The sequence below is a fragment of the Caballeronia sp. LZ029 genome, assembly GCF_031451275.1.
Classification (GTDB): Bacteria; Pseudomonadota; Gammaproteobacteria; order Burkholderiales; family Burkholderiaceae; genus Caballeronia; species Caballeronia jiangsuensis.
This window is the reverse complement of record NZ_JARUXO010000001.1, coordinates 1,490,800-1,535,214: the sequence shown is the minus strand read 5'-3', so window position 1 is coordinate 1,535,214 and position 44,415 is coordinate 1,490,800. Positions and strand designations below refer to the sequence as shown.

Below are 44,415 nucleotides of genomic sequence, written 5' to 3'. Positions count from 1 at the left end.
GCAGGTCGCATCGGCGCTGGAAGAAGCCACGCTTGAAGCGCCTGCCGAGGTGAAGCACATCACCACGGGCAAGCACGGCGAGCACTCGGAGCACATGGGTTATCTGCTCGCGGAGATGCAGAGTCTCGCGCGTCAGCATCCGGGCGCGAGTTGGTAATGAATACCGCCAACGCAACCATCGAACGCGCGTGGGACGTGCTCGAAGCGGTGCCCGATCCGGAGATTCCGGTGGTCTCGATCCGCGAGCTGGGCATTCTGCGCGAGGTGCGCCACGGCGACGATGGCGTGCTCGAAGTGGTGATCACGCCGACGTACTCGGGCTGTCCTGCGATGTCGCAGATTGCGGAAGACATCGCGCAGGCGATCGATCGGGCTGAGCTTGGCGCGCATCGCATCGAGACGGTGCTGGCGCCCGCGTGGACGACCGACTGGATCACCGAAGAAGCGCGCGAGAAGCTGCGCCGCTATGGCATCGCACCGCCGACGGGCGCATGCAGCAGCACGGAAAAGCCGATCCGCTTCGTGCCGTACAAGAAGGAAACGATCGCCTGTCCGCGCTGCGGCTCGACGCACACGGAGAAGCTGGCGCAATTCGGCTCGACGGCGTGCAAGGCGCTGTATCGCTGCATCGACTGCCGCGAGCCGTTCGACTACTTCAAGCCGTACTGAACCGAATCAACCGAATCAACCGAATCAACCGAATCAACCGAATCAACGATAGCGAGCCGAAAAACATGGCGACTCCGCAATTCCATCCGCTGCGCATCCGTGAGGTCCGCCCCGAAACCGCCGACGCGTTCACCGTTTCGTTCGAGGTGCCGCCCGCGTTGCGCGATGCGTTTCGCTTCACGCAGGGTCAGTTCGTGACGCTCAAGACGCATATCGATGGCGAGGAGACGCGCCGTTCGTATTCGATCTGCGTGGGCGTGACCGACTACGATCGCGATGGCGAATTGCGCATCGGCATCAAGCGCGTGCGTGGCGGGCGCTTCTCGAACTTCGCGTTCGATACCTTGAAACCCGGCCACGAGATCGACGTGATGACGCCCGACGGGCGCTTCTTCACGCACCTGAACGCGGATCACGCGAAACACTATGTGGCGTTCTCGGGCGGCTCGGGCATCACGCCCGTGCTGGCCATCATCAAGACGACGCTCGATACGGAGCCGACGAGCCGCTTCACGCTCGTGTACGGCAATCGCAGCGTCGACGCGATCATGTTTGCCGAAGAGCTTGAAGATCTGAAGAATCGATATATGGATCGGTTCTCGCTGTATCACGTGCTGTCGGACGATCTGCAGGATGTGGAGCTCTTTAACGGCGTGCTGGATGAGGCGAAGTGCAAGGCGTTTCTGGAGACGCTGCTCTCGCCGGAGGAAATCGACGAGGCCTTCATCTGCGGCCCCGGCCCGATGATGGATGCCGCCGAAGCGGCGTTGAAAGACTCGGGTGTCGCGCCCAAGCAGATACACGTGGAGCGCTTCGGCACGCCGTTGCCGCAAGCGGGCGTGCCTGCCATCGAGATCACGGAGAGCACGCCGGCGGCGGATCTGGAGTTGATCATCGACGGCAAGAAGCGCAAATTGCGGCTGCCGTATGAAGGCGTGAGCGTGCTCGATGTGGGCTTGAAAGCAGGACTCGCCTTGCCGTACGCGTGCAAGGGCGGTGTGTGCTGCACGTGCCGCGCGAGAGTGCTCGAAGGCGAAGTGAAGATGGAGAAGAACTACACGCTCGAACAACACGAAATCGATGATGGCTTCGTGCTGACTTGCCAGTGTCATCCGGTGAGCGAGCGCGTGGTAGTGAGTTTCGACGAGCGCTAAAGAGACGCCGTCCCGATTCCCATGAAAGACGCGCATCGCAACGATGCGCCTTAAGCCGAAGCATTTCCAGAACAATCAATTCAAGCCCGAAGCCCTTAGCAATGTAACCATTGCACGGCTTCGTGGCGATCGATCATCCTCCACATCGAGACTTGTCATGACTGAAGCCTTCATCTGCGATGCGATTCGTACGCCCATCGGCCGCTATGGCGGTGTTTTCAAGGACGTCCGCGCCGACGATCTCGGCGCCGTGCCGATCACCGCGCTCATGAAGCGCAACGCATCGGTGGACTGGACGCAGGTGGACGACGTGATCTACGGTTGCGCCAATCAGGCAGGCGAGGACAACCGCAACGTCGCGCGCATGTCGGCCCTGCTGGCGGGCTTGCCCATCGATGTGCCCGGCTCGACGATCAACCGCCTGTGCGGTTCGGGCATGGATGCGGTCGGCAGTGCTGCACGCGCGATCAAGGCGGGCGACGGCTCGCTCTACCTCGCTGGCGGCGTCGAGAGCATGACGCGTGCGCCATTCGTGATGGGCAAGGCGTCGAGCGCATTCTCGCGCTCGGCCGATATCTTCGATACGACCATCGGCTGGCGTTTCATCAATCGTGCGATGCGCGAACGCTACGGCGTCGATTCGATGCCCGAGACCGCGGAGAACGTCGCCGTCGATTTCGGTATCTCGCGCGATGCACAGGATCGCTTCGCGCTGCGCAGCCAGCAGCGCGCCGCGCGCGCACAGGCCGATGGCACGCTCGCGCAGGAGATCGTTGCAGTGAATGTGCCGCAAAAGAAGGGTGAAACGATTGCGGTCGATCGCGACGAGCATCCGCGCGAAACCACGCTCGACACGCTCGCGAAGCTGAAGGGCGTCGTGCGTCCCGACGGCAGCGTGACGGCGGGCAATGCATCGGGCGTGAACGATGGCGCATGCGCGCTCATCATCGCGAACGAGGAGGCGGCAAATCGCCATGGCCTCACGCCGCGCGCGCGCATCATCGGCATGGCGACGGCGGGCGTCGAGCCGCGCATCATGGGCATCGGTCCCGCGCCCGCGACGAAGAAGCTCCTCGCACGCACGGGTCTCACGCTGGACCAGTTCGACGTCATCGAACTCAATGAAGCCTTCGCATCGCAAGGCATCGCGGTGTTGCGTCAACTCGGCCTCGCGGAAGACGATCCGCGCGTGAATCCGAACGGCGGCGCCATTGCGCTCGGTCATCCGCTCGGCGCATCCGGCGCGCGTCTCGTTACGACCGCGATGTACGAACTCGAACGCCGCAACGGCCGCTATGCGTTGTGCACGATGTGCATTGGCGTGGGCCAGGGCATCGCAATCGCGATCGAACGCGTTTGAGGGCCGCGATACATGACACAGGCTATCCAGACATCGGCGATCGTGGGCGTGATCGGCGCGGGGGCGATGGGCGCGGGCATCGCGCAAGTTGCGGCGCTCGCGGGGCACACCGTGTTGCTTTACGACCTCGACGCGAAAGCGCTCGACAGGGCGCACATCGGCATCGCGACGAACGTGCAGCGCCTGATCGACAAGAAGAAGCTCGATCAGGCAACAGGAGATAAAGCCGTCGATCGCGTGCGTATCGTTACGAACCTGGCGGACTTGCGCACGGCAGCGCTCGTCATCGAAGCGGTCGCCGAGAGGCTCGACGTCAAGCGTGCGCTCTTCGGCGAGCTCGAAAGCATCGTGACGCCCGAGTGCATCCTCGCGACCAACACGTCGTCCATTTCGATCACGGCGATCGCTGCGCCCCTGAAGCATCCATCGCGCGTGGTCGGCATGCACTTCTTCAATCCCGCGCCGCTGATGGCGCTCGTCGAAGTCGTGCGCGGACTCGCTACATCGGATGATGTCGCGCGTACGGTGTACGCCACATCGGCCGCATGGGGCAAGCAGCCGGTTCATGCAAAGTCGACGCCGGGTTTCATCGTCAATCGCGTGGCGCGGCCGTTCTATGCCGAAGCGCTTCGTGTCCTCAACGAGCAGGGCGCGGACGCAGCTTCCATCGATGCCGTCATGCGCGATTCGGGCGGCTTCAGAATGGGCCCGTTCGAGTTGATGGATCTGATCGGTCACGACGTGAACTTCGCCGTGACGCAATCGGTGTTCAACGCGTATTTCAACGATCCGCGCTTCACGCCTTCGCTGATTCAGCAGGAACTGGTGAACGCGGGCTTTCTCGGCCGCAAGACGGGCCGTGGCTTCTATGACTATGCCGCCGATGCCGCGAAGCCTGCTGCGCGCATCGAGACGCTTACGCGCGCGCCTTCGAACATCGTGCTCGGTGAAAGCGTGCCGTTGTATGAGCATCTGCAAGCGCGCCTCGCCGATGCGAGCGCGACGCGCAACGATATGCCCGGCCTCGTCGCTCAAATCGACGACGCGTATCTCTTCGTCACCGATGGCCGCACCGCCACCGAACGCGCGCACGCGCTCGGCATCGACAACATCGTGCTGATCGATCTCGCGCTCGACTATGCGCGCGCACCGAGCATCGCGATCACGCGTGCGCGTCAGTGCGACGACGATGCCTACGCCGCCGCAGCCGGCGCACTGTCGAAGGCGGGCTATACCGTGGTGCCGTTGAACGATATCGCGGGCATGGCCGTGATGCGCACCGTCGCGATGCTCGTCAACGAAGCGGCGGACGCGGTGAATCAGGGCGTCTGCACGAGCGCCGATCTCGATCTCGCGATGGAGAAGGGCGTGAACTATCCGCTCGGGCCGCTCGCGTGGGGCGAGCGCATCGGCATCGCACGCATTCACGATGTCCTGCTTAATCTCGCAGCGCATTACGGCGAAGACCGCTATCGCGCATCGCCGCTCATCTCGGCTCTGCGCTATTCGGGCCAACGCTTCCACTAAAGCGAATTCGCGTCATTCATCGATCATTCATTCAATCATGCAGGAGACAACCGTGGTCCAATCCAATGCACAGCAAGGCGAACTGGAGCCGATCGAGCGCGCGAGCCGTGACGAACTTCAGGCGCTGCAACTCGAACGCCTGAAATGGTCGTTGCGACACGCCTATGAAAACGTGGCGCACTTTCGCCGCGCATTCGATGCGGCAGGCGTGCATCCGGATGACCTGCGCGAGCTCTCCGATCTCGCGCGGTTTCCGACCACGACGAAAACCGATCTGCGTGACAACTATCCGTTCGGGCTCTTCGCGGTGCCGCGCGATCAGGTCGTGCGTGTGCATGCATCGAGCGGCACGACGGGCAAGCCGACGGTGGTCGGCTACACCGCGAAGGACATCGACACATGGGCCAATGTCACCGCGCGCTCGATCCGCGCCGCGGGCGGGCGCAAGGGCGATACGCTGCACAATGCATTCGGCTATGGCCTCTTCACGGGCGGCCTCGGCATTCACTACGGCGCGGAACGTCTGGGCTGCATGGTCGTGCCCATGTCGGGTGGCCAGACCGAGAAGCAGGTGCAACTGATCCGCGACTTCGAGCCGAAGATCATTCTCGTCACGCCGTCGTATATGTTGAATCTGCTCGACGAGATGGCGCGCCAGGGCATGGACCCGGCGAACACGTCGCTCAAGATCGGCATCTTCGGCGCGGAGCCGTGGAGCCAGGGCTTGCGCAGCGAGATCGAAACGCGCGCGGGCATTCAGGCGCTCGATATCTACGGGCTGTCGGAGATCATGGGTCCGGGCGTCGCGTGCGAATGCATCGAAACGAAGGATGGTCCGACCATCTGGGAAGATCATTTCTATCCCGAGATCATCGATCCGGTGACGGGAGAAGTGCTTCCCGAAGGCAGCACGGGCGAGCTCGTTTTCACGTCGCTCACGAAGGAAGCGATGCCGATGATCCGCTATCGCACGCGCGATCTCACGTCGTTGCTGCCGCCGAGCGCGCGTTCGATGCGCCGTCTCGCGAAGATCACGGGCCGCTCGGACGACATGCTCATCATTCGCGGCGTGAATGTGTTCCCGAGCCAGATCGAAGAATTGATTCTCGCGATTCCGCGCCTGAGCGGGCAGTATCAACTGTGCGTATCGCGCGAGGGTCACATGGATTCGCTGTCCGTTTCCGTCGAAGCGCGCGCCGAAGTCTGCGCGACGTTGAACGATAGCGAGCGTGCAGGTCTCTCGCGCGAGCTTCAAAGCCGCGTCAAGACGATGGTCGGTGTGTCGACGCAAGTGCGCGTGCTCGATTCCGGCGAGCTGCCGACGACCGCCACGGGCAAGGCGAAACGCGTGCTCGACCTGCGTCCCGCGACCGTCTAACAGCCCCGTTTCTCTAAGCGCCTCGCGTTCTGCGAGGCGCAATCCGCTTCCCACCGATTGGCGCTCGCGCTCCAATTTCGGTGCGGCCTCGCATTCTTCTGCAGAAATCCTTCCGCATAAACCCTCGCAACCGTTTGCGCGAATTGTTTTGTAAGCTTCTGTTGTGTCATCGTAGCGGGTGCATTCGCGCAGTAGTCGAAGAGTATTCGAATAACGAACACCAAACGGGGCAGGCAGAATTTAGATGTGGATCGTCAGACTCGCGCTCAAGCGCCCGTACACGTTCATCGTCCTGTCGCTGCTTTTGCTGATCATCGGTCCGCTCGTCATCCTGCGCACACCGACCGATATCTTTCCGAACATCGATATTCCCGTAGTCAGCGTCATCTGGTCGTACACGGGCCTGCCGCCCGATCAGATGGAACGGCGCATCACGCTGAACTACGAGCGTGGCTTGTCGGTGGCGGTGAACGACATCGAGCATATCGAGTCGGAATCGCTGCCGGGCATCGCGGTGATTCGCATCTACTTCCAGCCGAACGCGAATGTCGATGAAGCGATCGCCGAGATCACCGCGCTCTCGCAGACGCAATTGCGCTCGCTGCCGCCGGGGATCACGCCGCCTAACATCCTGCGCTTCAATGCATCGACGGTGCCCATTTTGCGGCTCGCGTTGTCGTCGGCGGAACTCACCGAGCAGCAGCTCTACGACTTCGGCAACAGCTTCCTGAAGACGCAACTCGCGACCGTGCAGGGCGCATCGGTGCCGCTGCCTTATGGCGGCAAGCAGCGGCAGATCATGGTCGATATCGACTCGCGCAAGCTGCAGGCGAAGAACCTCGCGCCGACCGATGTCGTCAACGCGATCAGCGCGCAGAACCTCATTCTGCCGACGGGCACGACGAAGATCGGCTCGACGGAATACTCGGTCGGCCTGAACGCGAGCCCCGGTTCGATCGAAGGACTCAACGACATACCGATCCGCACGGGTCCGGGCGGCACGATCTATATCAAGGACGTCGCGCATGTGCGCGATGGTTTTCAGCCGCAGACCAATATCGTGCGCGTGGATGGCACGCGCGCGTCGCTACTCACGATCAACAAGAGCGGCAATGCATCGACGCTCGATATCGTCGCGCGCGTGAAGAACCTGTTGCCGACGTTGCGCGGCATGGTGCCCGAGTCGCTCAGGATCGAACCGGTGGCGGATCAGTCGCTGTTCGTGCGCGCATCGGTGTCGGGCGTGCTGCGCGAAGCGGTCATTGCGGCGGGGCTGACTGCGTTGATGGTCCTGCTCTTCCTCGGAAGCTGGCGCGCGACGCTCATCATCGCGATCTCGATACCGCTTTCGATGCTGACGTCCATCGTCGCGCTGTCCGCGATCGGGCAGACCATCAACATCATGACGCTCGGCGGTCTCGCGCTGGCGGTCGGCATTCTCGTCGACGACGCGACGGTCGCAATCGAGAACATCAGCCAGAACCTGGAAGAGGGCAAGGAACTGGAGCAGGCGATTCTCGATGGCGCACAGCAGATCGCCGTGCCGACGCTCGTATCGACGCTCTCGATCTGCATCGTCTTCATCCCGATGTTCCTCCTGACCGGCGTCGCGCATTACCTCTTCGTGCCGATGGCCGAGGCCGTCGTGTTCGCAATGCTCGCGTCGTACTTCTTCTCGCGCACGCTGATCCCTACGCTCGCCAAATACCTGTTGCGCCATCATGAGCACATGGGCGGCGATGTCGAATCGATGAAGGGCTCGCGCAATCCGTTCGTGCGTATCCATCTCGCGTTCGAGCGCCATTTCGAATCCGTGCGCAATCGCTATCGACGCTTTCTCGAAGCGCGCCTCATGCATCCGGGACGCTTCGCGGCGCTCTTCCTGTTGTGCTGTCTGCTCTCGCTTGGGCTCGCACCGTTCCTCGGACGCGACTTCTTTCCGTCGATCGATTCGGGCGTGATCGCCCTGCATTTGCGCGCGAAGACCGGCACGCGCATCGAGGAAACGGCGGCGCTCACCGATCGCGTCGATGCACGCATCAGGCAACTGATTCCACGCGGCGAGATTCGCTCGATCATCGACAACATGGGCTTGCCGGTATCGGGCATCAATCTCTCGTACAGCAACACGGGCACGGTCAGTTCCGCCGACGCCGACGTGCTCATCAGCCTGAACGAAGATCACGCGCCGACCGAAGGCTATATCCATGAATTGCGAAAGCGCCTGCCGCAAGAGTTTCCCGGCGTGACCTTCTCGTTCCTGCCCGCGGATATCGTGAGCCAGATTCTCAACTTCGGCGTGCCCGCGCCGATCGACATCGCCATCACCGGACGCGATGCGCAGGCCAATCGCGCGCTCGCGAATCGCTTGCTGGAAAAGATCCGACGCGTGCCGGGACTCGTCGATGCGCGCATCCAGCAGCCGTCCGATCTGCCGTCGATCAATGTCGAAGTGGATCGCACCAAGGCGCTGCAAGCGGGCTTCACGCAGCGAGATGTCGCGAACAACCTGCTCATCACGCTTTCGGGCAGCCAGCAGACGACGCCGACCTTCTGGCTCAATCCCGTGAACGGCGTGAGCTACAACGTCATCACGACTGCGCCGCAATACGACATGGACTCGCTGCAATCGGTGGCGAACATTCCGGTCACGTCCGCGAGCGGCAAGACGAATATCCTCGGCGCGCTCGCATCGTTATCGCGCAGCGCGCGCGATGCGGTGGTCTATCACTACAACGCGCAGACCACCATCAATCTCTATGCGACGACCGAGCGGCGCGACCTCGGCGCGGTGTCCGACGACGTGCAGCGCATCATCGACGAAGCGCGTGGCGAGCTGCCGAAGGGCTCGTCGATCGACATGCGCGGCCAGGTCGAGACGATGAACGGATCGTTTTCCGGTCTCGCGTTCGGCCTCATTCTCGCGGTCGTGCTCGTGTACTTGTTGATCGTCGTGAACTTCCAGTCGTGGCTCGATCCGTTCATCATCATCACCGCATTGCCGGGCGCGCTCGCGGGCATCGTGTGGATGTTGTTCCTCACGCACACGACGCTGTCGATTCCCGCGCTGACGGGCGCGATCATGTGTATCGGCATCGCGACCGCGAACAGCATTCTCGTGGTGAGCTTCGCGCGATCGGCGCTCGCCGAGCACGGCGATGCAGTGCGTTCCGCGCTCGAAGCGGGCTATTCGCGCTTCAGGCCCGTGCTGATGACGGCGCTTGCCATGATGATCGGCATGGTGCCGATGGCGATCGGCCTCGGCGAAGGCGGCGAGCAGAATGCGCCGCTCGGGCGCGCGGTGATCGGCGGTCTGATGGTCGGCACTATCGCGACACTGTTCTTCGTGCCGGTGGTGTTCTCGATGATCTACCGGCGCATGGAAGCGCGCGGCAAGGGACCGGACACGGCGGCGAGAGAAGCGGCGCAATAGAACGAATCAATAAGCAATCGATTAGTGGGTGGAAAGGATGAAAGAGCAGGGCTCGCAAAGATCGGGCAATCAGCGACGCGGGCGCTTATGGCTCGTGATCGCGCTCGTGGTGGTCGTCGTGCTCGTCGCGCAAGGCATACTGTCGCGGCGCGCGGCGCACGCTGAACTCGAACGCGATGCGAACGAGCATGGCGTGCAGACGGTCGAAGTCATCAAGCCGGCTCGCATGAAGGCATCGCAGGATCTCGTGCTCGCGGGCGATATCCGCGCGTTCTCCGATGCGCCGATCTTCGCGCGCACCAACGGTTATCTGAAGCGCTGGACCGTCGATATCGGCACGAAGGTGAAGAAGGGCCAGTTGCTCGCGGAGATCGATGCGCCCGAGATCAACGATCAGCTTCGTCAGGCCCGCGCCGATGCGCAAACGGCGCGCGCGAACTATCTGCTGGCGAAGACGACTTCGGAACGCTGGGCGCAGATGCTGAAGAACAACTCGGTGTCGCGTCAGGAAACCGATGAGAAGAACGGCGACATGCTCGCGAAGGAAGCCGCGCTGAATGCGGCGCAGGCGAACGTGTCGCGGCTCGAACAGCTCGTGTCGTTCCAGAAGATCTATGCGCCATTCGATGGCGTCGTCACGGCGCGCAATACCGATGTCGGCCAGTTGATCGATGCCGGCAGCGGTGCAGCGGGCCGCGAGCTTTTTCATATTCAGGATGCGTCTACGTTGCGTGTGTTCGTCGATGTGCCGCAGGCGTATGCGCGCATGATCACCGTTGGTTTGCCCGCGGATTTGCTGCTCAACGAGGAGCGCAATCGCAAGTTCGATGGCATCACAGTGCGCACGGCGGGCGCGGTCGATCCCGTCGCGCGCACGATGCGTGTCGAAGTCGATGTGAAGAACCCGACCGGCGAGTTGCTCGCGGGTGCCTATGCGCAGGTGCGCTTTCGTCTCACGAGCGCGAATCCTTCCTTCACGCTGCCGGGCAATGCATTGCTGTTTCGGCCCAATGGCGTGCATGCCGCGAGCGTCGATGCGAACAATCGCGTGAAGCTTCTGCCGATCACGCTCGGCACGGACTACGGCACGCGCGTGTCCATCGTTTCCGGTCTGAATGGCGACGAGCGCGTGATCGTGAATCCGCCCGATTCGATCATCGACGGCGCGACGGTGCGTATCGGCCGCTCGGACACGGGCGCGGGTGCAAGTGGGGCCGCGCGCGGCGGAGCGGCGAAGGCGGAAGGAAACGAATCGTGATGATGCGCGCATCGATCGGAATCGTAGGATGGCTAACTATCGCCGCATTGGCCGGCTGCACGGTGGGCCCGGATTACGTTCGGCCCGACGTGCCGGTGCCCGCAGCGTACAAGTCGCAAACGCCGCTCGATCTGCCCGAGGCCGCATCCGCTGCGGCATCGCAGGACTGGAGGCCCGCGCAGCCCGCCGACGCGACGCCGCGCGCGCCCTGGTGGCAGGTTTATGGCGATCCGCAATTGAACGCGCTCGAAGAACGCGTCGTGACTGCGAACCAGACCGTTGCCGCGGCGGCTGCTCGTTATCGCGGGGCACGGGCCGCGGCTGCGCAGGCGCGTTCGGCTTACTTCCCGACGATCACCGCGAACGCCGCATTCAACCAGTCGCGCGTGTCGTCGAACGTGCTGTACAAATCGAGTGCGGGCGTGACCGTGCCCGACTATCTGATCGACGCGCAGATCTCCTGGGAGCCAGATCTGTGGGGGCGCATCTCGCGCGCCGTCGAAGGCGGCCGGGCGGAAGCGCAGGCGAGCGCTGCAGACCTGCAAAGCGCGATTCTGTCGATGCAGGCCGAGCTCGCGACCAACTACTTCGATTTGCGCGGCACCGTCGAAGAAGAGCGGCTGCTGGACGCCACGCTGCAAGCCTATGAGAAGGCGCTCGCACTCACGCGTGATCGTTTTGCGGGCGGTGTTGCGGCGGAATCGGACGTGGCGCAGGCGGAGGAGCAGTTGCGCGCGACGCAGGCGCAACGCATCGATCTGGAGACTACACGCACGAGCCTCGTCAACGCGATAGCGATTCTCGTCGGCGAGAATCCGTCGAACTTTACCCTCGATGTCGCGCCGCTCAACGAAGCGCATTCGCCGCATCCGTCGGCGGCGCTCGCGGTGTTGCCGCTCAGCGTGCCGTCCGCGCTGCTTGAACGGCGGCCGGATATCGCGGCGGCGGAACGGCGCGTGGCAGAGGCGAATGCGCGCGTCGGCGTGGCGACGGCGGCGTTCTTTCCGAACCTCTTGCTCGCCGCGACCGGCGGCCTCGAAGCGACGCGCTTTTCGTCGTGGCTCGAAGCGCCGAGCCGCTTCTGGTCGCTCGGTCCTCAGCTTGCGTTCACGGTGCTCGATTTCGGCGGACGGGCGGCGGCCCGCGATGCGGCGCGCGCTGCCTACGACGAGAACGTCGCCGATTACCGGCAGACGGTGCTGATTGCGTTCGGGCAAGTGGAAGACAACCTGAACGCGCTGGAAGTGCTGCACCGCGAAAGCGAAGCGCAGCGCGATGCCGTCGCTGCCGCCCAGCGCGCGCTCGGCAAGGTGGGCAACCGCTACGAGAACGGCGCGATCACGTATTTGAGCGTCGTGGTGACGCAGGCGATCGTGCTGTCGGATCAGCGCACGGCGGTGGGCATCGAACGGCGGCGCATGGCGGCGAGCGTCGCGCTCGTGAAAGCGCTGGGCGGGGGATGGAGCACGTTAGAACTGCCGAGCGCGGAAGCAGTTTCGCGGCGTGATTGAATTTCGAATGATGCGTGCAAGATGCCATGAGGCATTGCGCATGCAAAATGCACATTCCCAGTCGCGCGAGAAGGCGTCGAAGCTAGACGAGCAAAAGCACACCGCAAGCAATCAACGCAGCACTCCAGACCCAATCGACATTGATCCAGCCGCTTCGCAGAAAGCCGAGTCCGCCGCGTTCCTGCACGGACATCGCGAACATGGAAATCGCGGCAATCACGGCGAGCATCGCGCCCGTATGGACGGTCAGCGCGAGCGCGGTGGCTTCGAGCGCGGTGTTCGCGACCTGACCGGTACATAACGGCAAAAGCGCCGGCACGAGCATCAGTCCCGCGCCGTGCGCACTCGACATCACGAAGGACCACAACGCTAAGCCCGCCAGCCCGGTACGCATACCCACGGTCGGACGTCCGCGATGCCCGCGCCACGCGCTCCACACGCCCCAGCCGATCAGCAGCGCTCCGCACGCACGCGCGAGCATGTCGTGGCCGATCGCCATGCCGAGCGTGAGCGCGCCCGCGAGCACGAGCGCGACCGATGCCGCGTGCCCCAGCGCGATCGGCACGAGCGACACGAGCGCGACGCGGCGGCTTCGCGCATACAGGCCGAGCGCGACCGCGAAGAGCCATCCCATGGCGGGATTCAGGCCGTGAAACGCGCCGAGGCCCGCGGCCGTGACGATGAGCGCGGGCGACGCGGCGTCCATGCGAAGCGTCTCGTCGCGTCTCAGGGATAGCAGTACGAATCCGACGAGCAATCGCCGCCTTGCAGCCGGATCTGATGCGGCCGATGTCCCTTCGGCCAGTCGATGAAGAACTTCTCGTCGACGCTGAGGCCGCCGTTGGGATCGGCGTCGAGCTTCACCATCCAGCCGTCGATGCCTTCGGGATAGAACTGCGCATCCACCGCGCCATACAGCGAATTGGTGAAGTAGACGCGGCGGCCATCGCGGCTCACTTCGACCATCTGCGGCCCGCCGTTCAACGCGCCGTTCGCGGCGCCTGGATGCGTCGCCCGCGCGACCACGCCGCCGATGCGCACCTTGCCCGTCAGCTTCGGCGCGAAGGGATCGGAGACGTCGTATTGCAGCATGTCGCCCGTGCCCCAGCACGACACGTAGAGAAAGCGGTCGTCCATCGACAGATCGATGTCCGAGACGAGCGGCGGCACCGCGCCGAAGCCCTTGAGCAGCGGCGGAAGCGCGTCGGCATCGGCGGGCTCGGCGGGAATGTCGATGATCTTCTTCACCGCCCATTTGTCGCCGTCGCGATACCAGGTCCAGATCGACGACGACAGATCCTTCAGGCTGATCACGCAATTGACGAAACCGTATGCTTTGGTCGGATCGTGCGCGGGGCGCAGTTCGAACACGAGCTGATATTCGTCGCCGAAGTCGATCTCCTGAATGTGCTTTCTCTTCGTGAAGTCCCAGAAATGCAGCTTGCGCCCGTACTTCGCGCCGAGCAGCAGGTCGGGCACGAGGCCGTTCTCGAAGGTATCGGGCGTGCCCCATTCGCTCGTGACCATCGTGTCGTAGCCGAGATGCCACCATCCGTCATACGCGAGTTGCTGCGGGCCGCGATCGACTTCCCAGCGGCCGAGCGGATCGAAGCTTTGCTGATCGAGCATCAGCACGCCGCCGGGCGCCTTGCCTTCGGCATTGCCGAGCGCGGTGATATAGATGCCGCCCGGCCCGCAGTGCACCGTGTGCGGCCGCGTATAGCCGGTTTTTTCCGCGAGTTCTTCAGGCTCGATCGTTTTCACGATGACGGGCTTCTTCGGATCGGGCTTCGTGTCGATGATATGAATGCGCGACGAGCGCAGCCCCGGCACGACGAGATAGCGGCGCTCCATATGCGGATGCGGCGCGTTCGGGCACAGGCACGACGAACACGCGTTCCAGCCGAAGTGATGCAGCTCGTCGCCGGTATCGGGCATCGCGATTTCGCCGACGATTTTCGTGTAGTCCGGCGAATCCGGATCGACATCGACGACGGCGATCTTGTCGGGCGCCTGGCGCTCGGGATCGAACGTCGCGACGTAGGCCAGCGTTTCGCGCGGCGCTTTCGCCGCAAGCCGCGGGGAAGGGTAGAAGCTCGGATCCGGTTTCCATGTCGCCATGCTGCGTCTCCCGATTGTGTGGTCGTCGATTCGCTTGCAAAAGCACTATAGGACACAAGCACGCGGCATGCTTCCGATGCCCTCGCGGCGCAAAGATGCTTTTCTGCTTTGCTTTCGCGCGACGCGTGATTCGACGGGGAAAACGCGCCTAAACTATAGGCATCGCCCCTGGACCGAAAGAGGAGGTAGCGATGGCCGAGCCGATGATCAGCCTGATGGCGGGAGTCGTTCTGGTGCTATGCGTCGCGGTGGTTCTCGTGATGCATCACCGGCACCCGCATATTCCCGTTCCGAAGGCGCGCTGGCTGGATACGCATCCGCCGCGCGACTGGCGGCACAGGCATTGACCTTGCAGCGGGACGTGAATTAAACGGTTAGGGCGCCGGCATCGACCGGCGCTATTTTTTGCGCAGTGCAAAACGAGTCAGCGTCGCGGCCCTTTCATCGCCTCGGCTTCCATCGCGGCGTGCCATTCCTCGCTGTTCTCGATCGGGTCCATGCCTTCATCGATGAACGCGGACGCGCGCTCCGCCACCGAGCGGGTTTCCTCGTCGGTTTCGTCGTCGATGACGCTGTCCTCGTCGGCAGGCGGCTCCAGCATGTCTTGCAGCATGGCCTCCAGTTCGGGCGTATCCCACGGCTCGCCGCGCTGCTTTTTCTTCTTGATGTAGTGACGGATCTCGGCATCCTGCTCGGATGTCAGCGGAAGCCCGCGGAAGGTGCGGTTGGCGTCGAAGTCACTCATTGTCGTTCCTCTCGCGCATGACCTGGAATGCATCGTCAAGCGCCTCAAGTGTAACGCCGTTCGTCTGCGGGTAAAAACGCGCGGTATTCAGCCGAGCGGCGGCAGGCGTCTTTCGATGGGCGTCGCCTTCACGATGGCCGTGCTCGTCGCGGCGCGCTCGGTCACTTTGCCGAGGATGTCGTCGAGATGCTCGATCGAGCGCAGATAGAGGCGGCACACGAAGCAGTCGTCGCCCGTCACCTTGTCGCACTCGACGAACTCGGGAATGCGCCGGATCGCTTCCTCGACGAGATGCAACTGCCCGGGCAGCGGCTGCACGCGCACGATCGCCTGCAGCGTGTAACCAAGCGCGCGCGGATCGATATCGACGGTGAAGCCGCGAATCACGCCTTGCGTTTCGAGCCGGCGCATGCGCTCGGCGGTGCTCGGCGCCGATAGCCCGACGCGTTTCGCCAGTTCGCTCACCGCGATGCGCCCGTCGCTCGCGAGCACGGCGATGAGTTCGCGATCGATGGCGTCGATGCCTGTCTGCGGCATGCTGCCCAGGTTTTTTCCCATGATGGCCTTCGATTCAAAGGTCGAAAGATGTCGATGCCTAATTTTAGGCATGGTTTTGAGTAGTGCGCATCGATAGACTTGAAACCATCGGAATTGCATGACGAGAACGAGATGAACACGGAAAGAATCAACGCGCGCTTCGCCGGCGCATCGAACGCGCATGAACTGCGTCGCGGCGCAATCGAGATGTCGCTCGCGATGCTGATGTCGGGCACGATCGGCTGGCTCGTCGTGTCGTCGGGGCAGACGCCCTGGAACGTGGTGTTTTTCCGCTGCGTGTTCGGCGCGGCGACGCTCATCGCGGTGTGCGCGGCGCTCGGCTTTCTGAAGAAGCGCTATTTCTCGTGGCGCATGATCGGGCTCGTCGCGCTCGGCAGCGTGGCGATCGTCGGCAACTGGCTCTTGCTGTTCGCCGCGTATTCGCGCGCATCGATCTCGATGGCGACGACCGTCTACAACACGCAGCCGTTCATGCTCGTCGCGCTGGGCGTTATCGTGCTGCGCGAGCGCGTATCGGCATCGACGATCGCGTGGCTCGGCGTTGCATTCATCGGCCTCGTGATGGTGGTGCGCGTCGAGCCCGCCGTGCTGGCGATGCCGGGGCAATATCTGCACGGCATCGCGTATGCGCTCGGCGCAGCCTTTCTGTACGCGATATCGTCGATCGTCACGAAGCGCCTGAAGGGCACGCCGCCGCACCTGATCGCGATGCTGCATGTGCTGTTCGGTATCGTGATGCTCGCGCCGTTCGCGCGCTTCGCAGAGACGCCCACATCGATCGGCGGCTGGTCCGATCTCGTCGTGCTCGGCGTCGTCAACACGGGGCTCATGTACGTGCTGCTCTACGGCGCGATCCAGAAGCTGCCGACCGCGACCACGGGCGCGCTGTCGTTCATCTATCCGGTGGTCGCGATCGTCGTCGACTGGCTCGCGTTCGGGCAACGGCTCGCGTGGCTGCAGGTGGCGGGCGCGGTGCTCATTCTGCTCGCGGCGGCGGGGGTGAATCTGCAGTGGCGGATCGTGCCGCAAAAATGGCGCGCGAGCGATTGACGCTCACTCGTATAGAATGGCGCCCCTTTCCGACTACATCGAAATTCGCGCCATGTGGTTCAAGAACCTTCAGCTTCACCGTCTCCCCGCACACTGGTCCGTCACGCCGCAGCACATGCAGCAATGGCTCGCGCCGCTCGCGTTCAGCGCGGCGTCGAGCATCGAGAACGAGCGGCGCGGCTGGGTCTCGCCGCGCGGGGACGATGAACTCGTCTACACGGCGAATCGTCAGATGCTCATCGTCTATCGCGCGGAGAAGAAGCTTCTGCCCGCGTCGGTCGTCACGCAGTTCGTGAAGGAACGCGCGGCCGAGATCGAAGAGCAGCAGGGCTTCAAACCGGGCAGAAAGCAGTTGCGCGAGCTGAAAGAGCAGATCACCGACGAACTCCTGCCGCGTGCGTTCAGCATTCGCCGCGACACGCGCGTCTGGATCGATCCGGTGAACGGTTGGCTCGCGATCGATTCGTCGTCGGCGACGGTGTGCGACGACATCATCGGCTTGCTGGTGAAGTCCGTCACCGATCTGCCGCTCGCCAGCGTGCGCACCGCGCGCTCGCCCGTATCCGCGATGACCGAGTGGCTGCTGTCGGGCGAAGGTCCCGCTGGCTTCACGCTCGATCGCGACACCGAACTGCGCTCGACCGGCGAAGGCAACGCGACCGTCCGCTACGTCGGGCACGCGCTCGAAACGGAAGACATGCGCCGCCATATCGAAGCGGGCAAGCAGTGCATGCGTCTCGCGATGACATGGGACGACCGCGTTTCCTTCGTGCTGACGCCATCGCTCACGTTGAAGCGCGTGAGCGCGCTCGATGTCATCAAGGAAGCCGCCGATCCCACCGCGGCGAACGACGACGAGCGCTTCGAATCCGACTTCATCCTGATGACGGGCGAACTCGCGCGGATGCTGTCGGCGCTGACCGACGCGCTCGGCGGCGAAGAGGATCTGCGCGCGGCCGCGTAGGAGCCCGGATCAGGCGGACGGCGACGGCGAGAACGCATAGCCGTTCTTGCCGTTGCGCTTGACGGTGTACATCGTTTCGTCGGCGGCGGCCACCAGCCGCCAGTAATCGTTGACGCGATCCGGGAAGCTCGCGATCCCGATGCTCGCGCGCACGATCGACAGCCCCATCTGCGCATCGGTTTCGCCGACGCACGCGATGATTCGTTGCGCGATCACGGCCAGCTCGCCGTCGTTCGAAAACTCGCTCACGAGCAGCGCGAATTCATCGCCGCCGATACGCGCGACCAGATCGCCGCCGCGCACCGCCTGACGAAATCGACGCGATACCGCGATCAGGAATTCATCGCCGATGCGGTGTCCGTGCGTATCGTTGACGCGCTTGAAACCATCGAGATCGATATACAGCACCGCGATGCGCGCCGAGCCGCGCGCGCCGCTAGCCAGCGCGTTCGCCGCTTCCTCCAGCGCCGCGAAGAGCTTGCGGCGATTGGGCAGGCCCGTCATCGGATCGTGCAGCGACGCCTGCTCGAACTCGTTCGACAGGCCGAGCAGTTGCCGGTTGCGCTTCGCATACATGCCGAGCGCGGTGATGAGCACGCCGAAAACGATCGCCGATAGCGCAATCAACGTATGCGACACGCTCAGAATGCGCTCGCGCACGTCGGCGCTCGCGCGATCGCGCTCGGTGCGCCACCAGGCGTATGTCGAATCGAGCGCAGAACTCGCCTCGCCGAGCGCGATCGCGGGCGAGAGCACGGCCAGCGGCACGGAAGGCGCCGACATCGGGCTCGCCGACACCAGCGCGTGCAGCGACGCGAGCCGCGCCGCCAGTTCGATGCGCGACTCGCGATAGGCGGCCTGACGCTGGGCGTCGCCGGCGGGGGCGTTCTGCAGGGACAGCGCGGCGGCACGCGCGGTATCGGCGCGCTCGACCGCTTCGAGCACAAGCCCGACGTACTCCTGTTGCAGTTGCGCGGAAAAGATCGCGCGAATCTGCATCGCGAGGAACAGCAGGCCGATCAGCAGGCACAGCAATGCGGCGCCCGCGAGCGGCGCGGGGCCGGGCACGCGCATGCGCACGAGCGCATGCCGCACACGGCCCGCCAGCGTGTCCTCAGGGGCGTGAATACTCCTCTCGCTGACGGTTCGGGACATTGTGTCGATAGCTCACTCGATGGAAAAACGCGCCCATGCGCGCGAACAGCCCGCCCTCGGGCTTCGCGCGCGGCTGCTGATGTTTGCGCGCCTGCGCGTACGGATCGGCGTTGCCGCGATTGACGGCGGCCCGCTGTGTCGCCGATGGCGTGCCGCGGCGTTGCACGGCGGCGCTCTGCACGGGCGCGGCGGCGGATGCGTCGGCCTGCTGTGCCTGCGCGGCCACGGCGGCTGTCGCGAGGGCCGCGTCCGCGCCGGTATCGGCGACTGTCGGTTCGTCGGAGGCGTCGGCGGCCGGCGCGTTGTCCGCAAGCGATGCCGTGTCGATGGGCGCGGGCGCTTCGTTCGACGCATAGGGCAGCGCGCCGGTCAGAGGCGTCTCGACTGCGCCAGCCGACTGCGTCTGCGCGGCAATGGCGGGCTGGTCGATGCCGAGCGTCCGGCGCGCGCTCGACATCGCTTCGGCGTACACGCGCTGGTCGTGGTTGAACCACATGCCGTACGCGACGGTGCCGAGCACGCCGATCCCGAGCGCGGTCGCCGATGCCATCCACAGCGCGAGTCGCCCGAAGCGCAGCGGCGTGCGCAGGGGGCCGGGATCGTCGTCGTAATCGATTGCAGGCTCGGGCGGTTGAATGACAGTGGGATCATTCGCGGGACTTGCTCGATCCGCGATGCTCTCTTCGGGTAGCTTTGCGTGCTGAGGCATGACAGCGCTCTCCAGAACGTATTCGTCAGACAGCGGACCGGGCGCGGACGCAGGGCGCGCGCTCGGTCCGGCACTTGCCCGCGCGTCCCGTCATTTGGACGATGAACGCGTCGCGGCGACGTCGAACGTGACAGCCGAATGCCGGTTCAGCCTGCACTGCCGGGCCAATTTTTGCCAAACAATGTAACTCGCGCCACATACCGCCACAATTAGGGGCGGCGATGAGGCGCGGGAGCGAAGACGCGGATTAGCGCGTTCGATGCTCGGCGAAATGGGCGCTGGCGGGGCCGGACGGACCGGTGCGCGGTGATTTCACCGAATCGCACGACGCGACGGCGAAGCAAGTTCGGCCACTATTGCAGCATTCTTCATTCCAGCCCCGATTTGATGAACGGTGCATGCATCATTCTTCAGAGGAAGTTCCCGCGCGTATGTGAGGTCGCGCACATACGCGCGCGGCGAGATTTCGAATGTGGAGCGCGCGCCACACTCCGTCAGCGCCGTTTCGCCGATACGACGAGCGCGATGCCGCCGAGGATCGCCACCGCGCTTGCGGCGAGCCGCGCGGTCAGCGGCTCGCCCAGCAAAAGCACGCCGCCCGCCGCCGCGATCACGGGCACGCTCAGTTGCACCGTGGCGGCCGTCGCGGGCTTCAGACCTTTCAGCGCCGCGTACCAGATGACATAGCCGAGCGCCGAGGTCAGCGCGCCCGATGCGGCGGCATACGCGAGGCCCGGGGCGTCGAAGCTCGCGAACGGCCATGCGAGCGCCGACACGGCGAGCGCGAAGGGCAGCGCGCGCATGAAGTTGCCGGCCGTTTCGGCGACGGGGTCGGACCGGCCGCGTCCGCGCAGCGAGTAGACGCCCCAGCCGATGCCCGCCGCGATCATCAGCGCCGACGAAAACGGATCAGGCGCGGCGAGGCCCGGCAGCACGAGCCACACGAGTCCGGCGAGCGCGAGCAGCAGGCCGAGCCATTGCATCGCGGCGAGACGTTCGCCGATCGCGATGCCGTAGCCGATCATCGTCGCCTGGACCGCGCCGAAGAGGAGCAGCGCGCCGGTGCCCGCCGCGAGCCGCACGTAGGCATAGGAGAACGGCGCCGCGTAGACGGTCAGCGCGAGCGCCGATACCCAGTTCCCGGCGCGGCGCGTATCGGCGCGAGCATGGCTGATGCGCGCGTGCAGCATCACCCACAGCACGAGCGCCGCCGACGCGATGCGCACGAGCGTGAAGCTCGCCGCGTCGATCTGCGTGCCTTTGAGCGCGAGACGGCACAACAGCGAGTTGCCGGCGAAGGCGAGCATCGCGATGACGGTAAGCATCGCGATGCGCGCGCCGTGCGACGCGCTCGCGGATGAAGCATCGGAATCGGACTTGGACATCGGCAGCGCGATGGACGAGGGCGCCTCACTCTAGCGCAGTCGCGTCAGCCGGTGGTGAAAGGCTGCGGCGGCGCATCGCCTTCGCTGCCGAAGCGCTCGAATTCGGAGATCACCTGCGCGCCGAAGAGCAGCAGCGTGGCGAGCGCTTCGAGGCTGAACAGCACGACGATCGACGTCGTCAGCGAGCCGTACACGACGCTCACCTGCGAGAGCGTCGCGAAGTACCACACGAGCACGTGGCGCGTGATTTCCCACAGCACGGCCGCCGTCACGCTGCCGAGCAGCGCGAGCCGCAGCGACGGCCTGCCGACCGGCATCACGAGATAGATCGACGTGAGCACGAAAATCTCGCCCGCCACGCCGAGCAGATAGAGCAGGAGCCGCGACACGCCCTTGAGCGACACCTCGACGCCGAGCAGATCCACGCTGTTGCTGCCCATCGCCTGAAGGCCGTTCGACACGAGCGTGACGATCAGCATGCCGACGCCGAGAAAGAGGATGTAGCAGTAAGGCAGGAGCGCCGAGAGCAGAAAGTGCCGCCGCCGGATCGCGACGCGATGCACGAAGATCACCGACATCGCGTTCTCCAGCACGGTGAACGCGAGCGAGCTGAAGAAGATCATCGTGACGAGCAGCAGCCAGCCGAGCACCGCGCGATGCGCGAGAAAGTTGGCGAGTTCGCGCACGACGGCGCGCGCCTGGCCGGGCACGAGCCATTCGAGCAGATGCGCGAGGGTTTCGAGCAGTTCCTGCTGACCGATGAATTTCGACAGCACGATCACGATCAGGATCAGCAACGGAACGATCGACAGGAGCGCGTAATACGCCACCGCGCCCGCGAGCAGCAGGCCCTGGTTCGCACGGAACGCCCGGATGGTCCGCATCGCGAAGCCGAACGGATGGCGCGCGACGCTTCTCACCTGAGGGCCCAGCACAGGACCGAGAATCTTCGACATGGGACCTCCGCGGCGCGATGCTGCCCATCTTGTTCCGACGAGCAAGGATCGCTCCCGTGCGCGCACGCGCCCGGCGGAAGTCGGAAGCGGCAAGGTCAGCCGGGGCGACGCGCCTCGCTGCGCGCGGCGGCCTGCTGAGCGGCTTCCTCGAACGCGAGATCGAGCAGGATATCCACTTCGCACGCGGGCAACTCGGTCGCGTCGACGTTGCGCAGTCGGCAGAAAAGCGCGAGCGCCTCGGCTGCGGCGGCGAAGGCGTCGTTCATGTCGCGGGAATTAAGGCGTCGTTTTCTCATGGTTCACATAACGGCAGCCGCACGGCCGGACTTTAATGTGCGGCGGCGCAGCGCGCATTCCAGTTTCACCTTCCGCTTTTGGATGGATTAACCTAGGTTCATAACACGCGCCCGTCGAAGGCACAGGAGGACATCATGGCCGCATCCCACGCAACCTCCGCCGCCGACGCGCTCGGCGCCGACGCCGAAATCGTCGACGCCGACGAACGCCTCTACAACCACGATCTCGCGCCCGTGCCGCGGGCGAAGCGGACCTGGAACGGCTACAGCATCTTCGCGATGTGGATGTCCGATGTGCACAGCGTCGGCGGCTATACCTTCGCGGCGAGCCTCTTTCTGCTCGGCATCTCCGGCTGGCAGGTGCTGCTCGCGCTGACCATCGGCATTCTCATCGTGTATGTGCTGATGAACTGGGTCGGCAAGCCGAGTCTCAGGCACGGCATTCCGTTTCCCGTGATGGCGCGCGTCTCGATGGGCGTGATGGGCGCGAATCTCGCCGCGCTGATCCGCGGCGTGGTCGGCATCGTGTGGTACGGGGTGCAGACGTATTTCGCGTCGAAGGCCGTCGCGACGCTCCTGCTTCTGTTCGTGCCGTCGGTCGCCGCGTGGCGCGATACGAGCTTCCTGCGGCTCGACATGCTCGGCTGGGTGAGCTTTCTTTTCATGTGGCTGCTGCAGCTCATCATCTTTCAGCGCGGCATGGAGATCATCCGCAAGTTCATCGATTTCTGCGGGCCGGCGGTGTATGTCGTGATGTTCGTGCTGATGGGCTGGATCCTGTATCGCGCGGGTCTCGGCAGCTTGAATCTCACGCTGTCGGGCAAGGTGCTGTCGGGCGACGAGCAACTGCACGCGATGATCAACGCGACCCTGCTCGTCGTGAGCTACTTCGCCGCGCTGCTCCTGAACTTCGGCGACTTCTCGCGCTTCGCGAAGAGCGAGCGGCAAATGAAGATCGGCAATTTTCTCGGCTTGCCGTTCAACTTCGTTGCGTTTGCGATCATCACGGTGATCGTCACGGCGGGCAGCGAGAAGGTGTTCGGCACGATGATCATGGACCCGGTCGAGATCGTCTCGCGCATCGAGAACAAGGTGTGGGTGGCGATCGGCAGCATCACGTTCGTGATCGCGACGATGGGCATCAATATCGTCGCGAACTTCGTGTCGCCCGCGTATGACATCGCCAATCTTTTCCCGAAGCATGTGGACTTCAAGAAGGGCGGACTGATCGCGTCGATTCTCGCGGTGATCGTGTGCCCATGGATCTTCGTCGACAGCCCGAAGGCGATCACGATTTTCGTGTCCGTGTTCGGCGCCGTGCTCGCGCCGATGTACGGCGTGATGATGGCCGATTACTACCTCGTGAAGCGCCAGCAGGTGAAGACCGCCGACCTCTACACGATGCAGCCCGGCGGACGCTTCTACTACGACGGTGGCTGGAACAAGGTCGGGCTCGCGGCGCTCCTCGTGTCGGGCGCGATCTCGGTCGGCTGGGAGCTGTCGACGCAAATGCTCAAGCTCCTGCCGCCCAACAATCTCGGCTGGCTGATCGGCGCGGCCGCGGGCGCGCTGCTCTACGTCGTGCTGATGCGCATGGCGAATCGAAAATAGCGCGGCTTTATTTGAGCCACTTGCGCACGTCCTGCTCCCATTCGGGCTGGCCGCAGTTCGGCGGATTCTCCGGGCCGAGCACGGTGATGTAGCCCTTGTCCTTCATGCACGACTCGTAGGCGCGCACCTGCGTGCAGCGGCCCGCGCCCGCTTTCTTCGCGGCGGCCTTGCATGCGGACATCGAATTGTCCATGCCGCTGAAATCGGCATCGGGACCGGCATCGTTCCACGAGGGCGGGTTCGCGCTCGCCGAGAATTCGACGGGCGTGCTGCACGCGGCGAGCGCCAGCGAGGCAGCGACAGGCAGGCACGAGCGGAAAAGTCGATTCATCTGCTTGAACTCCTTTTTCTTAAGCTCTTGTTGAAGGCGCACGATCCGCCGCCTATTATTCCCCGCTGTCGTGACGCGCGTCGCGTTTTTTTATTCCGCCTGGAGTGCCGATGAAACCCATGCCGCTCGCCCGCGTCGTGTCGTCGTGCTTCGCCGTCGCAGTGTTATCGATAGCGTCGCACGCGTTCGCCGACGATGTCTCGTTCGGCACGAGCCAGCTTTGCGGCTTGCAGAGCGCGCGCCCCGACCGGAACGCCGCCGTGCAGGTGAAAACCGTGCAGGGCAGGAACGGGCCGATCGGCTATGCGCGCTTCGGGCAAGGCACGCCGCTTCTGCTCATCACGGGCTATCGCGCGACGCTCGGCGAATGGAACGCGTATTTTCTCGGCGCGCTCGCGAAGCATCATGAGGTCATCGTGTTCGACAATCGCGGCGTAGGACGCTCGACGCCGATGGCGGGGCATTACGGCCCCGGCTACGGCATCCGCGACATGGCCGCCGATGCCGCCGATGTCATCGCGGGTCTGAAGCTCGCGCGCGTGGACGTGGTCGGCTGGTCGATGGGCGGCATGATCGCGCAGCAGCTCGCGCTCGATGCGCGCGAGAAGGTCGAATCGCTCACGCTGATCGCGACCGCGCCGCCGGGTCCGGAAGCGGTGCCATTGACGCCCGAGGTGCAGCAGGTGCTGTCGAGTTCGGGCGCGGACGCGTTTCCCAGGATCATGGCCGTGCTCTTTCCCGCCGACGCCGTCGCGGATGCGTCGAAGTGTTTCGTCGGCGACATGTTCGCGCCGCGCGGCTACAAGGGCCGGCCCGTACCCGATGCGGTCGCGGATCAGCAGAATAGGGCGATGACGCAGTGGTTCGCGGATTCCGCCGCCGCCGATCTGTTGCGCCGCTCGCCGGTGCGCACGTTGATCATCCCGGGTGCGAACGACGATGTCCTCGCCGATGCCAACGCGCGCCGTCTCGAACGGATGATTCCGCGCGCGACGCTCGATGTGGTCGCGGACGCGGGACACGCGCTGATGTTCCAGTATCCGATCGAGTTAGCGCGGCATATCGATGCGTTCGTATCGAAGTGACTCGCCTTATAGATGCGCGCGCAGCCAGCGCCATGCGAGCGGGCCGCAGATCACGCCCCAGGTCATCGCGGCGATCACGAGCGCGATCATGACGGCGGCGCTGCCGCAATCCTTCGCCCGTCCGGAAAGCTCGTGACGTTCGAGCGAGATGCGATCGATGGCCGCTTCGATGCTCGAGTTGAGGAGTTCGACGAGCAGCACGAGCAGCACCGATCCCGCGAGCAACACGCGCTCGGCGGCGCTCACGACGACTGCCGCGGCGATCAACAGAAGCGGAATCGCGAGGCACACTTCCTGGCGAAACGCGCTTTCCCCGCGCCATGTCGCGACGATGCCCGCCCACGAATGACGCAGCGCGAACACGGCGCGCAAGAGGCCGCGCCGCTTGACGTGCGGACTTTGCGCGGATGTGGATGAAGAACTTGTCGAGCGGTTCATGACGGCAATATTACCGCGCTGCCGACACGAAAACGTTTGCCGATTCATACCGCACGAAGCGGCGATGAATTGGCTTGTCAGGAGATTCGACGGACCTTCATACTTCCCGCAGTCGTGAGGCGCAAGCACTCGCGTCGATAACTAGAAGAGAGCCGGGGAAACATCATGAAGTCACGCTTTACCGCTGTTCATCTGCGTTCTGTCGAACTCGCCGATCCGCATCTCGCGCATCTGTACATGGAATGTGTCGATGCCGAAGCGCGTCTGTCCGGTGCGAGCAAGCTTGCCGCGGCGGCCGTGTTCGAGGCCCGCGAAAAGTCGCTCGATAACCTGTGGTCACGTCTCGATGCGCTCGACCCTAGACTGTGCCGCGAGTTGAAACACGCGGTGCAGGACTGGCACGACATCGCGGTGAAGCTGCGCGGCGGTGAATGATTTGAGACGCGCGAGCAGCGCAACGAGACGCTGCGACATTCGCGCGGAAGGCCGTCGCCATTAACCTTTCTCCAACGACACAACGATTCATGGAGAAGGGCAAAATGGATAACGGTAATGGTACGAACAAATATGCACCGATGCCGGTGGCGTTCTTCGGCATCGGCGTCGGTGCGCTCGCCCTCGCGGGCGCATGGCGCGCGGCGGCACGCGTATGGACGATTCCCGAAGCGGTCCCCGTGCTGCTGACGGCGATCGCGCTCGTCGTGTGGCTCGCGGTCCTTGTCGCCTATGGGCGCAAGTGGCTCGTCGAACGCGACGCGGCCATCGCCGAGATGCGTCATCCGGTGCAGTCTTCGTTCGCGGCGCTCGTCCCGGTATCGATGATGCTCGCCGCGCAAGCCGTGCAGACGTATTCGCGCGAGCTTGCCATTGCGCTCTTCGTGATCGGCGTAGTGAGTTCGCTCGCGCTCGGCGTGTATCTGCAAGGGCGATTCTGGCAAGGCGGACGCAAGCCCGAATTCACCACGCCCGCAATCTACCTGCCGACGGTCGCGCCGAGCTTCGTCGCGGCAACGGCGGCGGCCGGTCTCGGCTTCACGCAACTCGGCATGTTGTTCTTCGGCGCGGGGGTGTTCTCGTGGCTCGCTATCGAATCGATCGTGCTGCATCGCGCGGCCGTGCATGAGCCGCTGCCCGAAGCGTTGCGCCCGAGCCTCGGCATTCAGCTCGCGCCGCCAGTCGTCGGCGGTGTGTCGTATCTCGCGATCACGCATGGCGTGCCGGACACCTTCGCCTACATGATGCTCGGCTATGGCCTCTATCAGGCGCTGATGCTGGCGCGTCTCATCCCGTGGATTCGTCAAAGTACCTTCACGCCTTCGTACTGGGCATTCAGCTTTGGCGCGGCAGCGTTGCCGACGATGGCGATCCGGATGCTCGAACGCGGCGCCACCGGACCGATGGCGTGGATCGCGCCGGTGGCCTTCGTCCTGGCGAACGTGGTGATCGGTCTGATGATCGCGGGAACGGTGCGGGCGATCGTGCGAGGCAAGCTGCTGCCGGTCGTGAACGTGACAGCGCCGAAGGACAACGTACTCTCCATCGAACGCCGTGCGGCAGCGGGCTCACGCTGAAGCCATGCAGCATCGGCGGAACATCACAAGATCAACACTTCGCCCGAACGCAACGCACGCAACGAAATCCCCGGCAACGCGGCGCGCAGTTCATCCAGAATCTGCGCGCCGTGCGGCGGTTTCAGATGCGAAATCAGCAACTCCGCCTTCAGCTCGACGCCGCGCACGTCATCCGCGATGAGCCTCGGACAATAGTGATGCGCCGCATGCGCCAGCGCGATCTGCGCATCGGGAAACGCGGTCTCGACGATCACATGACGCAATCCGGGCAACGCGCAAACCGCCGCCCAGAACTCGGGATTGGTCGTCGTGTCCCCGCTGAAGGCGAGGCACGCGGTCGCGCCGCACACGGCAAAGCCCACCGCCGGCACCGTATGCCGCGCGGGCAACGCCATCACGGTGCGCCCGTTCAGCGTCACGCGCTCGCCGGTCTCCAGCGCTTCGAAGCGCACCCCCGGCGCATCCGGCGATGGAATCCGCGTGAAGTCCGGCCAGATCAGATTGTTGAAGATATGCGCCTGCAGGATGTCGAGCGTCGCGCGGCTCGCGTGGACGGTCAGCGGCCCGAGGCGCGCTTCTCCCACGGCGTCGATCATGAGCGGCAGATACGCGATGTGATCCAGATGCGAATGCGTGAGAAACACATGATCGATGCGCGCGAGTTCATCGTCGGTGAGCACGGCGACACCCGTGCCGGCATCGATCAGGATGTCGTCATCGACGAGCAGCGCGGTCGTGCCGCCGGGATCGTCCGCCGCGTCCGGGCCAGTGCTGATCGCGCCGCTACAGCCGAGTACCCGAACATTCATGATGCGCCCCGCCTGATGGTTCATTTCGTATCGAATGCGCTTACGCAATCCCAGTCCTCGGGCAACGCGACGCCGCGCAGCGCATCGATGCGCTTGCGATAGATCGCATACACCTGCCGCTCAGGATACTGCGCCGCGAGCGTCGCGAGTAGCGTTTCCGCCTCATCCCACTCGCGCGCGCGATAGTGCCCGAGCGCCGCGTGCCAGCGCGCGAGCGCATCGGCGTGTTCGTGCGGCGGCCGCGGCTCGAACACCGCGATCGGCGCGACGCGTCCCTTCACGCGCACGCGGTCGATCTCGCGGAACACGACATCCGGCACCCGTTCGCGCGTCGCCTCGCCGACGATGATGTCGATGTCGAAGCGCCGCGTGAGTCCTTCGAGCCGCGCCGCGACGTTCACCGCATCGCCCATCACCGTGTACGCCTTGCGCACGGACGAGCCCATGTCGCCGACCGTCATCGGCCCCGTATTGATGCCGATGCCGATCCACAAGGTCGGCCAGCCGCGCGTGGTGAGCGTGCGGTTCAGTTCGATGAGCGCCTCGCGCATGCCGAGCGCCGCGGCGACCGCATTGCGCGCATGATCCGGATCGTCGACGGGCGCGCCCCAGAAGCCCATGATCGCATCGCCCATGTACTTGTCGAGCGTGCCGCGATGCGCGCGGATCACTTCGGTCATCGTGCCGAGATACTCGTTCATCAGTTGCGCGAGCGCTTCCGGCTCCAGCGTCTCGGCGATGGCGGTGAAGCCGAGCACGTCGCAGAAGAGCACGGTCAGTTCCGCGCGACGGCCCGCCATGCTGTAGTCCTCGGGATGGCGGCTCATCTCCTCGACGAGTTCCGGCGGCACGTATTGGCCGAAGAGCGCGGCGAAATAACGCTTCGCGCGCGCCTCGACGAAATAGCCGTAGGACATGTTGAGCACGTAGAGCGCGAGCACCGTGAGCAGCAGCGACGCCACCGGAATCGACCAGCCGAGCCGCGCGAACGCGACGAGATCCGCCGCGACGATTGCCGCGAACAGCATCGCGCTGAAGAACGTCGCGCGCGCGGGGATGTGCCACGGCCACAGAAAGATCATCGCGAGACCGGCGAGCACGAGCAGCGACGCCTGCAACGCGGCCGCGAACGGCGGCTCGAAGCGGATCGTGCCGTCGAGCATGCCGCCGATCAGGTTCGCGTTCACCTCGACGCCCGGATACACCTCGCCGACGGGCGTCGTGCGCTGATCCATCAGGCCCGGCGCCGTGGTGCCGATGAGCGCGATCTTGCCCGCGAGCGCGCCCGCCGGAATGCGCTGCGCGAGCACGTCGGCGATGGAGTAGTACGGGAAGCTGCCGGTCGTGCCGCGATACGGGACGAGCGCCGCGCCGTTCTCATCGACGGGAATGACGCGTGTGCCGCGCGGCGTCGCGAGCGCGAGGCCCGAAAGCGGCGCGGCAGGATCGGTCGGATCGTCGAAAACGGGTGTGACCGACGCGTCGCCGAACAGCGCGCGGAACACTTCGAGCGAGAGCGCGCCATACACGCCGTCGCGAAACGCGGTGACGAGCGGCACGCGGCGCACGGAGCCGTCGAAGTCGATCACCGGATTGAAATAACCCGCGCGCCGCGCCGCGTTTTGCAGCGCGGGGAGGTTGCCGCCATAGCTCGTCCAGTCGAAGAGCGTGAGCGGATGCGTGCCGAACGCGCGCTCGCTCATCAGCGGCGCTGGAATCGCGCCGCTCGACGCATCCTGATTCGAGAAGTAATAGCCGAGCACGACGGGATGGCCCGCGAGGGCATCGGCGAAGCGCTGGTCGTAGTTCAGGCGCGGCGCGAGTCGATCGAGCGCCTGCCGGTAAGCGGCGTTATCGGCGAGCGCGCCGTGCGCGAGTTCATCGAGCACGGCGAGGCCCGAGCTCGCGTCGGGTTCCGCGAACACCATGTCGAAGCCGAGCACGGCGATGCGCTCGCGCGAAAACAGCGTATCGACGAGCGTCGCCATGCGTGCGCGATCCCACGGCCAGCGGCCGAGTTCCGCGAGGCTTTTCTCGTCGATATCGAGGATCGCGATGCGCGCGTCGGTCGTGCGCGGCATGAAGAGGCGCACCTTGGCGTCGTAGATCATCGCGGACAGGGAATCGATGAAGCGGATGTCGTAGCGCGCGAGCGCATGCCCCGCGAGCACGACGACGACGGCGAGCCCCAGCGCCCAGCGCGCGCCCGAGCGTCTCAGCACGAACGCGAGCGGCTCGCGCGCGCTCATTGCGCGGCCCGGATCTGCTCGTTCGCGGCGACGAGCCGCGCCGCCAGCACGCGCGCGACGAACTTGTGCATGCGCGCGGCGAGCGCGGGATCGTCGCTTTCCAGCCGCTTAAGCGTGGAGAGCGCGAGACGCAGCACGACGGTCGGCTCATCGGCGACGACATCCGCGCTGCGCCGCGCGCCGGTGTACACGGCCATCTCGCCGACGATCGTGCCCGCGCCGAAGCTGCGCAGCCGCAACGTGCGTCCTTCGCCGACGGCGAGCGCCACCGTCACGCGTCCGGTTTCGACGAAGTAGATCGAATCGCCCGGATCGGCCTGGCGGAACACGTACTCGCCGGGCGCGAGCGCGAGCGTGTCGAGATGCGGGCGCAGCGCGTCGAGCGTGTCGGGCAAGGTCGATGCGAACCCGCCCGCGCGCGTCGCCTGCGACGGCTTCAGCGCGCGCAGCATCTGCGTTTCGATCCATTCGAGGCCGTTGTCGAGATCGGCGAATTCATGCGGGCCGCTCGCGCCTTTCGTATCTGTGATGCCTTTGGCGAACCACGCCTTCAGCGCCGGCGAAAGGCCGGTCAGCACGAGTTGCGCGTTGGCGCGCGCGCACGCCTGGCGCAGCCGCACGAAGCTCGCCGTGCTCGACGCATCGACGCCATGCACGCGGGCGAAATCGACGAGCACGAAGCGCACGTTCGGGCGCGCGTCGGAGGCGTCGGCGCTCGTTTCGAGGCGCGCGCGGATATGCGTGAGTATCGAATACGCGGTGCCGAAGAACAGAAAGCCCTGCAACGCGACGCCGTAGAGCGCGCGGGCCTCGCCATCGAGCGCGCGGCTTTCGTCCACGGTGCGCTCGACGTTCGAGCGCCGCCCGCGCCCGTCGAACTCCAGGCGAAAGCAGTTCACGCGGCCATAGCGCACCACGAACAGCAGGCACGCGGCGATCACGCCGAGCAGCACGCCCGCGACGATCCCATACGCCTCGATGATCACCATGATCGCGGGAATCAGCAGATAGTCGTGCCACGGCAGGCGCCGAAACGAGTTGATGAGCCATTCGTTGAGCATCGCCGCGCCGATGAAAATCTGCAGCCCGACGAGCACGGGCTTCGGCAACAGCGCCATCAGGCTCGGAAAGCGCGCGACCACGATGAGGCAGAACAGCGCCGCGAGCACGCCCGCGCGCCGGCCTCGGACGCCCAGACGCCAGTTGGTGACCGTGCGCGTCATCGACTGCGCGCCGACGAGTCCGCCCGCGAGCCCGGTCAGCACGTTCGCGATGCCCGCCACGCGCATCTCGCGATTGAAGTCGACATCGCGCGAGGCCGTCACGCCGATGCTCGTCGTGTTGAGCAACACGGTCATCGACGAGACCGCGGCGACGGCGAGAATCTCGGGCGCGCGCGAGACGAGCGTCGGCAGCCAGGCGTCGTGCAGCAGCGCGAACGGCAGGCGCATGCCGGTGATCGACTCGTAATGAAACAGCAGGCCCATGCGGCGCGCGTCTTCCAGCGTCTTGCCGGAGCCGTGCAGCCCGCCGTAGAAGATCGCGATGCCGAGCGCGATCATCGACGGCAACACGATCACGTAACGCGACAGCGGCGTGATGCGCGTGAGCACGAGCAGCCCGACGCCCACCACGAGCGCGGGCACGCTCGCGAGCCAAGGCAGCGCCATGACGAGCCGCGGCGTCGCGGCGCCGACGGGCGCGTCGGTGAGCACGCGCAGCGCGCCTTCGAGCAGCAAGAGGCCGGTGCCCGCGAGAAAGCCGCCGATCACCGGAAACGGGATGTACTGGATCGCGTTGCCGCGTTTCCAGTGCGCGAGCGCGAAGAGCAGCGCGCCCGTCGTCAGCGACGACACCGCGATCAGCAGCAGCACGGTGGCGAGCACGGCGTCATCGTCGCCGCCCGCGGCATGCACCGACAGCGCGACGGACGAGGCCATGCCCGCGAGCAGCGCGGTGGCGTTCGAATCGGGGCCCGCGATCATGAACGGCACCGAGCTAGTCAGCGCGACCACGAACGCGACGATCACGCAGCTCAAAAGCGCGGTCGGCATGCCGGCGGAGAGCCACGGCGTGAGGCCGGCCGAGAAGATCGTCGCGCCGTAACCGGCGGCATAGGCGAGCGCGAGCAGCGCGGTCAGGACGCCCGCGAGAGCATCGACGCCGAACGCCGCGATGGCCGCGTGAACGCTCGATGCGCCCGCGCCCGGCGATGCGCGCATGAGTTTCGCGTCGCGGCTCGTGTTCTCGCTCATCGCCGGTTCCGCTAGCGGCACGCCGCCGACGGCACCACCGGCGTGACCCGCGACGCCGGGAGCACGCCGAACGGCGAGCGCGCATTGATGACGATCGTGCCTTCGCCCGCGCGCACGATCTGCCTGTCGACCTGATTGATCACGACGATCTGCCCGTCGTAGACGACGATCTGATCGCCCTTGCAATCCGCATTCGCGCCGGGTTCGAGGTTCGCGCAATCGGTGACGGAATATTCGGTGCCGCGTATGCCGATGGTCGAGGTCGGCGTCTTCACGCGATAGTTTTCCGCCTTGCCTTCTTTTGCAACGAGTCCGTCGACGGCGCGCAATCCGCCTTTCACGAGCGACAGGAAACTGCGGTCTTCCTGCGGCGCGTTCGCCGCGTAGCGGAAATCGTCGACGCGAAACACCGAGCCGGGCTTCAGATACACGCGCTGCTTGTCGGTGAAGATCATCACGATCTCGGACGCAACGCCGGTCTGCACGGTGTCGCCGTTTTCGATGTTGCCGCCCATCGCCGCGACGCGCTGCGCGCCGTTCGCACCCTGAATCGCGACATTGCCGACGAGCGCGGTGATCGTCGCGACCGGCTCGGCCGACGCCACGCGCGCGGTCATCGCCAGAAGGAGAAAGAGGAGGAAGTGTCGGGCGCGCATCGTATTCGGTCTCAAAAGGACTTCGTGAGCGCGACCCAGAAGCGGTTCGCGTGGCCCGTGCCGAGCGTCGGCGGGACGTAGCCGAGGGTGTGCGCGTAGGACATCGACAGCAGAAACTCGTGCGGCGCGGTGAAGGTCGCGCCGACGCCCAGTCCCGACAGCCTCACGTGATTGCTGCCGGGCACGACCGGATGCGCGACGATCCTGCCATCGGCGGTATCGATGAAACCCGCCAGCGTGACGAGCACCGGCACGAGCGATTGCCTGATCGTCTGCCGCACTTCGAAGGTCGCGATATACGCTTCGTCGACGGGCGCATCGCCGGTCGCATACGCGCGCACCGCATAGGGTCCGCCGAGCGAAATCTGTTCGGACGAGTCGAGATTGCGCGAGGTCGTCTGGCCGTTGAGCGAGAAGTAGAGCTGCGTGCCGTTGGCCTGATTGCCGATCACTTGCGTGTGCGTCGCGGCGAACACGAACTTCGTGAACGAGCCGGCGATCTGCGACGCGACCTGCGCCGGCTGCGGCGACTTGAAGCGCAGGTTGCCTTGCTGGATGCCCGTGTCGAAGGTCGTGATGCTCTTTTCGAGCGTGAGATTGCCCGATACGCCGAGCCGTCCGACGTCGCTGTTCTTGTCGCTGACGGAATCGAATGCGCCCAGATGATCCGACAGCAGCTTGTGGTCGAAGCCGAGCGTCGCGTACACGTTCGCCGCCGGCGAGCGCAGCAGCGGATAGCTTACGAATGTCGAGAAGACATTTGCGCTGCCGTAGGCGTCGAGATCGTCGAACTGGCCGCCGACGGAATACGTCGAGCGCGTATAGCCGATGCCCCACGCGAGGCCGCTGCCGCCGACCGGCACCGTATAGCCGATGTTGCCGTAGAACTGGCCGGTGATCGAGCCGAGCAGCCGTGCGCCGAGCTGATCGCCGATGCCGAGCGGATTGTTCCATTGCAGCGCGCCGATGAGACGCGCGGTGCCGGTCGTCGCCTGGCCGTAGTTGTCGGCCTGCACGCTGCCCGCCAACGGCCGCGCCTTCGGCACCTGGAGCGTCATGTTCGACGTGCCGGGCAGAAGCCCCGGCGAGATCGTCGCATTCGCGCCCGTCGTGCCGGCCGCGTCCTGCGCGAGCAGCGTGGCGCGGGTCAGCGCGTGCTCGTAGATGACGTCGCCCGGTTTGAGCCCGCCGAAGAAGCGCGCGATGACCGCATCACGCGTGCGCGACTGATTATCGATGTCGATGCGCCCGTAGTGCCCCTCGCTCACCGCGATGCGCACGATGCCGTTGTCGATCTGCTGCGGCGGCACGTAGGCGCGCGCCACCAGATAGCCGTGCCGGCGATAGAACGCGCTCACGCGATCGGCGGCGCTTTCGAGATCGTCGAGCGAGCGATCCGGGCCGATGAGCGCACGCACGGCGTCGAGCAACGCCGCGGCGGGGAAAAGCGTGTTGCCGGTGAACTCGAAGCCCTTCACCTCGAAGCGGATGCCACCGGGCGCGCCCGATGCGGGCGGCGGCCCGGGCGCGGGCGTCACGTTCAGACGCAGGTCGGAGGGCGGTAACGGCGCGGGCGATTGCTGCTGCTGTTCGCGCAGGATGCTGCCCGCGTTCGGCAGCGCCTGGGCGTGCACATCGCGCATGTCGCGCGCGCTCGCCGCGACGAGCGTCGCGAAAAGCACGGCGAGCCGGCGGGAAGCGCCGCTGCGGCGTCGTTCGCGGGGCCCGAAGCGTTGCACGCGCCCGGGCTTCACATGCGGCATACGTGACCGGGCCATGCGTCGTCCGGCAGGCGGCTGCCGTCGCTCGTCGAATCGGTGCGCTGCTGCACGAGCGGCGCCGACTCCGGCTGAAGTCCGGGCGTCGCGTTGTAGAGCGGCGCGGGATTGGCGGCGTCGGTGCGCACGGAATCGAGAATGCCGGGCAGCGTCGCCGCCGTCGTGACGACGGTCCCGGGCGTTTCCGGCGTCACCGGCGTTACCGGCGTCACCGGCTGCACGGGTGGCGACGGCGGTGTCACCGGCTGAGAGGGCGCGCCCGCGATCCGCAACGTGCCGCCTTGCGTCGTGATCTTGTAACCCGTGGGGCCGCCCGTCGCGGTGATCGTGATCGCGTAGGTGCCGACCGTCGCGCCTGGCGCCGCGCCCGTGCTCGTCACCGTGAAGACGAAAGGCTCGTGGATCGCCGGACTGTCGGCGAATGCGCCGCCGTAGTTCGCGCCGTTGTAGCGCAGCGCGATCGTGACGTCGTTCGGTCCGAGCGTGCGCGGTGTATCGAACGGCACGTCGAGGTTGATCGCCGTGAGCGTGACCTGCTGCAGCGCATTGAACGCGAAGCGATTGCCCGATGCCGACGCGGCGCGTGCATCGGCGCCGCCCGTGTATGCGTCGCCCCAGAGCGCGAGATTGGCGCTTTGCAGGCCGCCGAATGCGTCCGAATCGGGCGCGTCCGAGTACACGAGCCAGCGTCCGTTGGGCGCGGCGAGCGCCTGAGCGCCCGCGCGGTTCACGAAGGTCACGGCCGCGAGCGTGATGGCCGTGCCGCTCGCGCGGCTCGCGACCGGTGCGGCGAGCGTGAGCGACTGCGCCGTGAGCGTCACCGCGCCGCTCGCCGAGATGCCCGTCAAACCCGCCACGTTGCCGATGGTGAGCGGCGCGCTATCGGCGAGAGCGATCGAACCGGCGTTGGCCGCGAACGTGCCGATGCGATTGCCCGCGTTCGTCAGTTGATAGACGCCCGCACCGCCTTGCAGCGCGACGCTCGCGGCTTCGATCGGCGCGCGCTGCGTGGCGGTGCCGGCCGTCGTCATCGAGAGCGTGCCGCGCGGCGCGCTGATGGACGCATCGAGCCGGATGCCGCTCTGCGCCGCGAGCGAAAGCATGTTCGCCCCGCGCCACGCGACCGGGCCGTCGATCAGCACGAAGCCGAACGGCGCGAAGCCCGGCGGCGACGCGGCGCCGATCGACACATTCGTCGATTCGAGCACGCGCGAAAGCGTCGCGCTCTGGATCGTGCCGAAGCGCCGTCCGATGTCGTCGTCCGCGCCGACGAGCGCCGCGAAGTCGCTCGCGATGCGCCACGTTCCGGTCTGCCCCGAGGCCGCTGCCGTCGTGATCTGCGCATCGGGCGCGACGCGCACCTGCGTGCCCGCCGTCTCGATGATGCCGCCGTTGCCGCCATTGGGCGCCGATGCGTCGAGCGTGCCGCCGACCTGCACGACGCCCGTATCCGCGACGAGCCGGATCACGCCGTTCTGGTTCACGGCGCTGCGCGCGCGGATGATGCCCGTGTTGTTCACGACGTTGTTGAAAAGCGCGTCCTCGGCGCTCGCGGCGAGCCACGCCTGACCGCCATCGGCCTGAATCAGCCCGTGATTGGCGGCGAGCGCATTGAGCGCGCCGCGCTCCACCGACAAGCCGATCATGCTGTGGTCGCCGAGCGTGACCGCGATGCGTTCGCCCGCCGCGAGCGCCGCGAAGCCGCCGGGCGAATCGATCGTGCCGGCGTTGATCGCCCGCGTGCCGATCAGCGCGACATAGCCGCCGGGCGCGCTCTCGATCGTGCCGAGATTCACGACCGCGCCGCCGCCGCGATGGTGATGATGACGCTCGCCGCCGGCGAACGTGTAATGGCCACTCATGAAGTCGTTGGTCGACAGATCGAGCGACGAAGCCAGCAATCCTCCGACGTTCACCTGCGCGCCCGGCCCGAAGATCACGCCGTTCGGATTGACGATGAAAACCTGTCCATTCGCGTCGAGCCTGCCGAACAGCGCCGAAGGACGCGGCCCGACGACGCGGTTGAGCGCGATCGCATTCGCGCCCGGCTGATTGAACGTGACCGATTCGCCGGGACGCGTGCTGAACGAATTCCAGTCGATCGCGAGGCGGCCGCTGTTCTGCTGAATGGTCGTGTTCGGACCCGCGCTCGTCACGGAGCCCGAACCCCCGACGACGCGCGCGCCGGTCGGCTCCGCGTGCGCATACGCGAAGGCCGCGCTCAGAAGCGTGGCGGAGCAAAAACGCAGCGCGGGGGACGCGGTGCTTGCGCGCAGAGCCTTGATCATGTCGGCAGACTCCTTTCTGTTGCGCTGCATCGTCGCGACGAAATGCAGGCGCACCATCAAGCAGTTTAGTGTTCCGAATCATGCATGCAACTACGCGTTTAGAGAATGTACGCGGGCGTTGGCTATGTGCGTTCGATTACGCACGTGATCACTTCATTTGTCTTAGGAATACGATGTATTTATATGACGTTCAGACCGGCTCGTTCGCGAGCGTGCCTTCGACGAATTCCCGCAGAAACGCGACCCAGGTACGGATCTTCGCATCGAGATACTGACGGGACGCATACATCGCGTAGATCGTCATGCTCTGTAGTTCCCAGTCGGGCAACACGCGCACGAGCGAGCCGTTTTGCAGCCACGGGAGCGCCGCGAGCATCGGCAACGGAGCGATGCCGAGTCCGTTCGACAAGGCGACGGCGAGCGCATCGGCGGAATTGACGCGCAGGCGGCCGGGTTCCAGCTCCACTTCGTGCTTGCCGCGCGGGCCTTCGAAGACCCATCGGTCGACCGGGAAGAAGGTCGTCACGAGTTGCAGGCACGTGTGATTCGTCAGGTCCTCGATGCGCTGCGGCGCACCCGCGCGCTTCAGATAGCCGGGCGATGCGCAGAGCACGCTCGGCATCGAGCAGATTTTCGTGGAAACGAGCGCGGAGTCGGGCAGGGTGGACGTGGTGACTTGCAGAAAGACATCGAAGCCTTCGTCGAGCATGTCGGGCACGTGCTGCGAGAGCGTCAGTTCGACGCGTACCTGCGGATGCTCCTCCAGATAACGCGTGAGCGCGGGCACGACGTAGTGCTGGCCGAAGGTGATCGGCGCGTGCATGCGCAGCACGCCGCTCGGCGAGACCTGCGCATCGCCCGCTTCGGCCTCGGAGAGATCGACGAGTTCGAGCACTTCCTTGCAGCGGGTGAGATAGCGGTTGCCGGCATCGGTGAGCGCCACGCGCCGCGTCGTGCGATTCAGAAGACGCGTGCGCAAATGCGTCTCGAGTTCGGTGACCGCGCGCGATGCCTGCGCGGTCGTAATGTCCATTTGCTGCGCCGCGACAGTGAAGCTCGCCGCCTCCGCCACGCGCGCAAAGATTCTCATGCTCCGCAATAAGTCCATCGGCCCGGCATCCGTTTGACGAAGCCGGAACTATCCCACGGCGGCGCAAGGGCGCGCAACCGGCGCGGACGATGCGGCCCGGCGCGCGAAATCCGCACATCCGTTTCAGGATTCACATCTGTTACAGCGCTTGTAACTCAGCGGGCAAGCGGCGCGGCTACGATGGATTCATGGCTGCATGCGAGTTCAGGAGCGCATCGCAGTCTTGGCGATGGCTTATCTGAAGAGGACGAAATGAACATCAAGGGCGTGGTCGGGATCGGAATTGCGTTGTCGGCGGGCCTCGCTTGCGAAGCCGCGATGGCGGGCGTGAGCGTCGGCGTCAACCTCGGGGTGCCGGTGGCGCCGGTTTATGCGGCGCCGGTTTATGTCGCGCCTGCGCCCGTCTATGAGGCGCCGCCGCCTCCGCCGCCACCGCCCATCGTGTATCAGCCGGCGCCGGTCATCGTCGCGCCCGCGCCCGCCATCGTCGTCGGCTGGCATGGCGACCGGTACTGGGACGGTTATCGCTACTGGGGACGCCGCGACTGGTATGCGCATCACGGCAGCTACGGCTATCGCCACTGGTAAGCGGAGAACGAACGGGAGCGGGGCATCATCATGAAAACTTCATCTCGAACTCGAATCAGGGCGCTGATCGTGCCCGTCGCGCTGGCGCTGGCGGCCGGTCTCGGCGGCTGCGTGTATGCGCCGCCTTATGGCTACGCGCCCGCGCCTGCATACGGCTACGCGCCTGCCTATGGGTACGCGTATGGGCCGGGGTATTACGCGGCGCCATCGGTGTCGCTCGGTATCGGCTTTTCCGGAGGCGGCGGCCACTGGCACGGACATTGAGGCCAGCTTGAAACGAAGTGGAACGGCCGTTGCTGCGCTTTTCTTCGACTCTTCAGGAGATAAGCGCAACATGGCTGAGCAAACCGTAACGCTTAAGGCGCGGGGTGCGCGCTGCGAGCACTTCATGCTGCCGCCGAACGGCTGGGTGCCGAACAATTCACGCCTGCCGGTACTCGTGTGGCGCGGCGCGATCGATCCCAAAGTCGCCGACTGCGCCGCGCGTTTCGAAGCGCTGTTCGCGCAAAACGGCTGGCCGCCGCAATGGCGCGACGGCGTCTTCGACTATCACCATTTCCATTCGACCGCGCATGAGGCGCTCGGCATCGCTTCCGGCGACGCCGAGCTGATTCTCGGCGGGCCGCACGGCCGTGTGATCGCGGTCAGCGCAGGCGATGCCCTCATCCTGCCCGCCGGCACCGGCCATTGTCTGCTGACGGCGGGCCGCCGCTTCCAGGTCATCGGCGCGTATCCGCCCGGTCAGCAATGGGATATTCGCCGCGACGCGATCAGCGAGGCAGACCGCATCGCGATGGAAGCGCTTCCGTTCCCGACAAGCGATCCCGTCGCCGGAGAAGACGGGCCGCTCGCGCGACTTTGGCGCTGATTCGCTCAGGCCTTGCTTTCTTTCGCGCACTGCGTGCGGCGCGCGCTGAACAACGGAATGCGCTTGACGACGCCCGTCGCGAGCGCGGTGCCGACGAGCACGATCGCGCACGCCACCGCCATGCCCATCGACACACGTTCCGCGAGAAACAGCGCACCCCACAGAATCCCGAAGATCGGAATCAGGAAGGTCACCGTGATCGCGCGGGCAGGCCCGACCACCGCGATGAGATGGAAAAACATCATGTAGGCCACGCCGGTGCACGCGACGCCCAGTCCGAGCACCGCGCCCCATGCGTGCGCCGATACCGCGCCCGTGGGCCAGAAGAAAAGCGCGAACGGCAGGAGCACGAGCGTCGCGGCGCTCATCGTGCCGGCGGCGACCGTCAGCGAATCGACGCCCATCAGATGCTTCTTCGTATAGCTCGCGGCGACGCCGTAACTGGCGGACGCGGCGAGCGCGGCCAGCGCGGCGAGGGCGGTGGTCATCGGCGCGACGGGAGCGGCGCTCGCATCGTGCATGAACATCTGGTTCCAGACGAGCGCGAGCACGCCGGCGAAACCGATCGCGAGTCCGGCGACGCGCATGCCGGTCAACCGGTCGCTGAGCCACAGGTACGCGACGAGCGCGCCCCAGAGCGGCGTCGTCGCGTTGATGACGGACGTGACGCCCGCCGGCAACGTCAGCTCCGCATACGCGAAAAGACAGAACGGCGCGGCGGAGTTGAGCACGCCGACGACGATGAGCGGCCACGCGCGCTCACGCATCGTCGAGAACGCCTGTCGCGCCTTGCCGCGCAACGCGAGCATCAGCAGAAGAAAGATCGCGCCGATGCCCACGCGCAGCGCCATCAGCGGCGCGACGCCGAGATCGGTCACGCCGACGCGGATGAACAGGAACGAGCCGCCCCACAACGCGGCGAGGATGAACAGTTGAGCGAGATTGACGGGATTCATGGCGGGCTTCGCAGAAGGAGTAGGAGGGCGAAGCCATCGTATCGGCGTGCGGCAGGCCGACGTTTCGGCCCGGCGTGAAACGAAAGATGCAGCGTTGTCGGCGCGGCTCCGTGCTCGCCGCTTCTTTCGGGACGCTCGCCCGGCTTCGCTCTACGCCAAGGATCGTAAGCGTGCGCGCACGCGCGGACAAACGAGCAATTCTCACCGCTATGTGAGAAAAATTATCATCGACGGCGGAGCGTGCCTGGCCGCCGGCGCACGGGTTGCCGGCGCATGGATTCGGTGCGACTCTTGCATCGTCGGAAGATGGATGAAGGTTTTGCAGCGCGATGGACGCGGTCAACTGGAGAAAAGCCATGGACAATGCAAACGGCAGCGCATCCACGATTCAATCGATGCAAACGGACGATCCGCCGCTCGCGCGCCGCACGGTGACGAGCGCGATGGAAGCGACGCTCGCGCCGGGCATGGCGCAGGGGCAGGCCGCGAGCGTGACGCCGCTCACGCCGGGCGCGGCGCACAGGCCGGCGATGTATGCGCCGTATCACGTGCACGGCAGCGTGCTCGAAGGCGGCGACAGTCCGTCCGTGCTCGCGCAACCGGCCGCCGCGACTTCCGCGGGGCAGGGCAGCCAGTACCATCCGTCGCGGCCGGCGCCACGGCGCGCGCGCGACATGCTGACGGGAGCGCAGGATGTCGTCGCGACGCGATATCGGCAGGCGAGGGAAGGCACCGATGACTTCGTGCACGACAATCCCTGGAAGTCGATCGCGCTGGCGGCGGTCGGCGGGTTGATCGTCGGTCTGCTGGCCGCGCGCTGAAGAACCGGTGGCCGACGTAACCGCGTGTAAGCATCTGTCAGTCGGGCCTCAACCTTGCTGTACCAAAGGTACCGACACGGCTCCTCGCCGTGCCGGGCCGACATGGAAGAACGATCGTACGATCTACGCAACGAGCGGTGCGAAATATTCAATCCGCTGACCATGGCGCTCGCCGGCCCACGACGCGTGCTGATCGTGCATTCGGAATCGAACGTCGGCGATTCTTTCGCGCTTCTGCTCGCGATGCGCGGCTTCGAGGCCGTGCAGATCGGCGATGCGCTCGGTGTCCTGCAGTTTCTGCGTAAATGGCGGCCGCAAGTGCTGTTCGTCGATACGCTCATCGGCGAGCTTCACGATCATGCGCTTGCGCGCACGCTGCGCGATACGCTGATGCTGGATCGGCTGGAAGGCGAAGTGGAGATGTTCATCGCGCTCGCCGCCGATGCCGGGCGCGATCCGCGCGATACGCTCCACGCAGCCGGATACGACGGCTTTTGCAGAACGCCGTGCCCGGTGTGGTGGATGTTCGATGTATTGAAATGCTTCTATGCACAGTGACGCAGGCGGCCAGCCGATGAGCCGCCGCCCGCCGCGCTGTCTCAGACCGCCCGGGAAGCCTTGAAATCGCTGGTTTCCAGCTCGACCGACTGGCCGTGGTTGCGCTCCAGCGTGCGCCGGGCCGCGTCTTCTATTTGCACGCGTCCTCCTTCGAACGCGGAGAGGAGATCGTGCGACGACGTCCCGCTGTTGCCGAAGTGATCGTTGAGCGCATCGAGGGAGACGCTGCACCACACTTCGCGGCCGTCCACCTTGGCCTCGAAAGCGACACGCGCTGCCGCCACGACATGACGCCGCCCGCTGAACTCTATCGTCATCCTTATCACCTCCTGTTATTCGATCGGAACACGTTAAGCGCGATCATCGCGGGAAGCGAAACTGTGCGGCCCGCGATGGCGATGCCCTCGACTGCGCGCGGCCTTGCGCGCCGCGCACTGTCGTCTTGCATGATACGCCCGCGATGCGCGAGACGTTCGAGACGGTGACTTTGCAATGGCCGTGCCCGGGCGCGTGCCGTAAAGGAGGCTAGCGGCAGCAGAGGCACCCGCCCCGATGAGACATGCCGTAGCTGCCGGCTTCGGCCGCGCCGTCGCCGGATGAGCTCGCGCCGCCCACGCTCGGTGCGCCGATCGTCACGCGCGCGGCCGTCGCGCCGCATTGCGGACACGCCGCAGGTTCGTCACGTTCGGCGATGCGGCGGACGGCTTCGAATGCGCCGCAATCCGCGCAATCGTAATCGTAGACAGGCATGACGTTTCCACTCGAAGAAAGATCGCTGATGCGTTCAGTTTAGCAAGGGTTTCGGTTCGCGCCGCGATGCGCCGTGGCACTGCCATTGCTGCAAAGGAAGCGGGATCCATCGCTCAGGAGGTCATTCTCATGAATCGCAATGCAAAGCTGCGCACGGCGCTCGCCGCGGCGCTCATCGCGACGCTGCCGCTCGGCGCGCTCGCACAGACCGAAGCGGCCAGTTCGACCATGGCCAACGATCTGCCGCCCGTCGACAAGGCTTTCGTGCAGGCGGCATCGTCGGCGGGATCGACGGAAATCGACGCCGCCAAGCTCGCCACGAAGCAATCGCAGGACAAGGACGTGAAAAGCTTCGCGCATCACATGATGGTCGATCACACCAAACTCGCGATGCAACTGAAGATGGCCGCGCCGCACGGCGTCACGGTGCCGATGAGCAACTCGGACACGTCGGCGCTCGATTCGCTCAAGGCGCTGCACGGCAAGGACTTCGATACCGCGTACATCCAGAAGCTCGGCGTGCAGGGGCATGAAGAAGCGGTGCAGGTATTCCAGAAGGAAGCGACGGAAGGCCAGAACGCCAAGCTCAAGCAGGCCGCGCAAAAGGCGCTGCCGACGATTCAGCAGCACCTGAAGATGGCGCAGGAACTCGCCGCGAAGAAGGGCGTGCAGTAAGGCGTCGACGCGCCGCGCGTGTCATGCGCGCGGCATCGCGAAATCAGCGCGCCTTGCGCAGCATGCGCAGGCGCGCTTCTTCCAGCGATTCGAACTTGCTGTCGGCTTCGTCGTAGATCGACACCTTGCCGCGTCCGATGTCGTACACCCAGCCCTGAACCTGCAGCTTGTTGAGCGCGAGCCTGCCCGCGACCGCCGGATGCGTGCGCAGATGCGTCAGTTGCAGGCGGATGTTTTCCTCGACCATCGCCTGGACGATGCGCTCTTCTTCCAGCTTTCGCGCCATCACGACGCTGCGCGCGGCTTCGGCATTGCGCAGCCACGCATGCACGGTAGGCATTTCATCGGCGATGGTCGCACCCGACGCGAGACCCTTCATCGCGCCACAGTCCGAGTGCCCGCAAATCACGATCTGCCGCACGTTGAGCGCGAGCACCGCATATTCGACGACCGCTGAAACACCGCCGAGCATCTCGCCGTAAGCCGGCACGATATTGCCGATGTTGCGGCACACGAAAAGTTCGCCGGGGCGCGTCTGCGTGATCATTTCCGGCGAAACGCGGGAATCGGCGCAGGTGATGAATAGTGTGTGCGGCGCCTGCTGGCGCGCGAGGCTCTTGAAGAGCGCTTCGCTGTCGGGAAATACGTGACGGTTGAAATCGTCGGCGCCTTGAAGCAGGTACAGGAGATCGGGCGTTTCGGCGCCGCCGCGTTCTTCGCTCATCGATTTATCGGGCATCGTGTGGCCTTTGGTGTGCGGTTGCGGCGCACGCCGCGTGCGCCGCCTCAAACCGTGAGCTTGCGGGGTT

The 44,415-nt window shown here is 65.3% G+C and carries 44 protein-coding genes; 22 read left to right on the top strand and 22 right to left on the bottom strand.

The genetic code is table 11. The annotated features are described in order from the left end of the window. Positions 1 to 49 precede the first annotated feature (49 nt). The 9 genes from QCE73_RS39380 (at position 50) to QCE73_RS07300 (ending at position 12,290) form a co-directional block, all read left to right on the top strand. Positions 50 to 157: a Phenylacetic acid catabolic protein gene (locus QCE73_RS39380; protein WP_404989763.1), complete on the top strand. Its 108-nt coding sequence runs from the start codon at positions 50 to 52 to the stop codon at positions 155 to 157. Further along, the gene (gene paaD, locus QCE73_RS07335) at positions 157 to 669 is read left to right on the top strand and encodes a 1,2-phenylacetyl-CoA epoxidase subunit PaaD (RefSeq protein WP_309880451.1); all 513 of its coding nucleotides are present in this window, start codon (positions 157 to 159) and stop codon (positions 667 to 669) included. Before QCE73_RS39380 ends, paaD begins: the two co-directional genes overlap by 1 nt. A 65-nt stretch (positions 670 to 734) precedes the next feature. Further along, a complete protein-coding gene (gene paaE, locus QCE73_RS07330) occupies positions 735 to 1,823 on the top strand; it encodes a 1,2-phenylacetyl-CoA epoxidase subunit PaaE (protein WP_187604695.1) in 1,089 nt (362 codons plus the stop codon). Positions 1,824 to 1,980: 157 nt separating this feature from the next. Further along, a complete protein-coding gene (pcaF, locus tag QCE73_RS07325; RefSeq protein ID WP_309880449.1) occupies positions 1,981 to 3,183 on the top strand; it encodes a 3-oxoadipyl-CoA thiolase in 1,203 nt (400 codons plus the stop codon). A 12-nt stretch (positions 3,184 to 3,195) separates the two neighbouring features. After that, a complete protein-coding gene (paaH, locus tag QCE73_RS07320) occupies positions 3,196 to 4,710 on the top strand; it encodes a 3-hydroxyacyl-CoA dehydrogenase PaaH (RefSeq protein WP_309880448.1) in 1,515 nt (504 codons plus the stop codon). 37 nt (positions 4,711 to 4,747) lie between these two features. Next, a complete protein-coding gene (gene paaK, locus QCE73_RS07315; RefSeq protein WP_309880446.1) occupies positions 4,748 to 6,088 on the top strand; it encodes a phenylacetate--CoA ligase PaaK in 1,341 nt (446 codons plus the stop codon). Between the two features lie 244 nt (positions 6,089 to 6,332). Next, entirely contained in the window at positions 6,333 to 9,521 is a 3,189-nt protein-coding gene (locus QCE73_RS07310) for an efflux RND transporter permease subunit (RefSeq protein WP_309880445.1), read from the top strand. Between the two features lie 37 nt (positions 9,522 to 9,558). Then, positions 9,559 to 10,779: an efflux RND transporter periplasmic adaptor subunit gene (locus tag QCE73_RS07305; RefSeq protein ID WP_309880444.1), complete on the top strand. Its 1,221-nt coding sequence runs from the start codon at positions 9,559 to 9,561 to the stop codon at positions 10,777 to 10,779. Further along, positions 10,779 to 12,290, top strand: a complete 1,512-nt coding sequence (locus tag QCE73_RS07300; protein WP_309881933.1) for an efflux transporter outer membrane subunit — start codon at positions 10,779 to 10,781, stop codon at positions 12,288 to 12,290. Before QCE73_RS07305 ends, QCE73_RS07300 begins: the two co-directional genes overlap by 1 nt. An 82-nt stretch (positions 12,291 to 12,372) precedes the next feature. Here QCE73_RS07300 and QCE73_RS07295 read toward each other — a convergent pair whose 3' ends face one another. Further along, a complete protein-coding gene (locus QCE73_RS07295) occupies positions 12,373 to 12,996 on the bottom strand; it encodes a hypothetical protein (protein WP_309880443.1) in 624 nt (207 codons plus the stop codon). A gap of 20 nt (positions 12,997 to 13,016) precedes the next feature. Then, positions 13,017 to 14,411 carry a selenium-binding family protein gene (locus QCE73_RS07290; protein WP_309880442.1) on the bottom strand — a complete coding sequence of 465 codons (1,395 nt, stop codon included), beginning with the start codon at positions 14,409 to 14,411 and terminating at the stop codon, positions 13,017 to 13,019. 191 nt (positions 14,412 to 14,602) lie between these two features. On the opposite strand from QCE73_RS07290, the gene QCE73_RS07285 reads away from it, so the two are divergent. Next, positions 14,603 to 14,758 carry a hypothetical protein gene (locus tag QCE73_RS07285; protein WP_187604707.1) on the top strand — a complete coding sequence of 52 codons (156 nt, stop codon included), beginning with the start codon at positions 14,603 to 14,605 and terminating at the stop codon, positions 14,756 to 14,758. A gap of 77 nt (positions 14,759 to 14,835) precedes the next feature. Here QCE73_RS07285 and QCE73_RS07280 read toward each other — a convergent pair whose 3' ends face one another. Then, positions 14,836 to 15,156, bottom strand: a complete 321-nt coding sequence (locus QCE73_RS07280) for a hypothetical protein (RefSeq protein WP_309880440.1) — start codon at positions 15,154 to 15,156, stop codon at positions 14,836 to 14,838. 87 nt (positions 15,157 to 15,243) lie between these two features. After that, positions 15,244 to 15,714, bottom strand: a complete 471-nt coding sequence (locus QCE73_RS07275) for an Lrp/AsnC family transcriptional regulator (protein ID WP_035498592.1) — start codon at positions 15,712 to 15,714, stop codon at positions 15,244 to 15,246. A 111-nt stretch (positions 15,715 to 15,825) separates the two neighbouring features. On the opposite strand from QCE73_RS07275, the gene QCE73_RS07270 reads away from it, so the two are divergent. Further along, positions 15,826 to 16,764: a DMT family transporter gene (locus QCE73_RS07270; RefSeq protein WP_309880439.1), complete on the top strand. Its 939-nt coding sequence runs from the start codon at positions 15,826 to 15,828 to the stop codon at positions 16,762 to 16,764. 52 nt (positions 16,765 to 16,816) lie between these two features. After that, positions 16,817 to 17,728: a recombination-associated protein RdgC gene (locus QCE73_RS07265; RefSeq protein WP_035498911.1), complete on the top strand. Its 912-nt coding sequence runs from the start codon at positions 16,817 to 16,819 to the stop codon at positions 17,726 to 17,728. A 9-nt stretch (positions 17,729 to 17,737) separates the two neighbouring features. Here QCE73_RS07265 and QCE73_RS07260 read toward each other — a convergent pair whose 3' ends face one another. The 5 genes from QCE73_RS07260 to QCE73_RS07240 form a co-directional block, all read right to left on the bottom strand. Next, positions 17,738 to 18,802: a GGDEF domain-containing protein gene (locus QCE73_RS07260; protein ID WP_035498912.1), complete on the bottom strand. Its 1,065-nt coding sequence runs from the start codon at positions 18,800 to 18,802 to the stop codon at positions 17,738 to 17,740. Positions 18,803 to 18,842: 40 nt separating this feature from the next. Further along, on the bottom strand, positions 18,843 to 19,592 hold the full coding sequence (locus QCE73_RS07255) for a hypothetical protein (RefSeq protein WP_309880437.1): 750 nt from the start codon (positions 19,590 to 19,592) through the stop codon (positions 18,843 to 18,845). Positions 19,593 to 20,086: 494 nt separating this feature from the next. Continuing rightward, positions 20,087 to 20,977, bottom strand: coding sequence for a DMT family transporter (locus QCE73_RS07250; protein ID WP_309880436.1), 891 nt, complete (start codon positions 20,975 to 20,977; stop codon positions 20,087 to 20,089). Between the two features lie 44 nt (positions 20,978 to 21,021). Then, positions 21,022 to 21,933: a YihY/virulence factor BrkB family protein gene (locus tag QCE73_RS07245; protein ID WP_051626666.1), complete on the bottom strand. Its 912-nt coding sequence runs from the start codon at positions 21,931 to 21,933 to the stop codon at positions 21,022 to 21,024. Positions 21,934 to 22,028: 95 nt separating this feature from the next. After that, the gene (locus tag QCE73_RS07240) at positions 22,029 to 22,199 is read right to left on the bottom strand and encodes a hypothetical protein (RefSeq protein ID WP_187604713.1); all 171 of its coding nucleotides are present in this window, start codon (positions 22,197 to 22,199) and stop codon (positions 22,029 to 22,031) included. A 165-nt stretch (positions 22,200 to 22,364) separates the two neighbouring features. On the opposite strand from QCE73_RS07240, the gene QCE73_RS07235 reads away from it, so the two are divergent. Further along, the gene (locus tag QCE73_RS07235) at positions 22,365 to 23,840 is read left to right on the top strand and encodes an NCS1 family nucleobase:cation symporter-1 (protein ID WP_309880433.1); all 1,476 of its coding nucleotides are present in this window, start codon (positions 22,365 to 22,367) and stop codon (positions 23,838 to 23,840) included. A gap of 7 nt (positions 23,841 to 23,847) precedes the next feature. On the opposite strand, the gene QCE73_RS07230 is transcribed toward QCE73_RS07235, so the two are convergent. Further along, on the bottom strand, positions 23,848 to 24,171 hold the full coding sequence (locus QCE73_RS07230; RefSeq protein ID WP_035498595.1) for a hypothetical protein: 324 nt from the start codon (positions 24,169 to 24,171) through the stop codon (positions 23,848 to 23,850). Positions 24,172 to 24,281: 110 nt separating this feature from the next. Here QCE73_RS07230 and QCE73_RS07225 point away from each other — a divergent pair, with 110 nt between their 5' ends. Continuing rightward, complete coding sequence (locus QCE73_RS07225) at positions 24,282 to 25,256, top strand: alpha/beta hydrolase (protein ID WP_309880431.1); 975 nt, start codon at positions 24,282 to 24,284, stop codon at positions 25,254 to 25,256. Positions 25,257 to 25,262: 6 nt separating this feature from the next. Here QCE73_RS07225 and QCE73_RS07220 read toward each other — a convergent pair whose 3' ends face one another. Then, entirely contained in the window at positions 25,263 to 25,694 is a 432-nt protein-coding gene (locus QCE73_RS07220; RefSeq protein WP_309880429.1) for a diacylglycerol kinase, read from the bottom strand. A gap of 165 nt (positions 25,695 to 25,859) precedes the next feature. Between QCE73_RS07220 and QCE73_RS07215 the strand changes: the two genes are divergently transcribed. Next, complete coding sequence (locus QCE73_RS07215) at positions 25,860 to 26,129, top strand: hypothetical protein (RefSeq protein ID WP_187604718.1); 270 nt, start codon at positions 25,860 to 25,862, stop codon at positions 26,127 to 26,129. A gap of 104 nt (positions 26,130 to 26,233) precedes the next feature. Next, positions 26,234 to 27,265 (top strand): dicarboxylate transporter/tellurite-resistance protein TehA, encoded by a 1,032-nt coding sequence (gene tehA / locus QCE73_RS07210; protein ID WP_309880427.1) that lies wholly within the window; start codon positions 26,234 to 26,236, stop codon positions 27,263 to 27,265. Positions 27,266 to 27,288: 23 nt separating this feature from the next. Here the strand turns inward: tehA and QCE73_RS07205 are convergent, their stop codons facing one another. The 7 genes from QCE73_RS07205 to QCE73_RS07175 all read right to left on the bottom strand — a co-directional run bounded on the left by QCE73_RS07205 (position 27,289) and on the right by QCE73_RS07175 (position 38,408). Further along, complete coding sequence (locus QCE73_RS07205; protein WP_309880425.1) at positions 27,289 to 28,098, bottom strand: 3',5'-cyclic-nucleotide phosphodiesterase; 810 nt, start codon at positions 28,096 to 28,098, stop codon at positions 27,289 to 27,291. Further along, the gene (locus QCE73_RS07200; protein WP_309880424.1) at positions 28,095 to 30,323 is read right to left on the bottom strand and encodes an adenylate/guanylate cyclase domain-containing protein; all 2,229 of its coding nucleotides are present in this window, start codon (positions 30,321 to 30,323) and stop codon (positions 28,095 to 28,097) included. Before QCE73_RS07200 ends, QCE73_RS07205 begins: the two co-directional genes overlap by 4 nt. Next, positions 30,320 to 32,578, bottom strand: a complete 2,259-nt coding sequence (locus QCE73_RS07195; RefSeq protein WP_309880422.1) for a SulP family inorganic anion transporter — start codon at positions 32,576 to 32,578, stop codon at positions 30,320 to 30,322. The genes QCE73_RS07200 and QCE73_RS07195 overlap by 4 nt, the downstream gene beginning before the upstream one ends. A gap of 11 nt (positions 32,579 to 32,589) precedes the next feature. Then, positions 32,590 to 33,234: a FecR family protein gene (locus QCE73_RS07190; protein ID WP_309880421.1), complete on the bottom strand. Its 645-nt coding sequence runs from the start codon at positions 33,232 to 33,234 to the stop codon at positions 32,590 to 32,592. An 11-nt stretch (positions 33,235 to 33,245) separates the two neighbouring features. Beyond that, positions 33,246 to 35,012: a ShlB/FhaC/HecB family hemolysin secretion/activation protein gene (locus QCE73_RS07185; RefSeq protein WP_309880419.1), complete on the bottom strand. Its 1,767-nt coding sequence runs from the start codon at positions 35,010 to 35,012 to the stop codon at positions 33,246 to 33,248. Next, on the bottom strand, positions 34,985 to 37,300 hold the full coding sequence (locus QCE73_RS07180) for a filamentous hemagglutinin N-terminal domain-containing protein (protein WP_309880417.1): 2,316 nt from the start codon (positions 37,298 to 37,300) through the stop codon (positions 34,985 to 34,987). Before QCE73_RS07180 ends, QCE73_RS07185 begins: the two co-directional genes overlap by 28 nt. 190 nt (positions 37,301 to 37,490) lie before the next feature. Next, the gene (locus QCE73_RS07175; protein WP_309880416.1) at positions 37,491 to 38,408 is read right to left on the bottom strand and encodes a LysR family transcriptional regulator; all 918 of its coding nucleotides are present in this window, start codon (positions 38,406 to 38,408) and stop codon (positions 37,491 to 37,493) included. Positions 38,409 to 38,642: 234 nt separating this feature from the next. Here QCE73_RS07175 and QCE73_RS07170 point away from each other — a divergent pair, with 234 nt between their 5' ends. The 3 genes from QCE73_RS07170 (at position 38,643) to QCE73_RS07160 (ending at position 39,846) form a co-directional block, all read left to right on the top strand. Next, positions 38,643 to 38,978, top strand: coding sequence for a hypothetical protein (locus QCE73_RS07170; RefSeq protein ID WP_309880414.1), 336 nt, complete (start codon positions 38,643 to 38,645; stop codon positions 38,976 to 38,978). Positions 38,979 to 39,008: 30 nt separating this feature from the next. After that, complete coding sequence (locus QCE73_RS07165; protein ID WP_309880412.1) at positions 39,009 to 39,242, top strand: hypothetical protein; 234 nt, start codon at positions 39,009 to 39,011, stop codon at positions 39,240 to 39,242. A 70-nt stretch (positions 39,243 to 39,312) separates the two neighbouring features. Continuing rightward, the gene (locus QCE73_RS07160; RefSeq protein ID WP_309880411.1) at positions 39,313 to 39,846 is read left to right on the top strand and encodes a cupin; all 534 of its coding nucleotides are present in this window, start codon (positions 39,313 to 39,315) and stop codon (positions 39,844 to 39,846) included. A gap of 5 nt (positions 39,847 to 39,851) precedes the next feature. Here QCE73_RS07160 and QCE73_RS07155 read toward each other — a convergent pair whose 3' ends face one another. Beyond that, complete coding sequence (locus tag QCE73_RS07155) at positions 39,852 to 40,802, bottom strand: DMT family transporter (RefSeq protein WP_309880410.1); 951 nt, start codon at positions 40,800 to 40,802, stop codon at positions 39,852 to 39,854. Between the two features lie 356 nt (positions 40,803 to 41,158). Here QCE73_RS07155 and QCE73_RS07150 point away from each other — a divergent pair, with 356 nt between their 5' ends. Together QCE73_RS07150 and QCE73_RS07145 are read left to right on the top strand one after the other, a co-directional pair. Continuing rightward, entirely contained in the window at positions 41,159 to 41,623 is a 465-nt protein-coding gene (locus tag QCE73_RS07150) for a glycine zipper domain-containing protein (RefSeq protein WP_309880409.1), read from the top strand. A 102-nt stretch (positions 41,624 to 41,725) separates the two neighbouring features. Further along, positions 41,726 to 42,181: a response regulator gene (locus QCE73_RS07145; protein WP_035498607.1), complete on the top strand. Its 456-nt coding sequence runs from the start codon at positions 41,726 to 41,728 to the stop codon at positions 42,179 to 42,181. 41 nt (positions 42,182 to 42,222) lie between these two features. Here the strand turns inward: QCE73_RS07145 and QCE73_RS07140 are convergent, their stop codons facing one another. Together QCE73_RS07140 and QCE73_RS07135 are read right to left on the bottom strand one after the other, a co-directional pair. Next, entirely contained in the window at positions 42,223 to 42,498 is a 276-nt protein-coding gene (locus tag QCE73_RS07140) for a DUF1488 domain-containing protein (RefSeq protein ID WP_035498609.1), read from the bottom strand. A 208-nt stretch (positions 42,499 to 42,706) separates the two neighbouring features. Continuing rightward, entirely contained in the window at positions 42,707 to 42,931 is a 225-nt protein-coding gene (locus QCE73_RS07135) for a zinc ribbon domain-containing protein (RefSeq protein ID WP_309880406.1), read from the bottom strand. A 129-nt stretch (positions 42,932 to 43,060) separates the two neighbouring features. On the opposite strand from QCE73_RS07135, the gene QCE73_RS07130 reads away from it, so the two are divergent. Next, positions 43,061 to 43,606, top strand: coding sequence for a DUF4142 domain-containing protein (locus QCE73_RS07130; protein ID WP_035498932.1), 546 nt, complete (start codon positions 43,061 to 43,063; stop codon positions 43,604 to 43,606). 43 nt (positions 43,607 to 43,649) lie between these two features. On the opposite strand, the gene QCE73_RS07125 is transcribed toward QCE73_RS07130, so the two are convergent. Further along, entirely contained in the window at positions 43,650 to 44,330 is a 681-nt protein-coding gene (locus QCE73_RS07125) for a carbonic anhydrase (RefSeq protein WP_238217790.1), read from the bottom strand. Between the last annotated feature and the right edge of the window lie 85 nt (positions 44,331 to 44,415).

Excerpts from the sequence above, each read along its gene's own strand:
- paaD (WP_309880451.1), top strand. The coding sequence starts at position 157 with ATGAATACCGCCAACGCAACCATCGAACGCGCGTGGGACGTGCTCGAA.
- paaE (WP_187604695.1), top strand. The coding sequence starts at position 735 with ATGGCGACTCCGCAATTCCATCCGCTGCGCATCCGTGAGGTCCGCCCC.
- pcaF (WP_309880449.1), top strand. The coding sequence starts at position 1,981 with ATGACTGAAGCCTTCATCTGCGATGCGATTCGTACGCCCATCGGCCGC.
- paaH (WP_309880448.1), top strand. The coding sequence starts at position 3,196 with ATGACACAGGCTATCCAGACATCGGCGATCGTGGGCGTGATCGGCGCG.
- paaK (WP_309880446.1), top strand. The coding sequence starts at position 4,748 with ATGCAGGAGACAACCGTGGTCCAATCCAATGCACAGCAAGGCGAACTG.
- QCE73_RS07310 (WP_309880445.1), top strand. The coding sequence starts at position 6,333 with ATGTGGATCGTCAGACTCGCGCTCAAGCGCCCGTACACGTTCATCGTC.
- QCE73_RS07305 (WP_309880444.1), top strand. The coding sequence starts at position 9,559 with ATGAAAGAGCAGGGCTCGCAAAGATCGGGCAATCAGCGACGCGGGCGC.
- QCE73_RS07300 (WP_309881933.1), top strand. The coding sequence starts at position 10,779 with ATGATGCGCGCATCGATCGGAATCGTAGGATGGCTAACTATCGCCGCA.
- QCE73_RS07295 (WP_309880443.1), bottom strand. The coding sequence starts at position 12,996 with ATGGACGCCGCGTCGCCCGCGCTCATCGTCACGGCCGCGGGCCTCGGC.
- QCE73_RS07290 (WP_309880442.1), bottom strand. The coding sequence starts at position 14,411 with ATGGCGACATGGAAACCGGATCCGAGCTTCTACCCTTCCCCGCGGCTT.
- QCE73_RS07285 (WP_187604707.1), top strand. The coding sequence starts at position 14,603 with ATGGCCGAGCCGATGATCAGCCTGATGGCGGGAGTCGTTCTGGTGCTA.
- QCE73_RS07280 (WP_309880440.1), bottom strand. The coding sequence starts at position 15,156 with ATGAGTGACTTCGACGCCAACCGCACCTTCCGCGGGCTTCCGCTGACA.
- QCE73_RS07275 (WP_035498592.1), bottom strand. The coding sequence starts at position 15,714 with ATGGGAAAAAACCTGGGCAGCATGCCGCAGACAGGCATCGACGCCATC.
- QCE73_RS07270 (WP_309880439.1), top strand. The coding sequence starts at position 15,826 with ATGAACACGGAAAGAATCAACGCGCGCTTCGCCGGCGCATCGAACGCG.
- QCE73_RS07265 (WP_035498911.1), top strand. The coding sequence starts at position 16,817 with ATGTGGTTCAAGAACCTTCAGCTTCACCGTCTCCCCGCACACTGGTCC.
- QCE73_RS07260 (WP_035498912.1), bottom strand. The coding sequence starts at position 18,802 with ATGCGCGTGCCCGGCCCCGCGCCGCTCGCGGGCGCCGCATTGCTGTGC.
- QCE73_RS07255 (WP_309880437.1), bottom strand. The coding sequence starts at position 19,592 with ATGCCTCAGCACGCAAAGCTACCCGAAGAGAGCATCGCGGATCGAGCA.
- QCE73_RS07250 (WP_309880436.1), bottom strand. The coding sequence starts at position 20,977 with ATGTCCAAGTCCGATTCCGATGCTTCATCCGCGAGCGCGTCGCACGGC.
- QCE73_RS07245 (WP_051626666.1), bottom strand. The coding sequence starts at position 21,933 with ATGTCGAAGATTCTCGGTCCTGTGCTGGGCCCTCAGGTGAGAAGCGTC.
- QCE73_RS07240 (WP_187604713.1), bottom strand. The coding sequence starts at position 22,199 with ATGAACGACGCCTTCGCCGCCGCAGCCGAGGCGCTCGCGCTTTTCTGC.
- QCE73_RS07235 (WP_309880433.1), top strand. The coding sequence starts at position 22,365 with ATGGCCGCATCCCACGCAACCTCCGCCGCCGACGCGCTCGGCGCCGAC.
- QCE73_RS07230 (WP_035498595.1), bottom strand. The coding sequence starts at position 24,171 with ATGAATCGACTTTTCCGCTCGTGCCTGCCTGTCGCTGCCTCGCTGGCG.
- QCE73_RS07225 (WP_309880431.1), top strand. The coding sequence starts at position 24,282 with ATGAAACCCATGCCGCTCGCCCGCGTCGTGTCGTCGTGCTTCGCCGTC.
- QCE73_RS07220 (WP_309880429.1), bottom strand. The coding sequence starts at position 25,694 with ATGAACCGCTCGACAAGTTCTTCATCCACATCCGCGCAAAGTCCGCAC.
- QCE73_RS07215 (WP_187604718.1), top strand. The coding sequence starts at position 25,860 with ATGAAGTCACGCTTTACCGCTGTTCATCTGCGTTCTGTCGAACTCGCC.
- tehA (WP_309880427.1), top strand. The coding sequence starts at position 26,234 with ATGGATAACGGTAATGGTACGAACAAATATGCACCGATGCCGGTGGCG.
- QCE73_RS07205 (WP_309880425.1), bottom strand. The coding sequence starts at position 28,098 with ATGAACCATCAGGCGGGGCGCATCATGAATGTTCGGGTACTCGGCTGT.
- QCE73_RS07200 (WP_309880424.1), bottom strand. The coding sequence starts at position 30,323 with ATGAGCGCGCGCGAGCCGCTCGCGTTCGTGCTGAGACGCTCGGGCGCG.
- QCE73_RS07195 (WP_309880422.1), bottom strand. The coding sequence starts at position 32,578 with ATGAGCGAGAACACGAGCCGCGACGCGAAACTCATGCGCGCATCGCCG.
- QCE73_RS07190 (WP_309880421.1), bottom strand. The coding sequence starts at position 33,234 with ATGCGCGCCCGACACTTCCTCCTCTTTCTCCTTCTGGCGATGACCGCG.
- QCE73_RS07185 (WP_309880419.1), bottom strand. The coding sequence starts at position 35,012 with ATGGCCCGGTCACGTATGCCGCATGTGAAGCCCGGGCGCGTGCAACGC.
- QCE73_RS07180 (WP_309880417.1), bottom strand. The coding sequence starts at position 37,300 with ATGATCAAGGCTCTGCGCGCAAGCACCGCGTCCCCCGCGCTGCGTTTT.
- QCE73_RS07175 (WP_309880416.1), bottom strand. The coding sequence starts at position 38,408 with ATGGACTTATTGCGGAGCATGAGAATCTTTGCGCGCGTGGCGGAGGCG.
- QCE73_RS07170 (WP_309880414.1), top strand. The coding sequence starts at position 38,643 with ATGAACATCAAGGGCGTGGTCGGGATCGGAATTGCGTTGTCGGCGGGC.
- QCE73_RS07165 (WP_309880412.1), top strand. The coding sequence starts at position 39,009 with ATGAAAACTTCATCTCGAACTCGAATCAGGGCGCTGATCGTGCCCGTC.
- QCE73_RS07160 (WP_309880411.1), top strand. The coding sequence starts at position 39,313 with ATGGCTGAGCAAACCGTAACGCTTAAGGCGCGGGGTGCGCGCTGCGAG.
- QCE73_RS07155 (WP_309880410.1), bottom strand. The coding sequence starts at position 40,802 with ATGAATCCCGTCAATCTCGCTCAACTGTTCATCCTCGCCGCGTTGTGG.
- QCE73_RS07150 (WP_309880409.1), top strand. The coding sequence starts at position 41,159 with ATGGACAATGCAAACGGCAGCGCATCCACGATTCAATCGATGCAAACG.
- QCE73_RS07145 (WP_035498607.1), top strand. The coding sequence starts at position 41,726 with ATGGAAGAACGATCGTACGATCTACGCAACGAGCGGTGCGAAATATTC.
- QCE73_RS07140 (WP_035498609.1), bottom strand. The coding sequence starts at position 42,498 with ATGACGATAGAGTTCAGCGGGCGGCGTCATGTCGTGGCGGCAGCGCGT.
- QCE73_RS07135 (WP_309880406.1), bottom strand. The coding sequence starts at position 42,931 with ATGCCTGTCTACGATTACGATTGCGCGGATTGCGGCGCATTCGAAGCC.
- QCE73_RS07130 (WP_035498932.1), top strand. The coding sequence starts at position 43,061 with ATGAATCGCAATGCAAAGCTGCGCACGGCGCTCGCCGCGGCGCTCATC.
- QCE73_RS07125 (WP_238217790.1), bottom strand. The coding sequence starts at position 44,330 with ATGAGCGAAGAACGCGGCGGCGCCGAAACGCCCGATCTCCTGTACCTG.